This is a genomic window from Hyphomicrobium sp., from assembly GCF_051860585.1.
Taxonomy (GTDB): Bacteria; Pseudomonadota; Alphaproteobacteria; order Rhizobiales; family Hyphomicrobiaceae; genus Hyphomicrobium_C.
Genome location: NZ_JBHYDS010000001.1, coordinates 1 through 57,340 on the forward strand (window position 1 = coordinate 1; position 57,340 = coordinate 57,340).

48 protein-coding genes and 1 pseudogene (1 of these 49 cut by a window edge) are annotated in these 57,340 nt (G+C 64.4%); 31 read left to right on the forward strand and 18 right to left on the reverse strand.

Going from position 1 to position 57,340, the window contains the following annotated elements:
- Together ACTIFK_RS00005 and ACTIFK_RS00010 are read left to right on the forward strand one after the other, a co-directional pair.
- Window positions 1-505 (forward strand): IS30 family transposase (locus ACTIFK_RS00005; RefSeq protein WP_439540986.1); only part of this gene is annotated, 505 nt, incomplete at its 5' end.
- 864 nt (window positions 506-1,369) lie between these two features.
- Window positions 1,370-2,377, forward strand: coding sequence for a zinc-dependent alcohol dehydrogenase family protein (locus ACTIFK_RS00010; protein WP_439540987.1), 1,008 nt, complete (start codon window positions 1,370-1,372; stop codon window positions 2,375-2,377).
- Window positions 2,378-2,427: 50 nt separating this feature from the next.
- Here ACTIFK_RS00010 and ACTIFK_RS00015 read toward each other — a convergent pair whose 3' ends face one another.
- From ACTIFK_RS00015 to ACTIFK_RS00030, 4 genes are all read right to left on the reverse strand, one after another.
- The gene (locus ACTIFK_RS00015; protein ID WP_439540988.1) at window positions 2,428-2,979 is read right to left on the reverse strand and encodes a hypothetical protein; all 552 of its coding nucleotides are present in this window, start codon (window positions 2,977-2,979) and stop codon (window positions 2,428-2,430) included.
- Window positions 2,980-3,183: 204 nt separating this feature from the next.
- On the reverse strand, window positions 3,184-5,649 hold the full coding sequence (gene clpA, locus ACTIFK_RS00020) for an ATP-dependent Clp protease ATP-binding subunit ClpA (RefSeq protein WP_439541536.1): 2,466 nt from the start codon (window positions 5,647-5,649) through the stop codon (window positions 3,184-3,186).
- A 7-nt stretch (window positions 5,650-5,656) separates the two neighbouring features.
- Window positions 5,657-5,998 (reverse strand): ATP-dependent Clp protease adapter ClpS, encoded by a 342-nt coding sequence (clpS, locus tag ACTIFK_RS00025; RefSeq protein WP_291149146.1) that lies wholly within the window; start codon window positions 5,996-5,998, stop codon window positions 5,657-5,659.
- A gap of 253 nt (window positions 5,999-6,251) precedes the next feature.
- On the reverse strand, window positions 6,252-6,581 hold the full coding sequence (locus tag ACTIFK_RS00030; RefSeq protein WP_439540989.1) for a phasin family protein: 330 nt from the start codon (window positions 6,579-6,581) through the stop codon (window positions 6,252-6,254).
- A gap of 371 nt (window positions 6,582-6,952) precedes the next feature.
- Between ACTIFK_RS00030 and ACTIFK_RS00035 the strand changes: the two genes are divergently transcribed.
- Complete coding sequence (locus ACTIFK_RS00035; protein ID WP_439540990.1) at window positions 6,953-8,743, forward strand: serine hydrolase; 1,791 nt, start codon at window positions 6,953-6,955, stop codon at window positions 8,741-8,743.
- Window positions 8,744-8,751: 8 nt separating this feature from the next.
- A complete protein-coding gene (locus tag ACTIFK_RS00040) occupies window positions 8,752-9,135 on the forward strand; it encodes a hypothetical protein (RefSeq protein WP_439540991.1) in 384 nt (127 codons plus the stop codon).
- Here the strand turns inward: ACTIFK_RS00040 and ACTIFK_RS00045 are convergent.
- From ACTIFK_RS00045 to putA, 3 genes are all read right to left on the reverse strand, one after another.
- Window positions 9,122-9,820: a DnaJ domain-containing protein gene (locus ACTIFK_RS00045; RefSeq protein ID WP_439540992.1), complete on the reverse strand. Its 699-nt coding sequence runs from the start codon at window positions 9,818-9,820 to the stop codon at window positions 9,122-9,124. The two genes, ACTIFK_RS00040 and ACTIFK_RS00045, sit on opposite strands and share 14 nt — an antisense overlap.
- Window positions 9,821-9,950: 130 nt before the next feature.
- On the reverse strand, window positions 9,951-10,718 hold the full coding sequence (locus ACTIFK_RS00050) for a VWA domain-containing protein (RefSeq protein ID WP_439540993.1): 768 nt from the start codon (window positions 10,716-10,718) through the stop codon (window positions 9,951-9,953).
- Between the two features lie 283 nt (window positions 10,719-11,001).
- Window positions 11,002-14,205, reverse strand: a complete 3,204-nt coding sequence (gene putA / locus ACTIFK_RS00055; RefSeq protein ID WP_439540994.1) for a bifunctional proline dehydrogenase/L-glutamate gamma-semialdehyde dehydrogenase PutA — start codon at window positions 14,203-14,205, stop codon at window positions 11,002-11,004.
- A gap of 486 nt (window positions 14,206-14,691) precedes the next feature.
- On the opposite strand from putA, the gene panC reads away from it, so the two are divergent.
- Window positions 14,692-15,507, forward strand: a complete 816-nt coding sequence (panC, locus tag ACTIFK_RS00060; protein ID WP_439540995.1) for a pantoate--beta-alanine ligase — start codon at window positions 14,692-14,694, stop codon at window positions 15,505-15,507.
- Window positions 15,508-15,623: 116 nt separating this feature from the next.
- A complete protein-coding gene (locus ACTIFK_RS00065; protein ID WP_439540996.1) occupies window positions 15,624-16,619 on the forward strand; it encodes a GSU2403 family nucleotidyltransferase fold protein in 996 nt (331 codons plus the stop codon).
- 46 nt (window positions 16,620-16,665) lie between these two features.
- Here the strand turns inward: ACTIFK_RS00065 and ACTIFK_RS00070 are convergent, their stop codons facing one another.
- Window positions 16,666-17,598, reverse strand: coding sequence for a DMT family transporter (locus ACTIFK_RS00070; RefSeq protein WP_439540997.1), 933 nt, complete (start codon window positions 17,596-17,598; stop codon window positions 16,666-16,668).
- Between the two features lie 292 nt (window positions 17,599-17,890).
- On the opposite strand from ACTIFK_RS00070, the gene parE reads away from it, so the two are divergent.
- From parE to ACTIFK_RS00085, 3 genes are all read left to right on the forward strand, one after another.
- Entirely contained in the window at window positions 17,891-19,903 is a 2,013-nt protein-coding gene (parE, locus tag ACTIFK_RS00075; protein WP_439540998.1) for a DNA topoisomerase IV subunit B, read from the forward strand.
- 380 nt (window positions 19,904-20,283) lie between these two features.
- A complete protein-coding gene (locus ACTIFK_RS00080) occupies window positions 20,284-21,000 on the forward strand; it encodes a GntR family transcriptional regulator (protein ID WP_439540999.1) in 717 nt (238 codons plus the stop codon).
- 319 nt (window positions 21,001-21,319) lie between these two features.
- Window positions 21,320-23,782 carry a patatin-like protein gene (locus ACTIFK_RS00085; RefSeq protein ID WP_439541000.1) on the forward strand — a complete coding sequence of 821 codons (2,463 nt, stop codon included), beginning with the start codon at window positions 21,320-21,322 and terminating at the stop codon, window positions 23,780-23,782.
- A 154-nt stretch (window positions 23,783-23,936) separates the two neighbouring features.
- Here ACTIFK_RS00085 and ACTIFK_RS00090 read toward each other — a convergent pair whose 3' ends face one another.
- Window positions 23,937-24,974: a glutamine synthetase beta-grasp domain-containing protein gene (locus ACTIFK_RS00090; RefSeq protein ID WP_439541001.1), complete on the reverse strand. Its 1,038-nt coding sequence runs from the start codon at window positions 24,972-24,974 to the stop codon at window positions 23,937-23,939.
- Between the two features lie 501 nt (window positions 24,975-25,475).
- On the opposite strand from ACTIFK_RS00090, the gene ACTIFK_RS00095 reads away from it, so the two are divergent.
- On the forward strand, window positions 25,476-25,673 hold the full coding sequence (locus ACTIFK_RS00095; RefSeq protein ID WP_439541002.1) for a DUF2735 domain-containing protein: 198 nt from the start codon (window positions 25,476-25,478) through the stop codon (window positions 25,671-25,673).
- Window positions 25,674-25,777: 104 nt separating this feature from the next.
- Here the strand turns inward: ACTIFK_RS00095 and ACTIFK_RS00100 are convergent, their stop codons facing one another.
- Both ACTIFK_RS00100 and ACTIFK_RS00105 read right to left on the reverse strand, forming a co-directional pair.
- A complete protein-coding gene (locus tag ACTIFK_RS00100; protein WP_439541003.1) occupies window positions 25,778-26,752 on the reverse strand; it encodes a glutaminase in 975 nt (324 codons plus the stop codon).
- 177 nt (window positions 26,753-26,929) lie between these two features.
- Window positions 26,930-27,391, reverse strand: coding sequence for a hypothetical protein (locus ACTIFK_RS00105; protein ID WP_439541004.1), 462 nt, complete (start codon window positions 27,389-27,391; stop codon window positions 26,930-26,932).
- Between the two features lie 35 nt (window positions 27,392-27,426).
- On the opposite strand from ACTIFK_RS00105, the gene creD reads away from it, so the two are divergent.
- From creD to ACTIFK_RS00155, 10 genes are all read left to right on the forward strand, one after another.
- Window positions 27,427-28,824 (forward strand): cell envelope integrity protein CreD, encoded by a 1,398-nt coding sequence (gene creD, locus ACTIFK_RS00110; RefSeq protein ID WP_439541005.1) that lies wholly within the window; start codon window positions 27,427-27,429, stop codon window positions 28,822-28,824.
- 137 nt (window positions 28,825-28,961) lie between these two features.
- Window positions 28,962-29,630, forward strand: a complete 669-nt coding sequence (locus ACTIFK_RS00115) for an aquaporin (protein ID WP_439541006.1) — start codon at window positions 28,962-28,964, stop codon at window positions 29,628-29,630.
- Between the two features lie 352 nt (window positions 29,631-29,982).
- On the forward strand, window positions 29,983-31,755 hold the full coding sequence (locus ACTIFK_RS00120) for a DEAD/DEAH box helicase (protein ID WP_439541007.1): 1,773 nt from the start codon (window positions 29,983-29,985) through the stop codon (window positions 31,753-31,755).
- Between the two features lie 301 nt (window positions 31,756-32,056).
- Window positions 32,057-32,380 carry a hypothetical protein gene (locus ACTIFK_RS00125; RefSeq protein ID WP_439541008.1) on the forward strand — a complete coding sequence of 108 codons (324 nt, stop codon included), beginning with the start codon at window positions 32,057-32,059 and terminating at the stop codon, window positions 32,378-32,380.
- Between the two features lie 31 nt (window positions 32,381-32,411).
- Window positions 32,412-32,954, forward strand: coding sequence for a GNAT family N-acetyltransferase (locus ACTIFK_RS00130; protein WP_439541009.1), 543 nt, complete (start codon window positions 32,412-32,414; stop codon window positions 32,952-32,954).
- Between the two features lie 112 nt (window positions 32,955-33,066).
- Window positions 33,067-33,849 (forward strand): amino acid ABC transporter ATP-binding protein, encoded by a 783-nt coding sequence (locus ACTIFK_RS00135; RefSeq protein ID WP_439541010.1) that lies wholly within the window; start codon window positions 33,067-33,069, stop codon window positions 33,847-33,849.
- Between the two features lies 1 nt (window position 33,850).
- Window positions 33,851-34,897, forward strand: coding sequence for an amino acid ABC transporter substrate-binding protein (locus tag ACTIFK_RS00140; RefSeq protein WP_439541011.1), 1,047 nt, complete (start codon window positions 33,851-33,853; stop codon window positions 34,895-34,897).
- Between the two features lie 7 nt (window positions 34,898-34,904).
- A complete protein-coding gene (locus ACTIFK_RS00145) occupies window positions 34,905-36,101 on the forward strand; it encodes an amino acid ABC transporter permease (RefSeq protein WP_439541012.1) in 1,197 nt (398 codons plus the stop codon).
- Window positions 36,098-37,195 (forward strand): amino acid ABC transporter permease, encoded by a 1,098-nt coding sequence (locus ACTIFK_RS00150; RefSeq protein WP_439541013.1) that lies wholly within the window; start codon window positions 36,098-36,100, stop codon window positions 37,193-37,195. The genes ACTIFK_RS00145 and ACTIFK_RS00150 overlap by 4 nt, the downstream gene beginning before the upstream one ends.
- 107 nt (window positions 37,196-37,302) lie before the next feature.
- A complete protein-coding gene (locus ACTIFK_RS00155; RefSeq protein WP_439541014.1) occupies window positions 37,303-37,740 on the forward strand; it encodes a hypothetical protein in 438 nt (145 codons plus the stop codon).
- A gap of 74 nt (window positions 37,741-37,814) precedes the next feature.
- On the opposite strand, the gene ACTIFK_RS00160 is transcribed toward ACTIFK_RS00155, so the two are convergent.
- The 3 genes from ACTIFK_RS00160 to ACTIFK_RS00170 all read right to left on the reverse strand — a co-directional run bounded on the left by ACTIFK_RS00160 (window position 37,815) and on the right by ACTIFK_RS00170 (window position 40,536).
- Window positions 37,815-38,939 (reverse strand): NAD(P)/FAD-dependent oxidoreductase, encoded by a 1,125-nt coding sequence (locus tag ACTIFK_RS00160; RefSeq protein WP_439541015.1) that lies wholly within the window; start codon window positions 38,937-38,939, stop codon window positions 37,815-37,817.
- Between the two features lie 318 nt (window positions 38,940-39,257).
- Window positions 39,258-39,812 carry a bactofilin family protein gene (locus ACTIFK_RS00165; protein ID WP_439541016.1) on the reverse strand — a complete coding sequence of 185 codons (555 nt, stop codon included), beginning with the start codon at window positions 39,810-39,812 and terminating at the stop codon, window positions 39,258-39,260.
- A 250-nt stretch (window positions 39,813-40,062) separates the two neighbouring features.
- Entirely contained in the window at window positions 40,063-40,536 is a 474-nt protein-coding gene (locus ACTIFK_RS00170; RefSeq protein ID WP_439541017.1) for a peroxiredoxin, read from the reverse strand.
- 365 nt (window positions 40,537-40,901) lie between these two features.
- Here ACTIFK_RS00170 and ACTIFK_RS00175 point away from each other — a divergent pair, with 365 nt between their 5' ends.
- Window positions 40,902-44,600 carry a hypothetical protein gene (locus ACTIFK_RS00175; RefSeq protein ID WP_439541018.1) on the forward strand — a complete coding sequence of 1,233 codons (3,699 nt, stop codon included), beginning with the start codon at window positions 40,902-40,904 and terminating at the stop codon, window positions 44,598-44,600.
- Between the two features lie 15 nt (window positions 44,601-44,615).
- Here the strand turns inward: ACTIFK_RS00175 and tyrS are convergent, their stop codons facing one another.
- A complete protein-coding gene (gene tyrS / locus ACTIFK_RS00180; RefSeq protein WP_439541019.1) occupies window positions 44,616-45,875 on the reverse strand; it encodes a tyrosine--tRNA ligase in 1,260 nt (419 codons plus the stop codon).
- Between the two features lie 134 nt (window positions 45,876-46,009).
- On the opposite strand from tyrS, the gene ACTIFK_RS00185 reads away from it, so the two are divergent.
- Together ACTIFK_RS00185 and ACTIFK_RS00190 are read left to right on the forward strand one after the other, a co-directional pair.
- Window positions 46,010-47,131 carry an anhydro-N-acetylmuramic acid kinase gene (locus ACTIFK_RS00185; protein ID WP_439541020.1) on the forward strand — a complete coding sequence of 374 codons (1,122 nt, stop codon included), beginning with the start codon at window positions 46,010-46,012 and terminating at the stop codon, window positions 47,129-47,131.
- Window positions 47,132-47,334: 203 nt separating this feature from the next.
- The gene (locus ACTIFK_RS00190) at window positions 47,335-48,294 is read left to right on the forward strand and encodes a DUF808 domain-containing protein (RefSeq protein ID WP_439541021.1); all 960 of its coding nucleotides are present in this window, start codon (window positions 47,335-47,337) and stop codon (window positions 48,292-48,294) included.
- A 23-nt stretch (window positions 48,295-48,317) separates the two neighbouring features.
- On the opposite strand, the gene ACTIFK_RS00195 is transcribed toward ACTIFK_RS00190, so the two are convergent.
- Both ACTIFK_RS00195 and ACTIFK_RS00200 read right to left on the reverse strand, forming a co-directional pair.
- Complete coding sequence (locus tag ACTIFK_RS00195) at window positions 48,318-49,085, reverse strand: rhomboid family intramembrane serine protease (RefSeq protein ID WP_439541022.1); 768 nt, start codon at window positions 49,083-49,085, stop codon at window positions 48,318-48,320.
- Between the two features lie 69 nt (window positions 49,086-49,154).
- The gene (locus ACTIFK_RS00200) at window positions 49,155-49,928 is read right to left on the reverse strand and encodes an alpha/beta hydrolase (protein WP_439541023.1); all 774 of its coding nucleotides are present in this window, start codon (window positions 49,926-49,928) and stop codon (window positions 49,155-49,157) included.
- Between the two features lie 254 nt (window positions 49,929-50,182).
- On the opposite strand from ACTIFK_RS00200, the gene ACTIFK_RS00205 reads away from it, so the two are divergent.
- The 5 genes and pseudogenes from ACTIFK_RS00205 to ACTIFK_RS00225 all read left to right on the forward strand — a co-directional run.
- A complete protein-coding gene (locus ACTIFK_RS00205) occupies window positions 50,183-50,701 on the forward strand; it encodes an Rrf2 family transcriptional regulator (RefSeq protein WP_439541024.1) in 519 nt (172 codons plus the stop codon).
- A complete protein-coding gene (locus tag ACTIFK_RS00210) occupies window positions 50,698-51,831 on the forward strand; it encodes a cysteine desulfurase family protein (RefSeq protein ID WP_439541025.1) in 1,134 nt (377 codons plus the stop codon). The genes ACTIFK_RS00205 and ACTIFK_RS00210 overlap by 4 nt, the downstream gene beginning before the upstream one ends.
- Window positions 51,832-51,878: 47 nt before the next feature.
- On the forward strand, window positions 51,879-53,348 hold the full coding sequence (gene sufB, locus ACTIFK_RS00215) for a Fe-S cluster assembly protein SufB (protein WP_439541026.1): 1,470 nt from the start codon (window positions 51,879-51,881) through the stop codon (window positions 53,346-53,348).
- A 157-nt stretch (window positions 53,349-53,505) separates the two neighbouring features.
- Window positions 53,506-53,901: an ADP-ribosylation/crystallin J1 gene (locus tag ACTIFK_RS00220; RefSeq protein ID WP_439541027.1), complete on the forward strand. Its 396-nt coding sequence runs from the start codon at window positions 53,506-53,508 to the stop codon at window positions 53,899-53,901.
- Window positions 53,894-54,055 (forward strand): annotated as a pseudogene (locus ACTIFK_RS00225) (ATP-binding cassette domain-containing protein); the annotation flags it as partial. The gene ACTIFK_RS00220 and the pseudogene ACTIFK_RS00225, both read left to right, overlap by 8 nt.
- Window positions 54,056-54,079: 24 nt before the next feature.
- On the opposite strand, the gene ACTIFK_RS00230 reads toward ACTIFK_RS00225, so the two are convergent.
- Window positions 54,080-54,493 (reverse strand): hypothetical protein, encoded by a 414-nt coding sequence (locus ACTIFK_RS00230; RefSeq protein ID WP_439541553.1) that lies wholly within the window; start codon window positions 54,491-54,493, stop codon window positions 54,080-54,082.
- Between the two features lie 200 nt (window positions 54,494-54,693).
- On the opposite strand from ACTIFK_RS00230, the gene sufC reads away from it, so the two are divergent.
- The 3 genes in view from sufC to ACTIFK_RS00245 are tightly spaced (at most 35 nt apart) and all read left to right on the forward strand, a layout consistent with a single transcriptional unit that may run on beyond the window.
- Window positions 54,694-55,449, forward strand: coding sequence for a Fe-S cluster assembly ATPase SufC (gene sufC, locus ACTIFK_RS00235; protein WP_439541028.1), 756 nt, complete (start codon window positions 54,694-54,696; stop codon window positions 55,447-55,449).
- 2 nt (window positions 55,450-55,451) lie between these two features.
- On the forward strand, window positions 55,452-56,837 hold the full coding sequence (gene sufD / locus ACTIFK_RS00240) for a Fe-S cluster assembly protein SufD (RefSeq protein WP_439541029.1): 1,386 nt from the start codon (window positions 55,452-55,454) through the stop codon (window positions 56,835-56,837).
- Between the two features lie 35 nt (window positions 56,838-56,872).
- Window positions 56,873-57,340, forward strand: partial view of a cysteine desulfurase gene (locus ACTIFK_RS00245; RefSeq protein WP_439541030.1) — the start only. It continues 855 nt past the right edge of the window; the window shows 468 of its 1,323 coding nt (coding positions 1-468); the start codon lies at window positions 56,873-56,875; the stop codon falls past the right edge of the window.

Below are 57,340 nucleotides of genomic sequence, written 5' to 3' on the forward strand. Positions count from 1 at the left end.
CGGGCGCCAAGTGCCCGGCCATTGGGAAGCCGATCTCGTCTTGTTCGCGAAGTACGGTCAGGCCATCCTCACCCTGCACGAGCGATCCTCTCGCATCCTGCTCGCCGCAAGGCCGCCAAACAGGACCGCAGACCTCATCGCCGACCTGATGCATCGCATCCTCGAACCCTTGCCCGAACCCCTGCGCCGCTCTATCGCCTTCGACAACGGCACCGAGTTCGCGCGCCACTACCGGCTCCATGACCTCGGCTTCGCCACCTTCTTTTGCGAGCCCCATGCCCCCTGGCAGAAAGGCGGCATCGAGAATGCCATCGGCCGCCTCAGGCGCACCCTGCCCCGCAAAACCGATCTCGCAACCCTCTCAGATCAGCGCTTCGCAGACCTTCTCAGGGCCTACAACTGCACTCCACGTAAGTGCCTTGACTTCCAAACCCCAGCCGAGATCTTTCTTGCTCAACTGTTGCACTTCGAATGTGAATCCACATCCCGGCCTGCGCCGGGATGACGTTCCTGGGTGTGGGACGTATGCGCCTCCTTCGCTCTCCTCGCTTACGCGGAACACGACTGCGCCATGATGCCGGGATGACGTTCGCGTGTGCGGCGGACATCAAAAATCCGCTCTCGTCCGTGCGGAGCGTGGCTGCGCAATGACGCACCGGATGACTTCGCATTTGCGGAATGCTGCTCCACCCTGCCCCGCCAACTTCGCCCCGGCCGGCCTGAAAGGCCGAGCCGCGCACTTGCGCGGCGCGCTTTAGCGCGCCGGGGCGAAGTTGGTGGGGCAGGGATTTAGTGCGTAGGTCCGTGTCGATCGGGCTTTGGCTTCCTTCGTCATCCTCGGGTCATTGCAGAGGGAGAGAGTCGTTGGACGCAACGCGTTGCGCTTTCCCACGTGGACGAATGGGTCCTAGGCACAAGGCCTAGGATGACAGTTGAGTTTGTGGCGGCCCCTCGCCCTGCATTTCCCTCACCATCAATCTGCTCTCAGCCTCCATCTGCCCCTCACCCCGTCAAACGGGGAAACGGCAGAAGCGACCCGGCGGTTGGCGGGAGTTTGCTCTTGTGACTGCCCCTCACGCTCTATCTGCCCCTCACCTGGCCCTCTCCCCGTCAAAACGGGGAGAGGGGAAGAGACCCGGTCGTTGGCAGTCTTTACTCCGGCGGCGTTTCGGTCCGGCCGGTCAATCGGGCGGCGTACCGGGATGGCAAACCTATGCGGATCCATACGTCCGCAACGTCACTGAAGCGCGCAGAAACTTGAAAATGCGTCCTGGGCCTTAAGTGCGGGTGGCGATGGAGGAGTGGGCATCCTACGTTCAAGATGTGCGCCTGTGCCCGCACACCGCCACCGCCCACACGGAGCATCCCCATGAAAGCCGTCACTGTTGCTCGCCCCGCGGGGCTCGATCATCTTCAGGTCGTCGAGCGCGGCGATCCGGGCGCACCGGGGCCGGGGCAGATCCGCGTGCGGATCGCTGCCAATTCGCTCAACTATCACGACTACGCCGTGGCCGCGGGCGCCATTCCGACCGCCAACGGACGCATCCTGCTGTCGGACGGCGCGGGCGTCGTCGAAGCGATCGGAGACGGCGTGACGGAGTTCGCGGCGGGCGATCATGTCGTCTCGTGCTTCTTCCCCTATTGGCAGGACGGCGCTCCGCCGCACGGCAACTTCAGCCACGTGCCCGGCGATGGCCTCGATGGGTATGCCTGCGAAGCTGTCGTCACGCCGGCGCACTGGTTCACGCATGCGCCCAAGGGCTGGAGCCACGCCGAAGCGGCGACGCTGCCGTGCGCGGCCGTGACCGCATGGCGGGCGCTCGTCGTCGAGGGGCAGCTCAAGGCCGGCGACACGGTGCTGATCCTGGGGACGGGCGGCGTCGCGATCTTCGCGCTGCAGATGGCGAAGGCCATGGGCGCTGTTGCGATCGTCACGTCCTCGTCGGACGCGAAGCTCGAACGCGCGCGCGGCATGGGCGCGGACTTTACCGTCAACTACAAGACGGACCCCGACTGGGGCAGCACCGTGCGCGCCTGGACCGGCAAGCGCGGCGTCGATCATGTGCTCGAGATCGGCGGGCCGGGAACGCTGGCGCAATCGATCACGGCGACGCGCATCGGCGGACATATCGCGCTGATCGGCATCCTGACAGGCATCAAGGGCGAGGTGCCGACGCTCGCCATGATGGCGAAGCAGATCAAGCTGCAGGGCATCGTCGTCGGCAGCCGTCAGCATCAGCTGGACTTGGTGCGCGGGCTTGAAGCGACGGGCATCCGCCCCGTGATCGACAAGACGTTCGCGCTGGATCAACTCGCCGACGCTTTCCGCCATGAGGAACAGGCGCAGCATTTCGGCAAGATCTGCGTGGAGGCGTGAGGCGATAGGATCCAACCGCGTCGGAAGCGGTTCGTTCACATCGTACCGGCTTACGACACGGGCGGGTTAAACGGATCGAACTCCTCGACCCGGTTTCCTTTAAAGGCGTGAAAGCCCAAGAAACTGGCCAATGCCAGGAGGGCGAACACGCTCGCGGCCTGCCAGACACCGACCACGCCCTCGTATACGGCAGCGATCCAGATGGCCCAGCCTATCGCGGCGCACGCTAAAACGACAAACCACCCGGCCTGCAATCCTGCGCTCCCGCGGATGAACCGCGCCTTCGTGTTGGCTGCGTGAATTCGCCGGCAGAGATCGCGAACGAACGGAGCATACGTGGCGGAACGATCCTCGAATTCCCCGGTTGAGACGAAGTGATGCGAGCGCACGACGATCTTGCCGTGCGCGCGGGTCGCGATCGTGCATTGCTCTTGTGGGCCGTCGACGCTCGCATACGAGATCAGGCGGACGCTTGCGATGTCGGCATAGGGAACACGCTTCCCGCTCTCACCGTGATGGACGGCGAGAGCGTCATTCCCGAGGGTGTAGGTCCGTACGTCGGAGAACAGATGCGGACGCACCGAATGCGCAAGCTCAGTCACATCACCGAAACCCACAAGACCCATGGCGCGATGCCGTATCGATACGTAGCCTGACTATGAACGTGTCGTTGTGTTCCGGCAAGCGCCGCACGAAACCCCGGTAGCGGCTACGGATCTGCTTCAGCACGAAATGAAAACGCCGCGAAGCGTGGGCTTCGCGGCGTGTTTGTTTGGTGCGGCGCCGGGCGACCGGGCGCTGCTGCCTCAGTCTTCCTTCTTGCGCGGGACGCTCGGGACAGCGCCGCCCGAACGCGGGGCCTTGTCCTTCTTGTCCTTCGGGCCCGGCAGGGCCTTGCGCGGCGGCGCCGCCTCGACCAGACCTGCCGCCTCGGCGACTTCGAGATCGTCGTCCTCGTCGTCCTCGTCCTTGGCACGCGACTTCTTGGACGGATCGCCGGGGATGATCTCGAACGTGAGCGTACTGTCCTCGCCCTTGCCCTGGACGAGCACCTTCACCGTGCCGCCATTCTCGAGCTTGCCGAACAGCAGCTCATCGGCGAGCGGCTTCTTGATGTACTCCTGGATGACACGGGCCAGCGGCCGGGCGCCGAACTTCTCGTCGTAGCCCTTCTCGCCGATCCATTTGTGCGCGCCCTCCGAGAGCTCGATCGTGACGCCACGGTCCGCGAGCTGGGCTTCGAGCTGGAAGATGAACTTCTCGACGACCTTGGCAATTACCTCCGGCGGCAGGCCGGCGAAGGGGATGACGGCATCGAGACGGTTGCGGAACTCCGGCGTGAACATCTTGTTCACGGCCTCGGTATCCTCGCCCTCGCGCCGCGCGCGGTTAAAGCCCATCGGCGGGCGGGCCTGATCGGCCGCGCCAGCGTTCGTCGTCATGATCAGGATCACGTTGCGGAAATCGACCTGCTTGCCGTTGTGATCGGTCAGCTTGCCGTGGTCCATGACCTGCAACAGGATGTTGAACAGGTCCGGATGGGCCTTCTCGATCTCGTCGAGCAGAAGCACGCAATGGGGATGCTGGTCGATGCCGTCGGTCAGCAGGCCGCCCTGGTCGAAGCCGACGTAGCCCGGAGGCGCGCCGATCAACCGCGAGACGGTGTGCTTTTCCATGTACTCGGACATGTCGAAGCGCAGCAGCTCGACGCCCATCAGGTTGGCGAGCTGTTTGGCGACTTCGGTTTTGCCGACGCCGGTGGGGCCGGAGAACAGGTAGCAGCCGATCGGCTTTTCCGGTTCACGCAGGCCTGCGCGCGCAAGCTTGATCGCGGCGGTGAGCGCCGTGATGGCCTTGTCCTGACCGAATACGAGCCGCTTCATGTCCTTGTCGAGGTTCGAGAGAACCTCGGCGTCGGACTTGGTGACCGTCCTCGGCGGGATGCGCGCCATCGTGGCTACGGTGGCCTCGATCTCCTTCACCGTGATCTTCTTCTTGCGCTTGCCCTCGGGCACGAGCATCTGCGAGGCGCCCGTTTCGTCGATCACGTCGATCGCCTTGTCGGGCAACTTGCGGTCATGAATGTATTTCGCGGACAGCTCCACGGCGGCCTTGATGGCCTCGCCCGTGTACTTGAGCTTGTGGAACTCCTCGAAGTACGGCTTCAGGCCCTTGAGAATGGCGATGCTGTCCTCGACGGTCGGCTCTTTGACGTCGATCTTCTGGAAACGGCGGACGAGCGCGCGATCCTTCTCGAAGTGCTGGCGGTATTCCTTGTAGGTGGTCGAGCCGATGCAGCGCACCGTGCCGGACTGAAGCGCGGGCTTCAGCAGGTTCGATGCGTCCATGGCGCCGCCGGACGTCGCGCCGGCGCCGATCACGGTGTGGATCTCGTCGATGAAGAGGATCGCGCCGGGATAGTTCTCGACTTCCTTCATGACCGCCTTCAGGCGTTCCTCGAAGTCGCCGCGATAGCGCGTGCCGGCCAGCAGCGCGCCCATGTCGAGCGAGAAGATGGTGGCGTTCTTCAACACCTCCGGCACCTCGCCGCGCAGGATCTTGCGCGCCAGGCCCTCGGCGATGGCGGTCTTGCCGACGCCGGGATCGCCGACGAACAGCGGGTTGTTCTTCTGGCGGCGGCAGAGCACCTGGATGGTGCGCAGCACCTCCTGCTCGCGGCCGATCAACGGATCGATGCGGCCGTCGCGCGCCTTCTTGTTCAAGTTGACGCAATATGTGTTGAGCGCGTCCTGACCGGGCTTCTTGTCTTCGCCGGTCTCGCTCGCCTGCTCGTCATCCACCCCGCGCACTCCCCTGGGCTCTGCCATCCCAGCTCGTTTGGCGATTCCGTGACTGATGTATTGGACCGCGTCGAAGCGCGTCATCTCCTGCTCCTGCAGGAAGAAGGCCGCGTGGCTCTCGCGCTCCGCGAAAATGGCGACAAGCACGTTCGCGCCGGTGACTTCCTCGCGGCCGGACGACTGCACGTGCACGACCGCACGATGAATGACGCGCTGGAAACCCGTGGTGGGCTGCGCTTCGGCGCTGCCCTTGTGAACAAGGTTGCCCAGCTCGGCGTCGAGATATTCGGTCACGCGCTGGCGCAACTGATCGAGGTCGACATTGCAGGCACGCATGACGGCTGCAGCGTCGCGATCGTCGATCAGGGCCGCGAGCAGATGCTCGAGGGTGGCGAACTCGTGATTGCGCTCGTTTGCAAACTCCAGAGCGCGGTGGAGCGATGCTTCAAGACTCTTCGAGAAGGATGGCACGTTCAACCTACTCTTTCTCCATGGTGCATTGTAGAGGATGGCCATGCTGGCGTGAGAAGTCCATAACCTGCGTCACCTTCGTCTCTGCGACCTCGTAGGTGAAGACGCCACAGATCCCGACGCCCTTGTGATGCACGTGCAGCATGATGCGTGTCGCTTCCTCACGGCCCTTGCTGAAATACTTTTCAAGCACGAGCACGACGAACTCCATCGGAGTGTAGTCGTCGTTGAGGATCAGTACTTTGTAGAGTGACGGTTTCTTGGTTTTTGGCCGCGTCTTGGTGACGAGGCCGGTTTTGCCCTCCTCGCCACTCTTGTCATTGTTACCCGCCCCATTACGTCCGGCCATTCTCAGTTCCAGTGTCATCTGCTCTTTGTCGATCCTTGCAGCGGCTACTTCCTCGCTGCGTCGTATGGGGCCATGTTTGCTCAGGTAGCTTGCGCCAGCAATGCCCCTTTACGGTCACCCCGCAGGGCGGGAATTCTAGAGGGAACCGACCAGATCAATCGGGCGAAATGAAAGTGGTGTCTTCCGTGCGATAAAAAAGGCCCATGGCTGGAAAGCCAGGGGCCTATTTTCCCGTCACTCGGCGAGCGCTCGCTCACCTGCCGTTCTGAAAGGCCTTCTCGACCGGCTTATAGGCGTCCTTGGCCAAGCTGCTGTACATGCCGCCGATCTTGGTCACCTGATGCAGGTAATCATCATAGGCGCGCTTGGCGAAGTTGGTCTGAATTTCGACTGCCTGCTCGACCGACTTGGCCGACGCAAGCTTCTCAAAGGTTGCCGTGCCATCTTCAAAAGCGCGCTTCGAATAATCGGTCATTTCGGCTGCGATCGCCTGCCAACCCTTGTTCCAATCGCCAAAGATCTTGATGAACGTATCGACGTTGGTTTGGCTAATCTTCTGAATATCTTGCAGATTGTTGATCATGAGCTGCCTACCCGTGCTGATCCGCTGGAAGAGTGCCGCCCTACAATTATAGGCGCTGCACCATGGTTTTCAAGCTTCGCATTGCGTCGCAACATGCTGGCGCCGCGGCCGGTAACCGGTTCGTTAACCCAATTGCAGGGCTCGTTCGCTAGCGTGACGAACCTCGTGTGCACGACTGGCGGTGGGCGTCGCCGGAAAGGCGCAGGCTGGCCCCAAAGTGGCCTAGAAGAATAGGCATGAAAACCCGCTTCAGGTATGGTTGACGCCTCGGCAGCGCCCAACGGGCAGGCGATTGCACGCCGAGGATCGGACTTCCGACCACGAGCATCACAGACGAGCATTTACCCTTGGGGGGCTCCTTGGCGACTGTCGTGACGCGATCGATGCTGCTGCTGCTGGCCGTCTGCGGACTGTCCTTGCTGCCGCTCGGTGCTGCACACGCGAAGAGCGACGCCAATAAGCAGGCCGCCTTCGTGTTCGACGCCAACTCGGGCCGCGTGTTGCACGATCAAGCCGCCGACGAACTGCGCTTTCCGGCGTCGCTGACCAAGATGATGACCCTCTACATGCTGTTCGGCGAGATCGAGCAGGGGCGTCTCACCTATCAAAGCAAGATCCGAATCAGCGAGCGCGCGAACGGCATGGCGCCGTCGAAGCTGGGGCTCGAGGTCGGCGAAGAGATTGCCGTCATCGACTGCATCAAGGCGCTCGTCATCAAATCGGCGAACGACATCGCCGTGGCGGTGGCCGAGCACATCGGCGGCTCCGAATACCAGTTCGCAAACATGATGACCGAGCGCGCCCATCAAATCGGCATGCGCAACACCACATTCCGCAATGCGTCCGGCCTGCCCAATCCCGCCCAGTTCTCCACCGCGCGGGACATGGTGACGCTGGCCCTGCGGCTGCAGGACGACTTTCCGCAGCATTACCGGCACTTTTCGCTCGCCTCGTTCGAGTACGGCGGCAAGATCTACAAATCGCACAACACCCTGATGCGCGGCTTTCCGGGCATGGACGGCATAAAGACAGGCTATACGCGCGCTTCGGGCTTCAATCTCGTATCGTCGGTGCGCGCGGACGGCAAACACGTCGTCGGCGCGGTGTTCGGCGGCAAGACCGCCGCGACGCGCAACGCGCTCATGCGATCCCTGCTCTATGCGGCGCTGCAGAACGCTTCCACCAGCAAGACCCGCGATTCCTCCTCGCAGTTGATCGCCTCGGCGCGGAAGCCTGCGAAGCCCGCACCGGTTCTGGCCGCTGTCGCGCCTGCTCCGCCGCCGCCGACGAAGCCTGCCGCCCGCGCCAACGCCGCCGCGGCGCCTCCAGCCGCTGCCGTGCCGCTTCCCGTCCGCGCCGTGCGCCGCACGCCCGATGCCATCGCCCAGGTGTTGTCGTCGGACACGGCACCCGCCAAGCCATCCGCTGAGCCCGGCGCACCCGTGCAGGTTGCCCGCCTACCCGAGCCCGGCGCGCCTGCCCAACCCGCCGAGTCCCCGCGCCTGGACCTTCAGGCCCTGCGCGAGGCGATGTCGGACGCGGAAACCGAAGACAATTCGGCGGCCGCGGACAATGAAAATAATGCGCCCCCGCCCGCGCGCCTGCTGCAGGCATCGGCCGGGACACCGCAGGACATTGCCGGGCTGATCCGGAAATCGCTCATCGACGGCGCGCCTGCTTCGGCTTCGGCTTCGGCTTCGGCTGCCCCTGCTTCGGCTGCCCCTCCTTCGGGTGCATCTGTCGCGGACGCAACCGGCTCGGTGGCGCGCCCTGCCTCGACGCTCGGCGCCCAGGCCAGCGCGCTCGGCGCCAGCGACATCGCGCGCAATCAAGAGGAAGGCTCATCGGCCCACGCCGCACTCGTTGCCGCACATGAAAGCGTTACCGTGCCGGCAAGGCCCAGCGCACCCGGCGGCAAGGGCTTCGAAATTCAGATCGGCGCCTATTCGACAGCGGACGAAGCACAATCGAAAATCGACGGCGTGCGCACGCGGGCCATCGCGTTGCTGGAAGGCCATAATGGGGTGACGCTTCCGTTCCAAAAGGCGGAGCGGCAGATCTATCGCGCCCGGTTCGTGAACTTCGATGAAGCGGCGGCTTCGGCAACCTGCCTCGAGCTGCGCCGGCTCGCCGTCGACTGCCTCGTCATGCGGGCGGAATAGGAACTCCGATGGCGGCCGTGCAGAGCTGGATCTCTGTCGCGGGTATCGCGCTCGACCTGATCGGATTCCTGCTGCTGCTCAGGGAATGGTGGATCGCCTTCTTCCACGAAAACGCGGTCCTCGAGCACCAGCAAAGGCGCGCCTGGGAGCAATCCCTGCGCCACCACCAAACCACGCATGCCTCCGACCAGCTCCGGACGCACCTCGATACGCACAACAGGATCCAGGACGAAATGGTGGAGCGCGGCGCCCGCGCACGCCACATCGCGACATTGAAGGCGCGCAAACGCTTCTTCGTGCTCGCGACCGTGCTGATCGTTCTGGGGTCGCTGCTGCAGCTCGCCGGCCAGCTGCCGGAGAGCGTCGTTTCCGCCGTCCTCAACGCTGGCTGAGCAAGACGTCTTTCGCTTCGTTGACCTGGGCGGCGAGATAGGTCGAGCCGCCGCGATCGGGATGCAGCTTCAGCATCAGGTCGCGATGGGCGCGGCGCACCTCCTCGTCGGTCGCGCCGGATTTCAGGCCCAGGATCTCATAGGCCTGCTCCGGCTGCATGCGCCCATCATGGTCGCGCATTTCGCGCTCGCCGCGTGAGACGTCATCCCTCCATGTGGGGTGGACGCGATCCAGATACGTTTCGAGCAACTGAGCCGACTGCGGATCGATAAAGCGGCAGTCGTGCCAAAGCAGGGCTACTTCAGCGGGCTTCAACGTGTCCAGGTTGCGGCCCGCGAACATGCCTTTCAGCACGCGGCCGCCCATGGCGCCGCTGTCGTGATCCAGTTCCATGGCGAGATGATCGGTGGTGACGGTGGACGACTTCCCGGGCTTCGGTGCCGGGGAACGGCGCCACGTCGGGGCATTGCCGCTCCAGCCCAAAAGCCAGCTTCCGACCATTCCCAGAACAGCGGCGACGCCGGGCGCGCCGCGCACCAGAAACAGGGCCGACGCACCGAGCGCGAGCGCGCCGCCCGCGAGGCGGAGTTGCCGCGCCAATGCGGCGGGATTGGCGCGCGTAAAGCCGCCCATCGAGAACAGCGCCAGGACGAGCGCGGCCAGGCCGAGTAGAAAAAACTGCATCAGCGCATCGATCCGGGCACGTGTCTCTTCCTGTCAAACGGAGAAGCCAGGCCATATCCGGCGCAGGCAGAAGCTTGCGTGCACTATAGACACCGCATTCGCATTCGGAAACCAAGGCAGGCTCGCGCCATCACCGCTTCATCTGGCCGAGCAGCCGGCGCGCGCCGGCCGAGCCGGGCTTGGCGAGCAGGGCTTGCAGCGCCTTCTCGCCGCCGGCCGCATAGACGGCAACCGCCGTCAGCAGATCGCGCAGCTCGGCGGCCGAGCCGGGACCAAAGCGGCACGCGGCGCCTTTCGTGAGGCGGGCGATCTCCGCGAACGCACGGGTGGCGTGCGGATCGTCTCCCTCCTGAAACAGGAATGCGGGCACGCCGAGCAGCGCAAGCTCACCCGCGCGTCCGGCTAGATCGTCGATTTGCTCCTCGACCGCGTCGCCGACATAGACGAGCGCGCTTATGCGCTTGGTCTCGGATTCGCGGCGAGCGTGCGTCAGCACCTTGCCGATCTGCGTGTAGCCGCCGTGGCAGGCGACCTGGCGCATGAGCCCAGCGAGCGCGTCCGCATTGGAGACCCAGCGCGACGCCCGCGCCTCACCGGCGCCACGGAAGTACATGAGCTGCACTTCAAGCGACCCGATCTCCTTGACCGCCTGAAACATCTCGGACTGGAGCGCGAGGGCCATGTCCCACGTCGGCGCGCGGCTCATCGTGGCGTCCATGGCGAACAGCAGGCGGCCGCGGCCCGGCCCCGTGGCGGGTCCCAGCGCTTTCACCTTGGCGACAAAATCGGCGATCTCACTGCTGGAGGACGCGTCGCGCGCGGCAACGCTGCCGGCTGCCTTGCCGGTGGCCAGCGGTTCAGACGTCGCGTTTTTAGGAGGCTTCAAGTCTCGCGCCATTGCGGGCCCACATCCATTTGACGGCCCTTAACATGGTGGGAAGCGAGAGCCGAAACAACGGCCGTCTTTCCCTCGACCAGGCGTCGCCACAGTCGCGAGCCGCCGCCCACAGCATCGCAACAGCCCCCCCTCCCCCCTAGCGGGGAGGGGTAGGGGTGGGGGATGATCTTGGAGCAATTTATAGGCCGGGTACTCCAAGCTCTTCCCCCCACCCCGCGCTTCGCGCGACCCTCCCCGCCAGGGGGAGGGTGAAGTGGGCGGATTCGTCTGAACAGAATCTGCTCTAATCGTCCTCGGAGACGTCCTGGGTCAGCAGGCCGACGTTGCCGCCGGTGGCCGTGATATCGGCGGTGCGGACGCGCTCGGTCGCGAAACGTGCGACGTAGTTGGGGCCGCCCGCCTTCGGGCCGGTGCCGGAGAGACCCTCGCCGCCGAACGGCTGGACGCCCGGCACGGCGCCGACCTGGTTGCGGTTGACGTAGAGGTTGCCGACACGGGCGTGCTCGGCAACATAATCGGCGACGTTCGAAATGCGGCTGTGGAGGCCCAGCGTCAGGCCGTAGCCCGAGGCGTTGATGTCTTCGACCACTTTCGGCAGATGGCCGCCCGCAAAGCGCACGACGTGCAGGATCGGGCCGAAGACCTCACGATCCAGGAGCGCCATCCGGTCGATCTCGTAGCAGGCCGGCGTGACGTACGTTCCCGCGCGGCAGGCCGTCGGCAGGCGCACGTCGATCAGCTCGCGGCCGTCGCGCTGCATCCGGACCTTGTGCGCCTCGAGCGTGTCCTGCGCCGCCTCGTCGATCACGGGGCCGATGTCGGTCGCGTAGTCGAACGGGTCGCCGACATCCAGCGCCTCGATGGCGCCGGTCAGCATGCGCAGCGTGCGGGTGGCGATCTCCTCCTGCACGAACAGAACGCGCAGCGCCGAGCAGCGCTGCCCCGCGCTGTCGAAGGCGGAGGTCAGGGCGTCGCGCACGACCTGCTCGGGCAGCGCGCTGCTGTCGGCGATCATCGCGTTGAGGCCACCGGTCTCGGCAATGAAGGGGATGATCGCGCCCCTGCGATCGGAGAGCGCCTTCTGGATGGACCACGCCGCTTCGTTACCGCCGGTGAAGGCCACGCCTTTGATCTTCGGGGATTTGACGAGCGCGGCGCCGACGGCGCCGGAGCCCGGCAGAAGGTGCAGCACGGTTTTCGGGACGCCGGCCTCGTGCAGGAGGCGCACGGCGAGCATTGCCGTGACCGGCGTCTGCTCGGCGGGCTTGGCGAGCACCGGATTGCCGGCCGCGAGCGCCGCCGCGATCTGGCCGACGAAAATGGCGAGCGGGAAATTCCACGGCGCGATGCAGGCGAACGGCCCGCGCGCGCGCAGCTCGATGGCATTCTGTTCGCCTGTCGGGCCTTTCAGGGGCGCGGCCGCGCTCAGCAGGCGGCGGGCCTCGACAGCGTAATAGCGCAGCAGGTCGGCCGTCTCGCGGACTTCGGCTTGAGCCGCAGGAAGCGTTTTGCCCGCTTCGCGGACCAGCACCGCCATCAGCCGCGCGCGGTCACGTTCGATCATGTCCGCTGCGAGATCCAAGACTTTGGCGCGCGCCGGGCCGCCGAGGCGGTCCCAGCCGTGCGCGGCGCGTTCGGCGACATCGATGGCCGCGTCGACCTCGCGCGGCGTGGCGATGCGGACGGATCCCAGCCGCTCGCGGCGGTCATGGGGGCAGGTGAGAAGCGCGGCTTGCGGGCCGCCGACATACTCGATGCCATCCACGACCGGGCCGGCGTCGAACGGACGGGCAAGGGCTGCGTCCATGTCCGCTAGCAGGGCCTGGCGATGGCCGCGGTCGGTGAGCGCGATGCCGCCCGAGTTCTTGCGTTCCGGCCAGTAGATGTCGCGGGGCCGGGGCATCGATCGCGCGGCAGCGGGCGCCCCGCGCTCGCGTTCGGCCGTCTCCACCGGGTCGCGGATGATCTGCGCAATGGGCGCTTCCTCATCGGCGAGGCGGTTGACGAACGACGTGTTGGCGCCGTTCTCGAGCAGGCGGCGCACGAGATAGGACAGCAGGTCCTCATGCTCGCCGACCGGCGCGTAGATGCGGCACGGGTGGCGCAGCTTGCCGGGCGCGGACACTTCCTCGTAGAGCGCTTCTCCCATGCCATGCAGGCGCTGGAACTCGAACCCGGTCTGGCCGGCGGCGACGGTCGCGGCGGCGACGGTGTGCGCGTTGTGGGTGGCGAACTGCGGATAGAACGCTTTCTCATCCGACAGCAGCAGGCGCATGCAGGCGAGGTAGGACACGTCGGTATGCAGCTTGCGCGTCAGAACCGGATAATCGGCGAGGCCGCGCTCCTGGGCCCATTTGATCTCGCTGTCCCAATAGGCGCCTTTGACCAGCCGGACGGGGATGCGCTTTCCGCCCAGCTCCGAAAGCCGCCGCAGCCAGCGGATGGTGGGGATGGCTCGTTTTCCATACGCCTGCACCGCGAGACCGAGCCCGGTCCAGCGCTCGAAGGCGGGATCGGTGTAGGCGCGGGCAAAGATGTCGAGCATCAGTTCGTGGCGATCCTGCTCCTCGGCGTCGATGGTGACGGCGAGGCCGTGCGCCTCCGCCGACTTGAGCAGCGTGAGGACGCGCGGATAGAGTTCGTCCGCAAGGCGCGCTTCCTTGCCCGCCTCGTAGCGCGGATGAAGCGCGGACAGCTTGACCGAGAGAGACGGACGGGCGAGCAGCGAATCCGGATGCGACAGCGGATTCGGGCCGGCCGCATGTCCCACCGCGTCGATGGCGCCCATGTAGCGTTCGAAGTAGCGCGACGCATCGCGCTCGGATTTTGCCGCTTCGCCCAGCATGTCGTAGGAAAAGCGGAAACCGCGCGCTTCGAAAGCCGCCGACCGCGCAATGGCCTCACGGATCGAGCGGCCCAGCACGAACTGATCGCCCAGCAGCTTCACGGCCTGACGCACGGCCTGGCGAATGACCGGCTCACCGGAGCGCGCGGCCAAGCGCTTCAAGGCCTCCCAGGGATTGGCGCCGCGCGCCTCCTTGAGCTTGACGAGGCGGCCCGTCAACATCAGGCCCCAGGTCGAGGCGTTGACGAGGATGCTGTCGGAATGGCCGCGGTGGCGGTCCCATTGGCCGCCCGCGATCTTCTCGGCGATGAAACGATCGGCCGTGTCGGCGTCGGGGATGCGCAACAGCGCCTCAGCGAGGCACATCAGGATGACGCCCTCTTCGCTCGACAGGCCGTACTCGCGCATGAAGGCATCGACGCCGCCGTGCTTGCCCACGCCATCGCGCGCGGCTTCGACGAGGATACGGGCCCGCTCGGCCGTGCGGCGGCGCTCGTCTTCGGTGTAGACGGCGCGCTCAATCAGGCCGCCGACGAGGCGCGTCTCGTCCGCGAAGAGGTGAGACGCAATCTCGTCGCGCGACGGCCGTTCGGGCTCGCCTGCGTGTCCGCCGGCGAAATCGGATTTTCTCAGCGCAACCATCTAGTGTCCCGATTCCGAAGTTCGCTTGAGTTTGCAGCTAGGTCCCAGAGCGAACTTCGGAATCATAGGGGACACTAGAATCCTAGACTTGCTCGTGTGATTCACACCGAGAAATTCGCTCGGAACCTGGCTGCTTGATGTGGCGAATTTCTCGATCATCACACTAGGCCCTCTCTTGCCGCGGCGAGCACACCTGATTCTTCAGCCGTTTGCACTCCTGCACATTGGCCTGTGCACTCCTGCACATTGGCGTGTGTGCACTCCTGCACATGGCGCTTGGCGCCAGGTTGTACAACGGCCTTCGAAAAGCCGTCCGACTCGGGTTTTCACCCATGTCCACCGGGCCTCTTGACGGAACGGCGCAGGCGGCTTCACCTGCTCCCGCCGGCCGCCGGTCCGCTGTTCGACTACGTGATGAAAAGGCCGTCTGGTCATAGGGTTGTGGCGTGTCCGTTGGCGGCGCGCATCGACGAAAAGGAAGCGTCAGTGAAGATCGTCCGCACCGTTCAGGACTTGCGTGCGCAGATTTCGGAGTGGCGCGCCGCCGGCGAGAGCATCGCGCTGGTGCCGACAATGGGCGCATTGCACGCGGGCCACATCGCGCTCGTCGCCGCCGCGCTGACGGCGGCCGACCGCGTCGTCGTCTCGATCTTCGTCAATCCGAGCCAGTTCGCGCCGCACGAAGATCTGGCGCGCTACCCCCGGGACGAAGCGGGCGACGTGGGCAAGCTCGCCGGAGCCGGCGCGCATCTCGTGTGGGCGCCGTCGGTCGGCGACATGTATCCGGACGGCTATGCGACGCAGATTACCGTCGGCGGCGCGGCGCTGCCGCTCGAAGGCGCGTTCCGGCCGCACCATTTCGGCGGCGTCGCGACGGTCGTGTGCAAGCTGATCTCGGCGGTGACACCCAATCTCGCGCTGTTCGGAGAGAAGGATTTCCAGCAGCTCGCCGTCATCCGCCAGATGGTGCGGGACCTCAACCTGCCGGTGGTGATCGGCGGCATGGACACCGTGCGGGAGGAGGACGGACTCGCGCTGTCGTCGCGCAACGCCTACCTCACCGAAGACGAGCGGTACGTCGCGCCGATGCTGCATAAGGCGATCCTGCAGGTCGCCCAGGGGCGCGATCCGCGCGAGGCTGCGCAGGCGCTGCTCGCGGCCGGGTTTTCCAAGATCGACTACATCGAGGTGCGCGACGCGGAGACGTTCGCGCCGTTCGTACCCGGCTCGGGCCGCCCCGGCCGCGTGCTCGCCGCCGTTTGGCTCGGCAAGACGCGCCTGATCGACAACGTGGGGTGCTGAGGGGCCGGGCGTTCAGCTGCTTTTCACTTAACCAACTGATATATTTGAATTTATCATACAAATTGACTTGCGTCACGTTTTGTATGATAATTCATTTAATTTCATGAGGTTATGCGATGGCGCCGCCTGAACTTTCCCTCGATCAACGCCGCCAACTCATTGACGTTCAGCAACGGTTCGAAGCGTGGCGGGTTGCCGACAAAGCGTTCCGAGAAAGCAACAAGGGCTCGATGACGTGGAAGCGCGTCAACGGCAAAGAATACCTGTACCGCATCGTCAACCGCTACACCCAGAAGTCTCTTGGGCCGAGAACGGCTGAAACTGAAAAATTGAAAGAAGACTACATGTCTTCCCGCACATCCCAGCGGGCGCGCGTCACTAAAATGCGCAAAGGCCTGGAGATGACGGCGCCGGTCAATCGGGCCATGGGGCTTGCACGAGTTCCAAGAACTGCCGCCAATGTGCTTCGCGCACTCGACGAAGACGGGCTGCTGGGAGACGGCCTTTTCGTCGTTGGAACGCATGCGCTCTATGCTTACGAAGCAAAGAGCGGCGTCATATTCGAGCCCGATTTGCTGGCGACGCGAGACCTGGATTTGCTAGCCGATGTCCGCAGCAGGCTCGTGCTTGCAATCGACGAAAAGAAGCGGTCGGGAATTCTTGCCAGTATCCGGAGAACCGACAAGAGCTTCGAAGTGCAAGGCGATCTATTCCGTGCGGTGAATGCAGACGGCTATTTCGTCGACCTCATTCGCCCGATGCTCAAGGACGAGGGAGCAGCCGGCGAGTATGAACTCGGCGGCCTCGTTCCTGTTGGAGTGGACGGACTCAAATGGCTCGTGAACGCGCCTCGTTTCGATGCGACCGTCATCGGCGAGGATGGTTTGCCGGTGTGGATGAGCTGCATCGATCCGCGCGCTTTTGCCTTGCACAAATATTGGGTTTCCACACGGGACAGCAGAGATCCGCTGAAGAAGCATCGCGATGCGGTCCAAGCGTCCGCCGTCGCAAGCGTGGCCCAGCTTCTCGGATTGAGGTTCGACACCAAGGAGCTGAGCTCACTGCCCGCCGATTTGGTTGCGAACTGGCGGAAGATCGTCAGACAGAGCTGACAGCCCTCTTCAATCGACCACGAACACACATCCGATTTGAGCTTTCTTAGGCTGGTGCGCGGCGGGTGGCGAGCCAGATGCCGGTGGCGATAAGCGCGACGCCGACGCCGTGATAGGCGTGCAGGGTCTCGCCCAACAGCAGCACGGCGAGGATCGTGCCGAAGACCGGCACGAGGTGGACGGCCATGCCGGCCGTATTGGCGCCGAGAAGCTCCACGAGGCGGTTGAACGCGAGATAGGCGAGGACCGACGCGAAAAACGCGACGTAGGCGACGGCGAGCACCGATGCCATCGAGACCGGCATCGGCCGGCCCAGCAGCGTTTCGGCGATGTAGAACGGCAAGAGCAGCGCTGCCCCGCCGGCGAAGCTCGCGAAGGCGAAGCTCAACCCGTGGACCGGCGGGCGGAGCCGCAGCAGCGTCGTGTAGAACGCGTAACTGACGACCGCCGCCAGCATCCAAAGGTCGCCGCGTTTGAACTGGAGCTGGGTCAGTACGGCCGGATCGCCATGGGAAATCAACGTCAGCGCGCCCGTCATCGAAATCGCGATGGCCGCCACCTGGGTGCGCGTCACCCTCTGGCCGAACATGAAGAACGAGGCGATGACGACGACGATCGGCATCGTCGTCTGCAGCATGACGAGGTTGAGCGCGGTGGTCGTCTGCGCGGCGACATAGAGCAGCGTGTTGAAGATCGCGATGCCGAGGGCCGTCAGCACCAGCATGATCGGCCAGTGCTGCCGCATGAGGGGCACGTCGCGGCGCAGATGCGGCCAGGCGAGCGGCAGGATCAACAGCGCGGCGGCCGTCCAGCGCCAGAAGGCGAGCCCGATCGGCGGCACGTCGCCCGCGATCGAGCGGGCCACGATCGAGTTTCCGGCCCAGAACAGGCCGGGCAGCAACACGAGGAACCGCGGTTCGTCGATCAGCGCGCGCAGCCCCGTGGAGCGGGACGCGGGCTCATTGGGCGAAGTTGTCATGCGTGGGTGCTCTAAACGGGAACCAAGCCAAGGCGCGAGGTGATACCAGACCCGGACGATCTCAGGTGCAGGGAACTGCCCCGTGGCGGCGTTTCGGCGCATGAAGCCGCTTCCGGAGGTGCAAATTGGCCCATGCCTGTGGCCGCTGTCGCACGCCGGCTTGCCAATCCACAGGCGGACGTGGCACGTCTCCCCTTAACGCTTTCTGTCGCAGATTCGGGCCCCGTGCTCGCCTTTGTCTCGCGTTACTGGCCCCGGGCCCTGCCCCTCCATCGAGACAAGGTGACGGCGCATGGCCCAATCAATCCGTGATCTTTTTTCGAGTCTGACAAGCAGCATGACCGACAAGACCCAACGCGTCCGCAAGACGAGCGACGCCTCCGACGCCTATACCGCCGCCGATATCGAGGTGCTGGAAGGCCTGGAGCCCGTGCGTCGCCGCCCCGGCATGTACATCGGCGGTACGGACGAGAAGTCGCTGCATCATCTGTTCGCGGAAGTGATCGACAACTCCATGGACGAGGCGGTCGCGGGGCATGCGACCTGGATCGACGTGCGGCTCGACGCGGACGGCTTCCTCTCGGTCGCCGACAACGGACGCGGCATTCCCGTCGATCCGCATCCCAAGTTCAAGAACAAGAGCGCGCTCGAAGTCATCATGTGCACGCTGCACTCGGGCGGCAAGTTCGACGGCAAGGCCTACAACACCTCGGGCGGCCTGCACGGCGTCGGCGTCTCGGTCGTCAACGCGCTCTCCGACACGTGCGAAGTCGAAGTGGCGCGCGGCCAGCAGCTCTATCGCATGGTGTTCTCGCGCGGCATCGCGCAGACGAAGCTGGAAAAACTCGGTTCGGTCATGAACCGGCGCGGCACGAAGGTGCGCTTCCATCCGGACGAGACCATCTTTGGCAAGGGCGCACATTTCAAGCCGGCGCGCCTGCTCAAGATGGCGCGCTCGAAGGCGTACCTGTTCGGCGGCGTCGAGATCCGCTGGAGCTGCGATCCGGCGCTGATCAAGGACGATACCCCTGCCGAAGCGGTTTTCCATTTCCCAGGCGGCCTCAAGGACTATCTCGCGTCCGAAATCGCCGGGCAGACGTACGTCACGAAGGATCTGTTCGCGGGCAAGGTCGAGCGCGAAGGCAATCACGGCTCCGTCGAGTGGGCGGTGGCGTGGGTCTCGGACGAGGACGGCTTCTGCCGGTCGTATTGCAACACCATTCCGACGGGCGAAGGCGGCACGCACGAGAACGGCTTCCGCTCTGCGCTTTCCAAGAGCCTGCGCGAGTTCGGCGAGCGCGTCGGCAACCGCAAGGCGGGCCAGATCACAGCCGAGGACGTGATGGGCACGGCGGCTGCGATGCTGTCCGTGTTCATCCGCGAGCCCGAATTCCAGGGCCAGACGAAGGACAAGCTCGCCACGCAGGAAGCCGCGCGGCTGGTCGAATCGGCCGTCAAGGACGCCTTCGATCATTGGCTGACGGACAGCCCGCAGCAGGCGACGCGCCTGCTCGAGTGGACGGTCGACCAGGCCGAGGAACGCCTCAAGCGGCGGCGCGAGAAGGAAGTCGGCCGCCAGTCGGCGACGCGCAAGCTCCGCCTTCCCGGCAAGCTCGCCGATTGCTCGATCCAGCAGGCCGCCGGGACCGAGATCTTCATCGTCGAGGGCGACAGCGCCGGCGGTTCGGCCAAGAGCGCGCGCGCGCGCGACACGCAGGCGATCCTGCCCTTGCGCGGCAAGATCCTCAACGTGGCCAACGCCTCGTCGGCCAAGCTTTCGCAGAACCAGCTGCTCTCCGACTTGATCCAGGCGCTCGGCGCGGGCACCGGCAGCAAGTATCGCGACGAGGATCTGCGCTACGAGCGCGTGATCATCATGACGGACGCCGACGTCGACGGCGCGCACATCGCGTCGCTGCTGATCACGTTCTTCTACCAGGAGATGCCGGAGCTGATCGAAAACGGGCATCTGTTCCTGGCCGTGCCGCCGCTCTTTCGCCTGACGTGGAAGGGCGATGTCGAATACGCCCGTGACGACGCCCACCGGGAGCGCCTGCTGGCGACGACGTTTGCCGGCAAGAAGCCCGACGTGACGCGCTTCAAGGGCCTCGGCGAAATGGATTTCAAGGATCTCAAGTCGACGACGATGGATCCCAAGAAGCGCCTGTTGCTCAAGGTCGAAATCGGCGACGGCGACCGCGCGGGCATCTCGGATGCCGTCAGCGCACTCATGGGGTCCAAGCCGGAAGCGCGCTTCCGCTTCATCCAGGACCGCGCCGCGTTCGCCAAGGATCTCGATATCTGATCCAGCGAATCACAAGCCGTCGGCGAAAATGCCGTAGATTCTTCTGAACTTTGTTATTTTTCCTTTTTAACCCCACATCCCCAATATTCGACTTTCTTACAAGTTTGTAAAATACAGGAATGCGACAAACGATATTTTTTTCGCAAAGTTTCTCATTGTCAGTTTAAGCACTTCACGGCTTAGCCGCTTAAATCCCACATCTTTTTCGCAAGCGAAGTGAAGCGTCCACATTTGCGGCAGTGCGCGCTCCTTCGATCATTGTCCTATATTTCTCTGTTGCGAATGATGCACACTCTAGTGATCAGCCCACCCCCGTCGGTAGACCGAGCCATGGAAGGCGCGTAAGACAGTGATGTCCATTTGCGGGATTGGGGACCAAAATGCAGAATATCGAAATGAGGTTATTGGCCAAACCTTTGTATCTTCAGGTTCGCGATGTTCTGGTAAATCGCATTTCCGGCGGCGATTGGAGGCCGGGAGCGTCATTGCCCAATGAAACGCTGCTTGCTCAGCAACTCGGCATAAGCATCGGCACCGTGCGAAAAGCCTTGGACATCATGGAGTCGGAGAGGATCGTTACACGCCGCCAAGGTCGCGGCACTTTTGTGAACGATTTTTCGCAACAACCTTTGTTTTTCTCGAATTTAGTCACACGAGGCGGCGAGCCATTGATTGGCCAAAAGCATTGCAAGTCGGTGTCCCACGGGGTTGCAAGCGAAGAGACAGCTTTTCAACTCGATATTGTGCCGAACGATGCGATCATTACCGTCAAGCGTGTTCGCTATCACGACAAGCGCTGCTACATGACCGAGACGTGCTCGTTGCCTAGTAAAAAATTCGCACATCTGCCAGAAAAACTTGGAGATTATCGCCTGTCCGAGCTTGCGCAGATGAACGGCATTATCGTGGGAGGCGCGGAAGAGTCCGTCTCTACGCAGCCCGCGAACGCCTCCGACGCCGGAGATCTCGGAATTGAACCGAATACGCCGGTGCTCGCTCTCGAACGAAAGATTTTTTCGGAACGCGGTGATGTATTGGAATGGCGCAGCGGGCGGGCGTTCCTCCGGCACGAGCGCTATGTTGTCCGCTTCGTATAATCGTTGTTGAATTGAATTACCGCCAGTGCAGTTGCTGGCGAGGTCTCGCTCACGATCCAAATATTATCCAACCGCATCGGTGATGACCGTGCGTGCGGAAAACTCCCGATTTCGTCTGTTGCTTTTTCAATTGTGGCATTGTTCCGGAACTACATCTCGCCCAAGTGCTCGAACGGTCCCTGCAGCTACCCTCACGACGGCGCCAAGCCGATGAGAACGTCAGTTGGCGGGTGGACGCGGTCCCGAGACTCGTTGCTAATGCGCTGCGGGCCGGGCGTATCGCCGTGCACTGCAGGACAGACCGGCGCGGGGGCTCTCCATGCGAGAGAAAGAGCTGCGCATTGCGCTCGTGTGCTTCGGCGGCGTCTCGCTCGCCGTCTACATGCATGGGATCAGCAAGGAAATTCTGAAATTGGTGCGCGCGTCGTCGGCGCTGCACAACATTTCCGACCGGCGCGCGCGCGCCGTGGCCACCTTCCCCGACAATACCCGCCTCCCCGCCTCCGAGACCGACACCGAGCGGATCTATTTCGAGCTGCTGCGCGAGATCGGCCGCGACCTCGACCTGCGCGTGATCATCGACATCATCGCGGGTGCATCCGCGGGCGGCATCAACGGGACAATGCTGGCGCGCGCGCTCAGCCACGATCTGCCGATCGATGGCCTCCGCGATCTGTGGCTCGACAACGCCGACGTCAACGTGCTGCTGGCGCGGGAAGCACGCGCCGGCCGCTGGAGCAAGTTGGCGCTGAGGCCGTTTTTCTGGGGCGCGGCGGCGACCGGCGTGATTCCCTCGATCAAGGACGTGGAGGTGCGGCGCAACCTGTCGCTGTTCATGCGGTCGCGCTGGTTCAAGCCGCCGCTCGACGGGCCCGGCATGTCGCGGCTGATGTACGACGCCATCGTCGCCATGGGCGAGCCGACGAAGCGCAGCGCCCTGCTGCCGTCCGGGCAGCGGCTGGACCTGTTCGTCACCCTCACCGACTACTACGGCCAGCTGCATCTGGTGCAGATCCACGATCCGCCGCTGATTCACGAGCGTGAGCATCGCCATGTGCTGCATTTCGGATACCGGCGCAGCCAGGGCGGGACGGTGGAAAGTGATTTCGACATCACGAATGCGCCCGCGCTCGCGTTCGCAGCGCGTGCCACGTCATCGTTTCCGGGCGTGTTTCCGCCGGCGCAGATCGCCGAAATGGACCAGCTCATCCGCGACATCGGCGTGACGTGGCCGGGACGACAGGAGTTTCTCGAGAAGAATTTTCCACGCTATCTCGATGCCAATCTCGACCCGACTTACGCCAGTTTCATCGACGGCAGCGTGCTCAACAATCGCCCGTTTCGCGAGGCAATCGCCGCCATTCACGGACGGCCCGCCTACCGGCAGGCGGAGCGGCGGCTGGTCTACATCGAGCCCAATCCGTCGATGCCCGCGAGCCGCGAACGGCTCGGCGTGCCAGGCTTCTTCTCGACCATTCGCGGGGCGATCTCGGATCTGCCGCGCGCGCAGCCCGTGACGGACGACCTCGGCTGGGTGATTGGCTTCAACGATCGGATGCGGGAACTGCGCGGCATCATCGAAGGCGCGCGTCCGCAGGTGACGCGCTACGTCAACCGGATCGTGCCAGCCGAACTCGACTGGTCGAACGCCACGGCTCAGATCAGCGTCTGGCGCGAGCAGATGAACGCGCAAGTGGCGCGTGAGGCGGGCTTTGCCTACGAGGGCTATGTGCGCCTCAAGCTCGCGTCAATCCTGCGCTTCGTCAGCCGCACGATCAGCGCCATGCTCGGCGTCGCGCCCGGCTCACCGATGGCGAACGCGGTCGCCGCCACCATCGAAGCGTGGGCGGTCCAAAGCGGCATCGTCTACGAGACCGCCGACACGCAGAGCCTGTACGGGGAAGGCGTTCCGGCCGCGCCGCTCAAGCCCTGGGCGGACTTCCTGCTCAAGTTCGATCTCGATTACCGGAAGCGGCGGCTGAATTTTCTTATCGAAGGGCAGAACGGGCTCTACCAGCGGCAAGCCGAGGGCGGATACGCGGGCCTCGAAGCGGCAACCGTCAATCATCTCAAGCGGGACTTCTACTCGTGCCTAGACACGCTCCGGAAGCGGCAGGACTGGCGCTGCTTCAGCATGGAGACGCACGCGCTGGTATCGGACATCTTTCCCGCCCCGCCCTCGCCGTCGGACGCGCGCAACCTGCAGGCGTCGGCCGGGATCTTCGTCACCAGCCACCACGAGCAGCTGACAGCGTTGGTCGACCGGCTGGCGGACGAGATCAATCTCACCACCAGTACGCGCGACGTGGACCTGCTGCTCGCCGCGATGGACACCAGCGAATGGCCGCACGAGGCGCGGCGCGACGTGCTCGTCAACTATCTCGGCTTTCCATACTGGGATCTGCTGACCTTCCCGGTCTCGATGACGCGTGAGCCGGGCGAGTTTCGCGAGATCCTGGTGGACCGCATCAGCCCGCTCGACGCGCGCACGCTGTCGAGCCTGCCGGGCGCGACGCTCAAGGGTACGGGGTTCGCCAACTTCGCGGGGTTTCTGTCGCGCGGCTATCGCGAGAACGACTATCTGCTCGGCCGGCTGCATGCGATCGACCGGCTGATCGACATCATCTGCGATGCGGCCGAGATCAGCCTAACATCGGACCGTATCGACATTCATGCTTTCAAGAAGAGGGCCTTTGCAGCGGTGCTGGACCGCGAGGAGGCGCATCTGACAGCTTGCGCCCCGCTCATCCAATCGGTGCGCAAGCTGATCCAGGCTCTTTGATCTCTCGAGACGCCGATCTCCAGAGACGTCGTGTCCTTCGGGAGAAGGTGGCCCGCCCAAAGACTTTGAACAACACGGGGAGTGTCGCCTTTGGGCGGGAAGTCCGTCGCGGCGCCAGCGGTCAGACCGGCGCCGCAACGAATGCGTGTGGACCTCAGGCGGCCTTCGCCGCGACCGCGGACGGAACAGCCGAAATCGTCTTCAGGATCTGCGACGCGATCTGGTAGGGGTCGCCCTGCGAGTTCGGGCGGCGATCCTCGAGATAGCCCTTGTAGCCGTTGTTCATGAAGCTGTGCGGCACGCGGATCGAAGCACCGCGATCGGCAACGCCGTAGCTGAACTTGTTCCAGGGAGCGGTCTCGTGCTTGCCGGTCAGACGCTTGTCGTTGTCCGGACCGTAGACGGCAATGTGCTCCATCAGGTTCTTGTCGAACTCGGCCATCAGGGCTTCGAAGTAGTCCTTGCCGCCGACTTCGCGCAGGTAGGTGGTGGAGAAGTTGGCGTGCATGCCGGAGCCGTTCCAGTCCGTGTCGCCCAGCGGCTTGCAGTGATATTCGATGTCGACGCCATACTTCTCGGTGAGGCGCTCCAACAGGTAGCGGGCCATCCACATTTCGTCAGCGGCCTTCTTGGAGCCCTTGCCGAAAATCTGGAATTCCCACTGGCCCTTCGCCACTTCGGCGTTGATGCCCTCGTGGTTGATGCCGGCGGCGAGGCAGAGGTCGAGATGCTCCTCTACGATCTGGCGCGCAACGTCGCCAACGTTCTTGTAGCCGACGCCCGTGTAGTAGGGGCCCTGCGGCGCGGGATAGCCCGCGGTCGGGAAGCCGAGTGGACGGCCGTCCTTATAGAAAAAGTACTCCTGTTCGAAGCCGAACCAGGCGCCGGCGTCGTCGAGGATGGTGGCGCGCTTGTTCGTCGAATGGGGCGTGACGCCGTCCGGCATCATGACTTCGCACATGACGAGAACGCCGTTCGTGCGCGCCGGGTCCGGATAGTGAGCGACCGGCTTGAGCACGCAGTCCGAGTTGCTGCCTTCAGCCTGCTTGGTCGAGCTGCCGTCGAAGCCCCAGAGCGGAAGATCCGTGAGATCCGGAAACGCGCTGAACTCCTTGATCAGCGTCTTGCCGCGCAAATTCGGCACCGGCGCATAGCCATCAAGCCAAATGTACTCAAGCTTGTACTTCGTCATAGAGAGCTCCTCGAGTTGATGACGTGAATGATGTGAAATCTCGCTGCGCGCGGCGGCCGCTTACGGAACAACGTGTGTGTCTGCTTGTCGGCGAGGCGGTGATGTTTGCAACGCGCGCCCGCTCCCTTGGCCATCTTCCCGTCTGCCGTCGCGGGAACTGAAGATGAGGCGGCCGCATTGAAGTCATCTGATTGCGCGGTGTCCGCGCCGCTCTGCATCCGAACTCCTCCGTAATTCCCGAAGAACCTGCACTAAAGGGAAGCAAGCCAATAAACGTGCCTAGCGAGCAGGCGAAAAAGACAGATCCAAAGTCGTTCCACCGCGCGAAAATGCTACTCAACTAAGCAGAAACATTCATGCCCATAGTTTATGCAAATGCTGATTTTTAATGAGCATTCTGTTCGAACATCAGGCAAAGTACGTCATATCGACGCTGCGATTTCCGCATTGTCCGGAACAGCAAGAGAGATGAACTCCGGCACAGCAAGAAAGAGACGACCAATGACTACTAGTCTTCATCGCGAGACCGCCAAGATCTACCAATTCCCCGCGGGCGGACGTGCGGCCGTTAAAAGCGGGCGCAAAGCACTCCACGCCACCGAAGCGCTTTCGCCGGCACGTCCGTCGAAAACCGTCTGCGGAGGCAGCTGGTATCATGAGGCGGCTATCGAAGAAGCCAACCCGGCCGACAAGCGGTAGCGCTACACGTTCGGTTTGATGTCTCTGGCCGCGTTGGGCCGGCCAGAGCTTGAAGGGACTGCCGATTTCCCAAGCGTCCGCAGGCTCCGTTTTCGGGGCCTTTTTTATTGGCCGAAAATCGACCAGCCCATTCGCTTCGTCAGCGCTTCGAGCGCGACCCGGCCGAGGTGCGAATTGCCGGCCGCGTCCAATCCCGGCGACCAGACCGCAATCGACGCTTTCCCAGGCGCTACAGCCAGGATGCCGCCGCCGACGCCGCTTTTTCCCGGCAAGCCAACCCGATACGCGAATTCTCCTGAGCCGTCGTAGTGCCCGCACGTCAGCATGATCGCGTTGATGCGGCGCGCACGCTCCGGCGGTACGACGGACATGCCGGTGTCCGGATTGCGCCCAAGGTGCGCGAGAAAACGTCCCGCGGTCGCGAGTTGCCGGCACGTCATGGCAATCGCGCAATGGTGGAAATAGACGCCGAGCGTGTAGTCGACCGGGTTATCCAGCACGCCGAAGGATTTCATGTAGTTCGCAAGCGCGCTGTTGCGAAAGCCGGTCCGCTGTTCGGACGCCGCTACCGCGTTGTCGATCGTGATCGAGGCGTCGTCGGCGAGAAACTGCATGAAACGCAGGATTTCACCCAGCGCCTCGCGCGGCTGATGGCCGGAGAGGATGAGATCCGTCACGGCGATGGCGCCGGCATTGATGAAAGGGTTGCGCGGGATGCCGCACTCGCGCTCGAGCTGGACGATGGAGTTGAACGGGCTGCCCGACGGCTCGCGGCCGACACGCCGCCATAGCCGGTCTCCGACCTTGCCGAGGGCGAGGGTCAGCGTGAAAACCTTGGAAATGCTCTGGATCGAAAACGGGACATCGCTGTCGCCGCCCGTTGCGATATTGCCATTGGCGTCGATGACGGCCATGCCGAAAGCTCCGGCGTCGACGCGGGCAAGCTCCGGAATGTAGCTCGCGACCTCGCCCCGATCGGTCCGCTGGCGCATCTCGTCGGCGATTTCTCTGACGACGGCCTTCAGGTTCGGGGCTTTGCGGTTGGGGCCATCGGGGTCTGGGGCGTCGCGGTTGGGCACAGCGTGGCTCTTCGTGTCGGGTTGCAGTTGGGAGGCGCGCTCAACGGCGTCGGCGCGCGGCCGTACTCATCGCAAAACTGGGTGAAGTCTAGTGGGGGGGCGACGACCGTTGCAATGCGGTTCGACGACCCGCATTGGCCGAGCGCCACCAACGCCCTCCGACGCTCCGTCGGCGGCCTACCCGTTGCGGCGCTTTCTGGCCCAGTAGATCGCGAACACGGCGATCCAGAAGAGCAGCGCGGCAACGTCCATCAAGGTGGACAGCTCTCGCAGGCCGCGATGCCAAGGTTGATCCGGCGGGCCAACGAACGTGAGCACGCTCGCAACGGCACCGATGGCCAGGCACAGGCCCACTCCAACCCAAGCAATCTTGATCGCGCGCCGCGTCATGGTTCCCTCGCCCCTCGCGAGCTCATCGTCCGGCATGATAGCACGCCGCTGGCCGGGACGGAATTTCAAGCGCGCGGCCGCCCCCCGCTTCTTTGGAGTACAAAAAACTCGGAATATCATCGCGACGTAGGAAAGTTCAGCTAAGTTCCGGCATTCCGTATTGGGAGCAAATTCACCCCCGATAGCCGATGTACCCGCCTTGCGCCGCGCCGCCGCCTCAGTTTCGCCGGGACAGATCCACACATACATCCGGAAACACGAGGGCTCAAGGTCGAGGTGCCGCCATGTCCGATTTCGCATCCTCCGCCGGGCGCGTCGCGCGCTCGCCGGCGTTCAAGTTCTTCCTGATCTCGTTCCTGATCCTGCTGCTGCTCATTCCGCTCCTGATCGTGTCCGGTCTCGTTGCCGAGCGCGAAGGGCGCTCCCGTGAGGTCGAGCGCGACGTGGCGCGCACCTGGGGCGGAGCCCAGCAGCTGACCGGTCCGTTCGTCGTCGTGCCCTACATGGTGCGGATCGAGACAAAGGACGGCGACAAGATCATCGCGCAGACGCAAGAACGGCGCGCCGTGTTTCTACCCGAGGACCTGACGATCTCCGGCACGGGCGCCTCGAAGGTGTTGCATCGCTCGATCTTCGACATCAACGTCTACACGGCGACGCTCGCCGTTTCGGGACGCTTTGCAGCGCCCGACATGAGCGAGATCGATCCGAATGCCGTATCCGTGCGGTGGCGCGACGCCATCCTGGTGCTCGCGCTCAGCGACGTGGCCGGCTTGAAGGAAGCCGCGACCGTGACCATCAACGGACGCGAGCAGCTGCCGTTCGCCCCCAGCCTCGGCGTGCCCGGCGCGTACATGAGCGGCATGCACGCCAAGCTTTCCGGCGCGCCGTCCGTGGTCGAGGGCGAAGCGGCCCTGAAAGACTTCTCGTTCCATGCGGACCTCATCTTCACCGGATCGGGGTCGCTGACGGTCGCTCCGGCCGGGCGCGAGACGCGTTTCGAGCTGACGTCCGACTGGGCGCATCCGAGCTTCACCGGCGCGTTCCTGCCGACCGACCGCACGGTCACGGAACAGGGCTTCTCGGCCAAATGGCGCGTTCCGCATCTTGCGCGCAGCGTGCCGCATGCCTGGGCGCTCGCCGACGGCGGCTTCGAGCGGTTTTCGCAACATCAGTTCGGCGTGACGTTCTATCAGCCGCTCGATTTCTACGATCTCGTCACGCGGGCGCTGAAATACGGCATCCTGTTTCTTGCGGTCGGGTTCATGGGCGTGTTCATGCTCGAGCTGCTGTCCGACAAGCGGGTGCACTCGGTGCAGTATCTTTTTGTCGGCCTGGCGATGGTGTTCTTCTACGTGCTGCTGCTGTCGCTGGCCGAGCACATCGGTTTCACGCCAGCGTACATTGCCGCCTCCGTGGCGACCGGCGGCATGCTCTCGATCTATGTGAGCCGCGCACTCGAAAGCGCGCGCAGCGGATTGATGATGGCCGCGCTGTTCGCGCTTCTCTACGGCTTCCTCTATCTCATCCTGCAACTGGAGGATTACGCCCTGCTCGCCGGCGCCGGCCTCGGCTTCGTGGCTCTGACGGCGGTGATGTTTGCGACGCTCAAGATCGACTGGTCGGGCTTCGGCGCAAGCTCGATTCGCAGGCACGCGAGCGATGCACCTTCGGGCAATTGAGCAGCCTTCGTGCTATGAGACTCGTGCTGGCAACACGCGATTCGCAATCGTAGGGAGACGAGAGCGACCGGCCTGCAATTTCCAAGATCGGAGCATCGGCGTGCCGCCAGCTTGGAGACGACGCAGGGAGACTTGAAATGAATATCAAAGCACTCGGAGCCGAATTTATCGGCACATTCATGCTGACTGCTTCCGTACTTGGCGCAGCATTCTACTCTTTCGGCGCACCCTCGGGCGCGGCGGGTATTGTCGGTGTTGCATTGTCGATCGGCATTACGGTCATGGTGCTGGCGCGCTCGATCGGACATATCTCGGGCGGACATTACAATCCCGCCGTGACGCTGGGCCTCGTGGCCGGCGGCCGTTTCCCGGCCGGCGATGCCCTGCCCTACATCGTGGCGCAGTGCCTCGGCGCGATCGCGGCCACCGGCGTGTTCGCGCTGATCGGCCACGCGCCGCCGACATTCGCGGCCAACGGATATGGCACGCTGTCGATGCTCAACGCGAGCCTTACGAGCGTGTTCATCATCGAAGCGCTGCTGACGGCGTTCTTCCTGATCGTCATCATGGGCGCCACGCGTCCGAATGCGACGGCCGGTTTCGCGCCGCTCGCGATCGGCTTCACGCTGACCGCCATCCATCTGATGTCGATCCCGATCTCCAACACATCGGTCAATCCCGCCCGCAGCCTCGGGCCGGCGATCTTTGCCGGTGGTGAGGCGCTAACCCAAGTCTGGGTGTTTTTCGCCGCGCCGATCCTCGGTGCGGTCGTCGGCGCGCTCATTTACAAATGGCTCGACGAATAGCCGCGAGGTTACTAAACGCCTCTTTTTTCTTAACGGCCGCCTCTCTCGGGCGGCCGTTTTTGCATTGATCCGACAAACGAATTCAACTCTGCGACATTGCGCACTTGAAAAGTCACTGTTTTTTCTTGCTTTTTATGGATGTCCATGTCAGCTAGGCATCGGCTCGGGCGCAGGGGCTTCGATCTCTCATTGATCCCTTTTCGAGCCCCAATTCCTGTATTTGCCCGCTTGCGGCATATGCCATTCCCCTGCGCTCTCGTCGTCTTGCAGCTGCGCCCGGTGACCTCCGTCGGTCTTCGTTATTTCGGTGTGCGCTCGGGACCTTGAGATCGCAGTATGGAGACTTAGTTTTTTGGAAACGAAGACGTTCGCTGAGCTCGGTCTCAGCCCCAAGGTGCAGGCCGCCATCGAGGCTGCCGGCTATTCCACTCCGACCCCCATCCAACAAGCAGCCATCCCGGTGGCGGTGACGGGACGCGACGTTCTCGGTATCGCGCAAACGGGAACCGGCAAAACCGCCTCTTTCGTGCTGCCGATGATCGCGCGGCTCGAAACGGGCCGGGCGCGGGCGCGGATGCCGCGCTCCCTCATCCTGGCGCCGACGCGCGAGCTTGCCGCGCAGGTTGCACAGAGCTTCGAGAAGTACGGCGTCAATCACAAGCTCAACGTCGCCCTGCTCATCGGCGGCGTCTCGATGGATGACCAGGTTCGCAAGCTCGATCGCGGCGTGGATGTGCTGATCGCGACGCCGGGCCGGATGCTCGACCATTTCCAGCGTGGACGCCTGATGCTGATGGGCGTCGAGATCCTCGTCATCGACGAAGCCGACCGCATGCTGGACATGGGCTTCATCCCGGACATCGAGAAGATCTGCAAGCTGCTGCCGCCGCGCCGGCAGACGCTCTTCTTCTCCGCGACCATGCCGCCGGAGATCACGCGCCTCGTCAGCCAGTTCCTGCGCGATCCCGAGCGGATCGAAGTGGCGCGCCCGGCAACGACGGCAAACACCATCACGCAGCGCTTCCGTTTCACGGCGGACGGCGAGGATTGGGTGAAGCGCGAACTTCTGCGCGACATGATCAGCACTGGAAACGTCAAGAACGCGATCATCTTCTGCAATCGCAAGCGCGACGTGGCCATCCTCCTCAAGTCGCTTCAGAAGCACGGCTTCAACGCCGGCGGGCTGCATGGCGATATGGACCAGAGCGCGCGCACGGAGACGCTGGACAAGTTCCGCAATGGCGAGATCAGCCTGCTGGCGGCCAGCGACGTCGCGGCACGCGGCCTCGACATTCCGGATGTCTCGCACGTCTTCAATTTCGATTTGCCGTGGCAGCCCGACGACTACGTGCACCGCATCGGGCGCACGGGACGCGCGGGGCGCGAAGGCACCGCGCACTCGATCGTGACGCCGGATGATTTGAAGTCCTTCAAGGACATCGAGAAGATGCTCGGCGTCGACGCCGAGTGGATCGGCGAGCCGCCGTCCCAAGACGACTTTGCGGACGCCGGCAAGCGGAAGCGCGGACGTGGTGGACGCGGTGGACGTCCGGGTGCGCCGCGCGAAGGTGGACGCAGCGAAGGCGGCCGGGGCGAGGGCCGTGGCGGAGAGGGCCGTGGCGAAAGCCGCGGCGCATCGGGCCGCGGAGATCGCGGACGCCGGGACGGAAGCGCAGACCGCGGTCGCGACAGGCAACCGGAGAAGCGCGCCAGCGCCTCCGCCGAGGCAGAACCGATTCGCGACAACGGGTCCGGCGAACAGCCCCAGATCGAGGCCGCACCCGCACGGCAGCCGCGCGAAGAACGGCCCGCGCCGAAGCGGTCCGAAGGCCGTAGATCGGAGCCGCGCCGCGAGCGCACGGCACCGGCAGCGGACGTCAAGCCCGAGGTTGCGGCGGATGTACCGCGTGCACCGGATTCTCCGCGCGCCGCGCCTGATTCTCCGCGCGGAGCGCAACGCGGCGACAATCGTCCGGCTGCTCAAACCTCGCGTCCGGCCAGGCCCGCGCGCCCCGCCGGCGGCGGCGATGCTGCCGACAGCAAGTCGGCCGTCAGTGCTTTTGCCGGGAATGTGCCGGCGTTCATGCGGCGCCCGCCGCGCGCCGTCAAAGCCGCCAACGAGTAAACGCGTCCGACCACCGGATGCGATGGGCGGGCCGGATCGGCCCGCTCGACTGCCCCGCCTGCCCGTCTCTCCCCCGTGTTGCAGTGCTTCGCCGACCGCGCGTTTCCGTGCGGTCGGACATTCCGTGTTGTAGATCAGCACCTTGAGACTCAAACGTCGACGACGTGTCATGCGCTTTTGCTTGCTCGCGGCTCTGCATTGCACAACTTCGAGTCAAGCTATTTTTGCGGCGCAGCATCCTTAAGCTGTGGACAGATCCCCCCGCTGCCTAATTTCTCGGCGGGGCGCGAGCTAGTGTCGAATGGCATTGGAGGCGATAGCCATGCGTCATCACCCGCTCCCACTTTCACCTTCCCCATCCAGCCCGCTGCGGTCGCAGTTCGCGCACGTGGCCCCGGACATGATCGAGGCGGCGCAGCTGCGGCGTCTGGCCAGCACGGTGCTCTGCAAATCCCCCGAGGATCTGGCCGCGCTCGCCGAGACCAACCCCATGCTGGTGTGGGAGTGGATCGACGCCTTCCGCAAGGAAAGGCTCGCGGCGGAGGCGGAGGCGCGCTATTGGTCGGCTGCGGCAGCGGCGTTATCGACGGTGACACCCCTGCCGGTGCGCACAGCGGCCGAATAGGCCGCTCACGATCGATCGCAGCGGACCTTCCATGCCCGACTTCCAGATTAGCCGCTGGATCGAACTCGGGCCCGAGCGCGACGGGCTGATCACCGATCTCGACCGCATCTTCTTTTCATCGAGCGCGCGGCAATCGTTCGAGTCCGAGCAGGAAAAATCCCAGTTCCGGGAGCGCTGGCTCGGCCGCTACCTCAAGTATTTTCCCGACTGCGCCATCGTCGCACTCAATAACGAGGGGCGCGCGATCGGATATGTCATCGGCAGCGTCGACGATCCGGCCCAAGATCCGCTGTTCGCGGACCTTCCGTTTCTCGCCGAGTTCGCCGCGCTGACGGCCCGCTATCCCGCGCAACTGCACGTCAATATCGATGCGGATTGGCGCGGGCAGAAAATCGGAGCGGCGCTTGTCGGGGCGTTCGCCGAACTCGCAAGCGAAGCCGGAGCGCCGGGTATCCACGCCGTCACCGCGCGCGGCATGCGCAATGTCGGCTTTTATCTCGCCAACGGCTTTGAAGAGCGTGGCGCGACGACGATGAACGATCACGAGCTGATTTTCCTCGGCCGAGAGACCTAAAGCGCGGGCCTTAACTGGACGCGACCGGCAAGCCTCTGGCATAATTTGGAAAATTCGCCGCGAGTCGCATTTCGCGCGAGACATCGCATTCCGCGCGAGACAACGAGGGTCGATGACCGCAAGCCCTTTGCCTCCTTCCGCCTCCCCTCGCTCCGGCAAGGCGCCGGCCGTGCTGATCGAGAACGTGCAGAAATGGTTCGGCGACTTCCACGTGCTGCGAGACATCTCGCTCACCGTGAAGGAGGGCGAGAAGATCGTCATCTGCGGGCCGTCGGGCTCCGGAAAATCGACGCTGATCCGCTGCCTCAACGGGCTCGAGCGCCATGACAGCGGACGCATCGTCGTCGACGGCACCGAGCTGACTCGCGATCTCAGGACGCTCGACAAGATCCGATCCGAAGTCGGTATGGTGTTTCAGAGCTTCAATCTCTTTCCGCACCTGTCGGTGCTGGACAACCTGTGCCTGGCTCCGCAGTGGGTCCGCGGCGTGCGCAAGGCCGAGGCGGAGGCCGCCGCTTTGGCGCTGCTCGAGCGCGTGCGCATCGCCGATCAGGCGCGCAAGTTTCCAAGCCAGCTTTCGGGCGGACAGCAGCAGCGCGTCGCCATCGCCCGCGCGCTTGCCATGAACCCGCGCATCATGCTGTTCGACGAGCCGACGAGCGCGCTCGATCCGGAGATGGTCAAGGAAGTGCTCGACGTCATGATCGAACTCGCCAGCCAGGGCATGACCATGCTCGTGGTGACGCACGAGATGGGCTTCGCCCGTGCCGTCGCCGACCGCGTCGTGTTCATGGATCACGGCGAGATCGTCGAATCCGGGCCGCCCGACGTCATCTTCACGTCGGCGCGCCACGAGCGGACGCGGGCTTTCCTTTCGCAGATCCTGGGGCACTGACATGGCGCATGCTCCATCCTCATCCCGCCGCGCCATGTCCGCCGCTCTCGGCAGCCTTGCTGCTCTGTGCCTCGTCACGTCACTGGCTGCGGCGCAATCGACGACGCTGGAGACCGTCCGGAAGCGCGGACTTCTCAACTGCGGCGTGAATACCGGTCTCGCCGGTTTCAGCGTGCCAGACGACCGCGGGCGCTGGTCGGGGATCGACGCCGATTTCTGCCGCGCGGTGGCGGCGGCCATATTTCGTGACGGCAGCAAGGTGCGTTTCGTGCCGCTCAACGCCAAGGAGCGCTTCACGGCGCTCCAGTCCGGCGAGGTGGACATCCTGAGCCGCAACACGACCTGGACCATGAGCCGCGATACCTCGCTCGGGCTCAACTTCACGGGCGTGATCTACTACGACGGGCAGGCGTTCATGACGCGCAAGTCGCTCGGGCTCAAGTCCGCGGAGGAGCTCAAAGGGGCCAGCATCTGCGTGCAGAGCGGCACGACCAACGAACTCAATCTCGCCGACTTCTTCGCAACGCGCGGCGCCAGCTATCGCCCAGTCGTGTTCGAGCGCCTCGACGAAGTGCGCGGCGCCTACGTCAACGGGCGCTGCGACGCGTTCACGACCGACAGCTCCCAGCTCATTGCCGAGCGCACGCGACTGCCGGACCCCGACACGCACGAAATGTTGCCGGACCTGATCTCCAAGGAGCCGCTTGGGCCGGCGGTGCGCCAGGGCGATGCCGGGTGGTCCAACATCGTGCGGTGGACCCTGTTCGCGATGATCAACGCGGAGGAACTCGGCGTCACGAAGGACACCGTGGGCCAGCAGCTCGGCTCGTCCAATCCGGAAATCCGCCGGCTGCTCGGCAGCGAAGGCGAGTTCGGCAAGGCGCTCGGACTGGACAACGACTGGGTCGTCTCGATCGTGAAAGCGGTCGGAAACTACGGGGAGTGCTTCGAACGCAACCTCGGCTCGCAATCGCCGCTCAACATCGCGCGCGGACGCAATGCGTTGTGGACCAACGGCGGGCTGATCTACGCCCCGCCGGTGCGCTGAGGCGGCGATGATCAAACCCTTCCCGCCCCGCTGGCGAGATCCCGCAGTCTGGATCGACGCGGCCTACGATCCGCACATCCGGGGCATTGCGTTGCAGGCGCTGCTGCTGATCGCCGTGGCCCTGCTGGCGATTACAATCGGCCTCAATACGGCGGCCAATCTCAAAGCGCAGAACGTCGCCTCGGGCTTCGATTTCCTCTCGCGCACCGCGGGCTTCGACGTTTCGCAGGCGCTCGTGCCCTATTCGAGCGAAAGCAGCTATGCGCAGGCCTTCTGGGTGGGGCTTTCAAATACCCTTCTCGTGGCCGCGCTCGGCATCGTGTTCGCGACCGTCGTCGGGTTTGCGCTTGGCATCGCGCGCGTGTCCGAGAACTGGCTCGCCTCGCGGCTGGCGCTCGCCTATGTCGAGATCGTGCGCAACGTGCCGCTGCTGCTGCAGCTTCTCGTCTGGTATGTCGCCGTTCTGCGCAGCCTGCCCGCGCCCAGCGCCGCGTTCCATCTTCCTGGCGGCGGCGTGCTCGACGTGCGTGGCCTGCACGTGCCCCGTCTCGCATTCGAGCACGGATGGCTCGTTGCATTGACATTGACGCTTTCAATTGTGGGCGCTGTGCTTTTGTTGCGTGACGCGCGCAGTTTACGCGCACGCGGCCTGGCGAGAAGCCGGTCGGTCATTCGCGCGACATGGGCGGGCGTTGTGGTTGTGCCGCTTATCGCGCTCGTCTTGGCCGGCTCGACGATGCACGCGACCTATCCGACGCTTGGCCGCTTCAATCACGACGGCGGCGTTTCGATCGAACCGGAATTCCTTGCGCTGCTGGTCGGGCTGTCGATCTACACGGCGGCGTTCATCGCGGAGATCGTTCGCGCGGGTCTGCTCGGCGTGCCCGAGGGCCAGCGCGAGGCGGCGGCCGCCCTCGGGCTCAACCGCAGCCAGGCGTTGCGGCTCGTGATCCTGCCGCAGGCGCTCCGCATCATCATCCCGCCGCTCACCAACCAGTACCTGAACCTGACCAAGAACTCGTCGCTGGCGGTCGCCATCGGATACCCCGATCTTGTCTCCGTGTTCGCGGGCACGGTGCTCAACCAGACCGGACAGGCCGTCGAGGTGATCGCCATCACGATGGGCGTCTATCTCGTGATCAGCTTGGCGACGGCCATGTTCATGAACTGGCTCAATACCCGCACGGGATGGAGGGAGCGATGAGCAACCTCTCCTTTTCGGGCGACAACGCCGCGCGCTGGTTCAACGCGCTTCGCGGCACACTGTTCGCGACGCCTGGACAGGCAGGTGTCAGTCTCGCGCTGCTCGCGATCTCAGGCTGGATCCTCGTCGCCTTCGTCGATTGGACCATCGTCAGCGCCGTGTTTCAAGGCAGTGACGGCTCGGCCTGCCGCGTGCCGGGCGCGGGTGCCTGCTGGCCGTTCATCACCCACAAGATGGGGCTGTTCCTATACGGGCGTTATCCGGAGGCGGAGCTCTGGCGCGTGCATCTGACGGGCCTACTGGCGCTCGCCGGGCTCGTGCCGCTGATGACGCCGCGCGTGCCGCACAAGCTGGCGCTGTCGCTCTACATGCTGGTCGTCTTTCCCATCCTGGCTTCGATCCTGCTGTACGGCGGCCTGTTCGGGCTGCCGCGTGTCGGGACTGAGCGTTGGGGGGGGCTGCTGCTCACCCTCGTGATCGCGAGCGTCGGCATTGCGGCCTCCTTCCCGCTTGGCGTGCTGCTCGCCCTCGGCCGCCGCTCCGAGCTTCCGATCGTGCGCTGGCTTTCGATCGGCTACATCGAGCTGGTGCGCGGCGTGCCGCTTGTGACAGTTTTGTTCATGGCGTCCGTCATGCTGCCGCTGTTTCTGCCGCCGGATGTCACAATCGACAAACTGGTGCGGGCGCTGGTCGGCGTGGCGCTGTTTTCGGCCGCCTACATCGCGGAAGTGATTCGCGGCGGCCTGCAGGCCATCCCGCGGGGCCAGTACGAAGCGGCCGAAGCCCTCGGTCTTGGATACTGGAGGAAAATGGGGCTTATCGTGCTGCCCCAAGCGATCCGGATCGTCATTCCCGGACTGGTCAACTCCTTCATCTCGCTCTTTAAAGACACGAGCCTCGTGCTGATTATCGGGCTCTTCGACCTGATCGGGATCATCGAGCAGTCGATCCAGGCGGACGCGAAATGGTTTTCGCCACAAACGGCCTCCACCGGATATTTCTTCGCCGCAGCAGTGTTTTGGGCATTCTGTTTTGCGATGTCCCGCTATTCGGCAGCATTGGAGCGGCGCCTCGAGACTTCCCATCGCCGCTGAGGATAAAGGCCCAGCTGCCCCAGAATGCATGACAACAGAGCCCTCCTGGTATAAGCATTGGCCGCCATCAAAAACAAAATCCGGTGGCGCAAAACTGGGGGATTTCCATGTTTCTGCCTGCTGAATACGCAATCTATGAACCTGTCGTCATCGCCGCCGCAATCGTGTTTGTCGTTGCCCTGATCGGCAACGTCCTCTCGTTTTCGAGCCGCTTTGGAAACGCGTTTCTGACCGCCGTGATCTTCGCCGCAATCTTCGGCGTGCTCGCGTTCGTCAGCAAAGTGAACGCGCCGCCGCCGCACTTCCTGCCCGGCGAATATGCTGTTGCCGAACTCGTTCTGATCGCCGCGGCCATCGTGTTCGTCGTCGATCTGCTCGGCAACCTGCTCTCGTTCTCGAACCGCTTCGTCAGCGCGCTCGTGACGGCCATCGTGTTCGCAGCCGTATTCGGCGGCCTCACTTATGTGGCTGACCGCGAAGGCATCGCAATCCCGGCCGCGACGGACATCGTTCCGGCACCGGTTGCTCCTACGCCGACGCCCTAAAACGGTCGCAGGCATCATCTCAGGAGGGCGGCTCGACTGGGCCGCCCTTTTTGTTTTTGGGCGAGAGCTACGGATCACAGCATGCCGGCGACATGCGCGCCAATCGCAAGCGACGATGTAAGGCCGGGGCTCTCGATGCCGTAGAGCGCGACAAGGCGATCGACGCCATGGTGGCTGGCGCCATGAATGGCGAAGTCCGCTACCGGCTCGCCCGCCTTGTAGATTTTCGGCCGGACGCCGACGTAAGCCGGATGCAAGGCACCGCCGGGAAGCCCCGGCCAGTAGCGCCGGATCTCGGCCTCGAACGCGGCGCGGCGCGCGCCATCCTGTTCGTCAAAGACGTAGCTCGGCTCACCGTCCTGCCATTCGAGGTCGGGGCCGAATTTCGCGCGCCCTGCAATGTCGAGCGTGAGGTGAATGCCGAGCCAGCCGCTGTCCGGCATCGGGTACACGAGGTGGCGGAACGGGGCTTTGGATGCGAGCGCGTAGTAATGGCCGCGCGCCGGATAGACCTGCGGGACGCGATAGCCTGGCCGATATGGGATGCGCGTGCCGAGCCGCGTTGCGCCCAGTCCGGCCGCGAGCACAAGGTTTCGGGCTGTGAGACGCGCAGGCGCTTGCGTGCCGCTCGCGATCGACAGCTCGAATGTGCCGTCGCTGCCGATCCCGATCTCTTCGACGGCGTGGTTCAGGACGACGTTTCCGTCCTCGGCGCGAAGGTGTCCTTCGAGGGCGACCAGCAGGGCGTGGCTGTCGATCACGCCGGTGGACGGAGACAGCACGGCGGCGGCGCAGGACAACTCCGGTTCGAGCGCGCGCGCCTCGGCAGCGGTGAGGGAAGCGAGGTCCTTCACGCCGCAGGCGCGCGCGTTCGCCGCCAGTGCATCGAGGCGAGCGCAGTCCGCCGCGGCCGTCGCGACCAGCAGCTTGCCGCAGCGGGCGACCGGCACGCCTGTTTCCCGCGCAAATTCGTAGAGGAGGCGGCGACCTTCGACGCAGAACTTCGCGCGCAGGCTGCCGGGCGGGTAGTAGAGACCGGCGTGAATGACCTCGCTCGACCGGCTGCTGGTCTCCTGGCCGATCGCGGCATGGCGCTCGAGGACGAGGACGTCATGGCCGGCCAGCGCAAGCGCCCGGGCCGCCGCCAGTCCGACGAGGCCCGCCCCCACAACGACCGTCTCGATATCCGGCGCCGTCATGTCCCCTCTTGACCGATCGCCACTTGACTGTTCGGTCGGCCATGTTCTCGAATGATTCTTTTTTGCATTATTGTTTGCTATTACAGTCTATTAGCGCGCGCAACCTCACAGGTTATCCACAGGTTGGGCGTCAATTTTCGCGTGCAAGGACAAACGTAGAACACTGCTTTTTAGCGCGGGGGCCGATGTTTTACACAGTCATCTTCGGACGACCGGAAGCGCCGGCGCGGTCGATCGCGCGCTCGCGAAAACAATAAGGCCGCCTGCCCCTTTCGGGACAGCGCGGCCTTGCGCTTTGCACTGTATCGGCGCTCCGGGTCAGAGCGGCGGCGGCGTATCCGGCAACTGCGACTGGTAGGGCTCCGGCTGGCTGCTGCCTTCGGTCGTCGGCGACGATGTGCTCGCTCCGGCTGCCCGCTCCGGCCGGCTCACGCCGGCAAGTGGATCATCCGTGCGCCGCGACTTGCCCTCGAAGAAGGCGCCCTGCTCGATGGCCATCGTCTGGTGATAGATATCGCCCTCGACGTGGCTCGAGCTTTGCAGCAGGACACGGCGGCCGCGCACCGTTCCGAGGAGGTGGCCGCGAATGACGCATTCCTCGGCAATGACGCCACCGGTGACGCGGGCGCGTTCGCCGATCACGACATGAGTGCCGTAAATATCGCCCTGCACCTCGCCTTCGATCTGGACCTCGCCCTTGGACGTCAGGTTGCCATGGATGACGAGATCGACCCCGATGACGGACACGCCGGCCGGTCCGCCTGGACGGAACGACGCCGCGCTTTGTCGTGGACCGAGCGTCGACGGCGTCGAGAGGTTAGAGATGTTCGATTGGGGACTATCTGTTTCCGGCTTGCGGAATTGAGGCAGCATACGTTGAACCTCCGCGGTTACGCTCGACCTGTCGCGAATTTTCTGATCAGCACCTTAGCTGGTGCTTTGGCTTTAAGCAGCCCTCCAATCAACACGCCCTAAGGCGCTAACCGATTGGCATCCTTCCCCAACAGGCGTCTAGCACGGTTTCATCAGCCGGTCATTAAATCTCGCACAAAGCCCATAATTCAGCTGTGAACGACGTTGACCGCAAGGCCGCCGCCGGCGGAACGCACCGCGCTATTAATCATCATGCTGAAGTCTTTGCCTGCCGAACGGCATCCAGCACTTCAGCGGCGTGCTGCTTGGGAGAAACCTTGCGCCAAATGCGGGCCAGCCGGCCCTCGGGCGAGACCAGGAACGTCGCGCGCTCGACCCCCATGAAGGTACGGCCGTACATCTGCTTCTCGACCCAGACGCCGTAGGCGTTTGCCGCCGTTTTTTCCTCGTCCGACGCCAGGCGAAGATCAAGCTCGTGCTTGCACTTGAACTTGTCGTGGCTCTTGGGACTATCCGGCGAGATGCCGATCACGACGGCACCGGCGCTGTCGAACTCGCGGTTGAGCGCGCTGAACTCGCGCGCCTCGATGGTGCAACCTTCGGTATCGTCCTTGGGATAGAAGTAGAGCACGACCCAGTGGCCTCGAAAGGCCTCAAGCGCGAGCCGGTCGCCGCCGTCAGACGGGAGATCGAAGAGAGGCGCCAAATCGCCGTCCTGAAGCATGGGCTTGCGCCTTTCTTTTGTCGCTTTCTGTGAGCCAAATCACGGCCTTCGGCGGTGCGCGCCGGGGGCAAATTCGGGATCTTGAAGCGTCCAATAGGATTGCCGCGGGCCGGGCGCAAGGCGCCCTCGGCCGGATGCGTAATTCATTGGGCCGTTTCCGTTGGGCATTGGGACTTGAGGGCGGTGGTTTGGCAAGCGCGGCGTTGGGCCTCTGCGCGGCCTAGCAGTTGCCGTTTCGCGTAACACCTGCCGGCTTGCTCCGCGTCGTGTATACCCCGCTCTCGCGCAACCGCGGGACCGGTGACCCGACGACTGGAAAGTGCTCTTATCCTTTCAACTTCCTCGGCCGGAGAACGTTCTTGGGGATGACGACACATCGTTCCGGCAACTCGAGGGCCGATGCGCGCCGCGAAGGAACGCCGCTGATCGGCGTGTCCGAGCCGACGGACGACCGCGAACTCAGCCCGGCCGTCGAGTTCGCATTGGAGACGGCCCGCGTTCTCGGATTGTATATCATCGTGCCGGTGCTGCTGCTCTCGTTCGGCGCGGCGGCGCTTGGGTACGTCTGGCTGATGCACAGCCCGGTGCCGCTGAAATCATTCAGCTCGCGCATCGAGTCGCGGATCAACGCATCGCTCAGCGGCTTCCGCGCCAACATCGACGATGCCTTCCTCGCCATCGGCGCCGACAAGGGCGTCGAACTCAGGCTTACGAACTTGCGCATCAAGGACGCGAGTGGCGACGATGTCGTCTCAGCGCCCGAAGCGGCGGTAAAATTCAGCAAGGCCGCGCTGTGGCGCCTGGATGCCGTGCCGGAGCGCATCAATCTCATTCAGCCGAAACTCGCGGTGGTCTATAGCGACGCCAACGGCTTTTCCCTCAGTATCGCCAATGACGGGCAAGGCGCGGGGGCGTCCACGCCGCATCCGGAAACGGCGCTCGATCCGGCTGCGCCACACGATCCGGCCACACCCGCCGGCGGCACCGCGAAACCCGCCGCTAGCTTCCATCGCATCGACATCGCGAAAGTGCTGGCCGACGCGTCGCAGCGCGCGCGGCAAGGCGACGAGACGGAAAACCTGCTCAGGAAATTCGGCGTGCTGGACGCCATCGTCAGCGTGACCGACAACGGCAAGGTCAGCGAGATCCATGTCGAGGAAGCCACTGTCGATCTCGATCACACCGCGCGCAACAGCGTGATATCCGGCGAAGCGACGATCAGTTCGCGGGAGCGGCCATGGCATTTGTCGTTCCGCATGGAAGAGGCGAACGACGCCGACGCCATCAAACTGACGGCGAACGTCGAACGCTTCGTGCCGCGGACTCTGGCCAAGTTGTCGCCCCGTCTGATCTTGCTCGAAGCGCTGGACATGCCGATGACCGGCGCACTCGCCGTCAACCTTTCGACAGGCGGCGACGTCCGCAGTGCCGATCTCGCGCTGAATGTCGAACAAGGATCCATCGTCCTGCCGTCCCTCGGGAACGCGCCGATGCAGCTGGACAGTGGACAGCTGGCGCTGCGGTACGATGCCGCCAAACAGCAGGTGGCGCTTGCGCCCTCGGCGCTGAACTGGGCCGGCGGCCGCATCACCCTTGCCGGTGCCATTTCAAGCGACCCGCCCGGAGCTGGCCCCCCGCAGTGGCATTTCGAACTTCAAGGAACCGACGGCGTTCTTTCTGCCGAAGAGTTCAAGCTTCCCGCAATGGCCATCGACGAATTCAAGGCGGCCGGGCGCGTGATCCCAGCCGAAGGGCTGGTCCAGCTCTCCGAATTCCTGCTCAGGGCCGGCGGCGGCGCTGTAACGGCCAACGGCGAGGTCATCAACGGCACCGGGCCGCCGAGCACACGCATCGAAGCGGCCATCTCACCCATGCCGCTCGCAACGCTCAAGACGATCTGGCCGCGCGCCGTTGCACCCACCGCGCGGACGTGGGTCGGCGAGCAGGTGAAGAAAGCCAGCCTGCAAGCGGCCTCGCTGAAGTTCCTGTCCGGCCGTTTCCTCGACAGCGAGGATGGACTCGCCGACGCGGTTCCCAACGCGTCGCGTGAACGCCTGTCGGCCAGCCTCGAAGTCACCGACCTCAACATGGAGCCGCTGCCGCGCAGCCTGCCGATCGAGGCCCCGCGCGCCGTGCTGCGGATGGAAAACAGCTCACTCGAAGTGAACGTGCCGGAAGCGGCGATCGTCGCCGGGCCCGAGTACAGATTGCCGCTCAAGGGCGTGCGGCTGACGGTGGTGGACGTTCGGCATGAAGCGCCCATCGCCGAGCTTGCGCTCAAGTCGCAAACGACGCTGCCAATCCTGATCGAGACGCTGAACCGCAGCCAGTTTCATCTGGCCGGACAGGGACCGCTGCCGATCCAGGGGATCGAAGGCAAAGTCGATGGCGAGATCAAAATCTCGATGCCGCTCGTCAACGACTCGAGCACGCCCAAGGCGGTCGGAAAGGCCCGCATCAGCGACATTCGCGGCACGAGCAAAGACTACCACGTGGACCTCAAGGGCGGCACGATCGACGTCGACGTCTCCGACATCGGCGTGGTCGCCAAAGGCGATCTGACGATCAACGGCGTGCAGGCCAAGCTCCACATGCACCGCATCCTGGACGGCGCGCCGGAAGCCCAGCCGCCCGTAAAAATCACGGCGTCTCTCGACAATGCCGACCGGACGCAGCTTGGCCTCGACGTCAACCATCTGATCCAGGGCGCGATGCCCGTCGAGATCACAGTGACGCAAAAGGCCGACGCGCAGGCCTTTGTCCATGTGCGCGGCGACCTGACCAATGCCGAGCTTCTGCTTTCGGGCGTGGCGTGGAAGAAACCCGTAGGCCGGCCGGCGTCGCTTGAATTCGATCTCGGGGCCGCCGGGCCTGGCAAAATCAACCTCAACAACTTCAAGGTCATTGGCGACAATATCGCCGTCGACGGATCGGCTGTGGTCGAGGAGCGGCCCGAGGGGCGCGAGGTCAGCGAATTCTCCTTCCCCAATTTCTCGATCAACGTCGTCTCACGTCTCGATGTCCGCGGCACCATGAACGACAAACGGATCTGGACGATCTCCGCCAAGGGCTCGACGTTCGAGGCAAAGGACGTTTTCCGCTCGATGCTCGCGCTCGGTAACAAGGAAGACGTGATCAAACCCCGCCATCCCGCGGCGGGCGTGGATTTCACGGCCGACATCGACACCGTGATCGGAAATTCCGAAATCTCCTTACGCAAGACGAAGATCAAGTACTCCGAGCGCAACGACAAGATCGTCGCCCTCGAGGCCGACGGGATGCTCGAAGGCGGAAATCCGGTGATGATGGAGCTCAAGCCGGGCGGGCCGCGCATCGCCTACGCGAAGGCGAGCGATGCCGGGTCGATGCTCAAGATGATCGGCCTTTACCCGAACATCAAGGGCGGGCGCATGGAGCTCGAGGTCAAACTCGACGGCCAGGGCGCGGTCGACAAAAGCGGCGTTCTCTCGATCGATAACTTCCGAGTGCTCGGAGACCCGATCATATCCGAGGTGTATTCGAGCGCCGAGGGCGGGCCGGGCGGCGCGCCGAAGAAGCCGGCGGAGCGGCAGGTGTTCGAATTCCAACGCATGGAAGTGCCGTTCTCGATCGGGCACGACCAGTTCGTGCTGGACGATTCCTATCTGCGCGGGCCGCTGATGGGCGCTTCGATCCGCGGGCGCGTCGACTTCAATGCCCGGCGAGTCAATCTCGGCGGCACCTACATTCCGCTGCAGGGCATTAATGCCGCCGTATGCGACATTCCCCTGTTCGGGCCTCTTGTCGCCGGCTTCGATTGCCAGGGCGTGTTCGGGATCACCTATGCGATCCAGGGCCCGATGTCAGGGCCGGAAGTCATCGTCAATCCGCTATCAATGTTCACGCCTGGCATTCTGCGCGGCATCATGGAGCTGACCAGCCCCAATCCGCAGGTTCAGGAGCGGGCGCCGAAGCGCCCTGCCGCCGAGCAGCGCGTGCGCGCATCGAGCACGAACCCGGAGCGCGGGTCCGCGGTCGACGGCTGGTCTTCGGAGACGACGCCGGGCGGGACGAAGAAGAAGTAAGTGCGCCAGCGCGGCTCAGGCGGGCTTCAGAAGCACGTGCTTCTTCTTGCCGAGCGACAGCTTGATCACGCCATCGCCGCTGAGATCACTCTCCGAAAGCTTCGCCTTCTCGTCCGTGACCGCGGTGTCGTTGACGCGAAGACCGCCGCCCTTGATCTGGCGGCGCGCTTCGCTGGTCGACGCCACGAGGCCAGCGTCGACGAACGCCGAAAGGACGCCGATCGTGGCGGCAAGATCCGCCCTCGATATGGCGACTGTCGGCAGGCCGGCGGCGAGGCCGCCTTGCTCGAATGTCGTCTTCGCCGTTTCGGCCGCCGCCGTCGCCTTATCGCGGCCGTGGATGAGCGCGGTCGCCTCGGTGGCCAGGATCTTCTTGGCTTCGTTGATCTCGGCACCACCAAGTGCTGCCAGCTTCTCGACCTCGGCAAGTGGGAGCGTGGTGAACAGCTTCAGGAAGCGCGCGACATCCGCGTCCTCGGTGTTGCGCCAGTATTGCCAGTAGTCGTAAGCGGACAGTTGGGCTTCGTTGAGCCAGACGGCGCCGGATGCGGTCTTTCCCATCTTGGCTCCGGACGCGGTCGTCAGAAGGTTGCAGGTCAGCGCATAGAGCTGGTGGGGCACGCCCATGCGCCGGCCGAGATCGATGCCGGTGACGATGTTGCCCCATTGGTCGGAACCGCCCATCTGCAGGTTGCAGCCATAGCGGCGAGCAAGCTCTGCGTAGTCGTAGGCCTGCAGCAGCATGTAGTTGAACTCGATGAACGACAGCTCCTGCTCGCGGTCGAGGCGGAGCTTAACCGAGTCCATGGACAGCATTCGGTTCACCGACATGTGGCGGCCCACGTCGCGCAGGAACTCGATGTAGTTGAGCTTGGCCAGCCATTCGGCGTTGTCGAGCATCAGCGCATCGGCCTTGCCGTCACCGAACGACAAGAACCGCGTGAACACCGTCTTGATCTGGTTCTTGTTGTCCTCGATGGTCTCGAGGGTCAGGATCTTGCGCGTCTCGTCGCGGCCGGACGGATCGCCGACCCGCGTCGTGCCGCCGCCCATCAGCGCAATCGGTTTGCCCGCGCCCGACGCCTGCAGCCAGTGCAGCATCATGATCGACAGGAGATGGCCGATATGCAGGGACGGGGCCGTGCAGTCGTACCCGACGTAAGCCACGACTTTGCCCGTGCGCGCCAGTTCGTCGACGCCGGCGCCATCGGAGCACTGGTGGATGAACCCGCGCTCGGTCAGAATGTTGAGGAAGTCGGATCGGAAATTGGTCATGACGGCGTGCGGGAACCTTCTTATTGTCCGGCGCCGCGCCGTCTCCGCCAAAACTCCGGCGATCGGCGCGATCGTCGCCGGACGGCTTCGGCGGGGGGTCGCTTTTCGGCAGGACCATGCATGAGGAGACGCGCATGAGCAAGCAGCAGGGAGAGGTTTGGCGCGCCCTGGGCCTCATGAGCGGCACCTCGCTCGATGGAATTGACGTGGCGGTTCTCGACACCGACGGAGAGCGCGTGCTGGGGCGCGGACTTCCGGCCACCTACCCTTATTCTGATGCGTTCCGTGGGCAGCTTCGCGAAGGGCTCGCCGAGGCGGCCGGCCTGCAGAGCCGGAGCGCCCGGCCCGGCCGGCTCAAGCTCCTCGAGCGCTACCTGACGGAGCTGCATGGGGAAGCCGTGGCGAATTACCTCGCCGATCATGACATCCCGCCGGAGAGCATCGATGTCATCGGCTTTCACGGCCAGACCGTGCTGCATCGGCCCGAGGCGGGCCTCACCGTGCAACTCGGGGACGGAGCGCTGCTGGCGGGCCTCTGCGGACGTCCCGTGGTCTACGATCTCCGGTCGGCCGACGTCGCGGCAGGAGGCCAGGGCGCGCCGCTCGCGTCCGTCTACCACCGCGCGCTCGCGGACGACATTGCGCAGCGCCCGCTCGTCATTCTCAATCTCGGCGGTGTCGCGAACGTCACCTGGATCGGGCCTGACGGAACGTTGATCGCCTTCGACACCGGTCCGGCGTCGGCGATGATCGATGACTGGTGCCAGGCTAAAGCGGGTCTCCCGTTCGACATCGGGGGGCAGTTGGCCGCGCGCGGCCACGCTGACGAGGACATCGTCCGCGGATGGCTGGCGAAGCCCTTTTTCGCATTGCCGCCGCCGAAGTCTCTCGATCGCAACGATTTCGATGCGGCGCCGATTGCCGGGATGTCGGCGGAGGACGGAGCGGCGACGCTGACGGCCTTCTCAGCGGCGGCAGTCGCGCAAGCGCTCGACCATCTCCCCCAGCGTCCGGAGCTGTGGATCGCGTCGGGCGGCGGACGCAAGAATGCGACACTGCTCGGCATGATCGCGGAGCGCGTCGGGGCGCCCGTGCTTCCGGCCGAGGAATTCGGGATCGATGGAGACGGGGTGGAGGCCGAAGCGTGGGCCTACCTCGCCGTGCGCTCGCGCCTCGGCCTGCCGATCACATTTCCCGGCACGACGGGCGTGACAACGCCGCTGACCGGGGGCTTGCTCGCGGATGTCGCGAATTGACGTTTTTGGCGCGTCCGTCCACGAGATAATGTCCGTCAGTATTGCCGCGGGCGGTGCGCCAAAGGATGCCGGCTGCCGCTTTGCGCATGGCCCGCTTGCTCTGCCTGCACGGTTCAAGGCAATGTCGCCGCAATAGGACTTCGCGATGTCAGCCGGGAAGACTGGGGTCGGGAAGTCTGGGGACGAGAAGACGGGGGACGGGAATGAGCGGGCTGCTGGCACTTCTGGATGATGTCGTGGCCTTGGCCAAGCTCGCCGCCGTGACGGTCGACGACGCGGCCGCGCAGGCCGTGAAGGTCGGCGCGAAGACGGCGGGAGTCGTGATCGACGACGCGGCCGTCACGCCCCGCTACGTCACAGGGCTCGCAGCCCAGCGCGAGTTGCCGATCGTGGGCCGGATCGCGTTCGGCTCGCTGAAGAACAAAATGCTCTACCTGCTGCCGGCAGCACTCCTTCTCAGCGTGTTTCTGCCGTCCGCGATCACCCCGCTGCTTATGCTCGGCGGGCTTTACCTCGCGTACGAAGGCTTCGAGAAGGTGCTGCACTGGGTTACCGCGGCGCCTGTCGCCAACATCGTCGATGCGACGGCTGCGGGTGTCGATGCGAAGACGCTCGAAGACAAGCGCGTGGCCGGGGCCATCCGCACGGACTTCATTCTCTCGGCCGAAATCATGGCCATTGCGCTGGCCAATACAGAGGTGCCCGATCTCACGACCAAGGCGCTCGTGCTCGCGGTCGTCGCGCTGCTGGTCACCGTCGGCGTCTATGGAGCCGTCGCGCTGATCGTCAAGGCCGACGATCTCGGCGTGGCGCTGGCGCGCCGAAACGGGGCGATCTCCGGCCCGATCGGCCGGGGTCTGGTGTTTGGCATGCCGCCGTTCCTGCAATTGCTCAGCGTCGTCGGCACAGTCGCGATGCTTTGGGTCGGCGGCGGGATCCTGGTGCACGGCTTGCAAGAATACGGCTTCGCCGGGCCTGAGCACGTCCTCCATGCGCTATCGGATGCCGCACGAAACGCCGTGCCGGCCATTGGCGAGGTGGTCGCGTGGTTCGCGGGCGCATCCGGCGCAGCGGTTGTCGGGCTTGTCGCCGGCGCGGCTGTCGCCGTCGTCGTCTCGGCCTTCAACGCGGTTTTCGGATCCGGCAAAGCGACGAGTCACTGAGATCGGTGGGCCACTGAGGTCCGTCAGCGGCGCCACCACCAGCGCGTCCATCGCATCCACGTCGTCCACGGCCACAGCGCCGAGTGAGCGGCGGCGCTCGCCTCGTCGGCCGCGTTGGCTTGCGGGGCGAGGCGGCGGACGAGAATCCAGCCCGCGACGAAGCCGCCGATGTGGGCCCACCAGGCGATGCCTCCTGCGCCGGCCGGGAGCGCGAGCGATCCGGCCGCCTGCATCACCTGCGACAGGAACCAGAACCCGGCGAACAAAAGTGCGGGCATCATGAAGAAGACCGGCACGATGACGATGGGCTGCAGAATATTCACCCAGGCGTAGGGGAAGCGGCGTGCGTACGCGGCGATCACGCCGGCGATGGCGCCCGATGCGCCGATGGTCGGCACGGGCGACGAATAATTGAAGACGACGTGCATGAGGCCGGCGGCAAGCCCCGACACGAGGTAGAGCGCGAGGAACCGTCCCGGCCCGAGCCGATCCTCCAGCGCGGGTCCGAACACCCAGAGCGTCCAGAGGTTCGACAGGATGTGCATGAACCCGCCGTGCAGGAACATGCTCGTGAGAAACGGCGTGAGGTCCCAGCGCGCGAGACCCTGCGACGCGCTCCAAGAACCATCGGTGAAGCGCGCGGGCACCAGCGCGTAGGCGCGGAAGAAGGCTTCCTGCGCCGCAGCCGACAGCGTCAGCTGATAGACGAAGACCAGCACGCACAGCGCGATCAGGCATCCCGTAACCCAAGGGCGGGCCGTGTAGGGAACCGTATTGCTGGCTGGAATCACGGAACCCTCGCGATGCTTATCGCGAGGATCCTAGTGCGTCGGAGGTTTTAGCTCCAGTTGGCCATTGGCCTATTCGTCGTCGCTGTCGTCAGCGGCTTCGGCTACGCCGCGGGTCGCTTCCTCGCGCTCGCGTTCACGCTCGCGCTCGCGGGCGGCTTCCCGCTCCTTCTCGCGATCCTTCTGCGCTTCGCGATCGGCAATGGCCTTGGCGAGACGCATGTCGAGATAGCCGCCGACGACGGTCTGGAGATCTTCCGTCTTGTTCTCGAAGAAGTGGTTCGCGCCGGGGATGATCTCGTGGTCGATCTTGATGCCGCGCTGCGTCTTCAGTTTGCCCGTCAGCTCGGCAACCGAGTTCGACGGCACGACGCGATCCTTGTCGCCGTTGACCATCAGTCCCGAGGACGGGCACGGGGCGAGGAACGAGAAGTCGTACAGGTTGGACGGCGGGGCGACGCAGATGAAGCCGTCGATCTCGGGACGGCGCATCAGAAGCTGCATGGCGATCCAGGTGCCGAACGATACGCCGGCGATCCAGCAGTACTTCGCATCCGGCTTGACGATCTGGAGCCAATCGAGGGCCGATGCGGCATCCGCCAGCTCGCCCGGGCCGCCATCCCAGAAACCCTGGCTGCGGCCGACACCGCGGAAGTTGAAGCGGAGGACCGAGAACCCGCGCTGCGCGAACGTATAATAGAGGCTGTAGACCACCTGATTGTTCATCGTCCCGCCGAACTGCGGGTGGGGATGCAGGATAAGCGCAATCGGGCTGTCGTTGGCGGGCTCGTGGTGGTAGCGGGCTTCGATGCGGCCCGCAGGCCCATTGATGATCAGCTCGGGCATAGGTCCTGCTTCGTGTCCAAAATCAGAAGGGTTGCAAGGGCCGGAGCGGGTAATTTTCGGCCTGGGTGCGCGTTATCGACACTTCACGCGGATGTTCCCAAGAGAATGCTTGATTTCCCCGCTCGGAATTTTCATATTCCGCTTACAAGTTTAGAACGGTTCGAAAGAATGACCGCGTTGCGGCCGACTTTCGGGCCATCGTTACCGGCGTGTGGCGTCTCTTAGCACACGACCGGTAGTCAGTTGCAAGCAGTATGAGCCCACGCTGGGCCCACAGTCCGAGCGGTGACGAGATGGAACTCAATACGAGAGGCCGCTACGCGGTCATGGCGATGGCCGATCTCGCCAAATACGGGAACGGCGCGTCCGTGCCCCTTTCGGCCATCGCGCAGCGCCAGCGCATCTCGCTCGACTACCTCGAGCAGCTTTTCCTCAAGCTGCGGCGCGCGGGTCTCGTGGATAGCGTTCGCGGCCGCCACGGCGGCTACAAGCTCGGCCGGGCACCCGGTGAGATCTTCGTCGCCGAGATCATGTCGGCGGTGGAAGAAGGCACGCGCATGACGCGCTGCTTCGGCGAACAGGCGGCGGGGTGCCTCGGCGAGAGCCGTTGCCTCACGCACGATCTCTGGAGCGCGCTCGGCGACCGCATCGAATCGTTTCTCGCGGGCGTAAGCCTGACCGACGTGCTCGACGGCATTCCCGCCGAGGCCGTGGGGCGCTCCCCGCGTCTTGCACCGGTAGCCGTTTCAAACGTGGAGGGGCCGACGCAGTGAGCGTGGCGCGCACATATCTCGATCATAACGCTTCGGCGCCTCTGCGCCCGGCGGCGCGCGAGGCCGTCGTGGCCGCGCTCGACGTGTTCGGGAATGCGTCGAGCGTGCACGGCGAAGGCCGCCGCGCACGCGCGCTCATCGACGAGGCGCGCGAGGCGGTCGCTCAGCTCGTCAACGCGCGCCCGGCTGAGGTCGTGTTCACCAGTGGCGCGACCGAAGCCAACGTATGGGCCCTTTCGCAGCCGTGGGAGCGGATCGCGGTGGCGGACGTCGAGCATGACTCCGTTCGCGCACCAGCGGCCCAGGTTGCAGCGGCGCGCGGACGTCCGGTCGTCGCGCTGCCGGTTGCGCAGGACGGCGCCGTGGATGTCGCGGCCGCCGAAGACGGCCAGGGTGTGAACGGACCGGGACTGCTGATCGCATTGCAGATGGCCAACAACGAAACGGGCATCGTCCAGGACGTGGCGCAGGCCGGACTTTGGGCGACGGGGCACGGCGCGCGGATCCATTGCGACGCGGTGCAGGCTCCGGGGCGAATCCCGATCGATTTTCCGACGCTCGGCGTAACGACGCTCAGCCTTTCGGCGCACAAGATGGGCGGCCCCAAGGGCGTCGGTGCGCTTGTCGTCAGCGGAAATACGCCCCTTGCGCCTTTGATCGCAGGCGGCGGCCAGGAAATGCGCCGGCGGGCCGGCACCGAGAACGTCGCGGCCATCGCCGGGTTCGGCGCTGCGGCGCGGGCCGCGCTCGACGATCTGAAATCCGCTTCGCGGGTGGCGGCGTTGCGCGACCGGCTCGAAGCCGACGTGCTTCGCATGACGCCGCACGCGGTCGTCATCGGAGCGGGTTCGCGGCGGCTGCCGAACACGTCGTCGATTGCGGTCGAGGGCGTCTCGGCGGAAACGCTCATTATCAAATTCGATCTCATGGGCGTCGCCGTCAGCGCGGGTTCGGCCTGCTCGTCCGGCAAAGTCGGGGCAAGCACGGTTCTATCGGCGATGGGGCTTGCACCCGAGATTGCGCGCGGCGCGATCCGGATCAGCCTCGGGCCCGAGACTACAGAGGACGACATCGCGGCCTTTCTCGCCGCATGGCGGAAGATTCATGGCGGCGCATCGCTCGCTGCATAATTGGGTTTCACGAGGCGGCCCCGGGCCGCGCACAACAGGTGGATTGAATGGCAGCAGTTCAAGAGACGATCGACCAGGTTCGCCAGATCGACGTCGATCAATACAAGTACGGGTTCGAGACCAAAATCGAGTCGGTTCGTGCGCCGCGCGGCCTCGACGAGAGCACCGTGCGCTTCATCTCGGAGAAGAAGGGCGAGCCGCAGTGGATGCTCGACTGGCGGCTGGAGGCGTATGCGCGCTGGCGCAACATGATCGAGCCGTCGTGGGCCAAGGTCAGCTATCCGAAGATCGACTTCGAAAACCTTTATTACTATTCGGCGCCGAAAGGCACCGAGGGGCCGAAGAGCCTCGCCGACGTCGATCCGCAGCTCCTCGAAACCTATGCCAAGCTCGGCATTCCGCTGAAGGAGCAGGCCGTGCTCGCCGGCGTCGAGGGCGCGCGCGTGGCGGTGGACGCCGTATTCGACAGCGTCTCCGTCGTGACGACGTTCAAGGCGGAGCTGGCCAAGGCCGGCGTCATCTTCTGCTCGATCTCGGAAGCCGTGCGCGAGCATCCCGAGCTGATCAAGAAGTACCTCGGCTCGGTCGTGCCGCAGGGCGACAACTTCTATGCAGCGCTCAACGCGGCCGTATTCTCCGACGGCTCGTTCGTCTATGTGCCGGAGGGTGTGCGCTGCCCGATGGAGCTTTCGACCTATTTCCGCATCAATGAAAAGGATACGGGGCAGTTCGAGCGCACGCTCATCATCGCGGAGAAGGGCTCGTATGTGTCCTACCTCGAGGGCTGCACGGCGCCGATGCGCGACGAGAACCAGTTGCACGCGGCCGTGGTCGAGCTGATCGCGCTCGACGACGCCGAGATCAAGTATTCAACGGTGCAGAATTGGTACCCGGGCGACAAGGACGGCAAGGGCGGCATCTATAACTTCGTCACCAAGCGCGGCGACTGCCGGGGCCACAACTCGAAGATCTCGTGGACGCAGGTCGAGACCGGCTCGGCGATCACGTGGAAGTATCCGTCCTGCATCCTGCGCGGCGATAACAGCCGCGGCGAGTTCTACTCGATCGCGATCTCGAACGGCCGCCAGCAGGTCGACAGCGGCACCAAGATGATCCATCTCGGCAAGAACTCGTCGAGCCGCATCATCTCGAAGGGCATCGCGGCCGGCCACTCGCAGAACACCTATCGCGGGCTCGTCTCGGCGCATCGCAAGGCGACGGGCGCGCGCAACTTCACGAACTGCGACTCGCTGCTGATCGGCGACAAGTGCGGGGCGCACACCGTGCCCTACATCGAGGCCAAGAACTCGAGCGCGCATTTCGAGCACGAGGCGACGACGTCGAAGATCTCGGACGACATGCTGTTCTATTGCCAGCAGCGCGGGCTTTCGGCTGAAGAAGCGGTGGCGCTGGTCGTCAACGGCTTCGTGCGCGACGTGCTGCAGCAGCTGCCGATGGAGTTCATGGCGGAGACGCAGAAGCTCATCGGCGTGAGCTTGGAGGGGAGTGTCGGCTAATGACCACGGCGCTCGCCCACCCACTAACGTCATCCCGGCGAAGGCCGGGACCCACGACACGTTTCCACATGGGTGCGCTCTCCGATGCGTTGCACGCGCGGCGACTTGCGTGGATGGCCGCCTGCGCGGCCATGACGAAGTTGGAGGCGTGATTTGAATGGATGAGGAACTGGTCACGTTATGGCGACCAACGGGAACTAGGGAGTTGGAACTGATTGCCGAGGCGGGTTGGCGCGCATGGCCGCCGAGATTGCAGGAGCAGCCTATATTCTATCCGGTGACCAACGAAGGCTACGCGACGCAGATCGCCCGAGATTGGAACACGAAGAGCGGAGACAAAAAGGGCTTCGTCACTCGGTTCAAAGTCCGCAAATCTTATCTCGACCGCTTCGAGAGAAAGATCGTCGGCAGACGAGAGCACGAAGAATATTGGATTCCGGCTGAGGGGCTTCAGGAATTCAATGCAAACATCATCGGTCTAATTGAGCTGGTGGCCACATACACAGAGGCCGACAGATTGGCCGAAGAATCCAAAGGACGAGTCAATGCTTGAGATCACGAATTTGCAGGTGAAGCTCGAAGACGAGGACAAGGAGATCCTCAAGGGGCTTTCGCTGACCGTGCCCAAAGGCGAGATGCACGCCATCATGGGCCCGAACGGGTCCGGAAAGAGTACGCTAGCGCATGTGCTCGCGGGTCATGCGGATGTTGGCTCCTTGGCCCTGGAATTGCTAGCGTCCCTTGGCCTTGCGGACGCCGCTCAGATAGTCCTGGCCACGCGCTTCGCTGACGAGCGAGGCGGACGCGAAGTTATCGCTCGTCATGACGAGGTAGGCCGGTTGGGCCGTCAAGGTTACGTCCATTCCCGCATCGCTCGAAATGCCATAGTCGCTCTTGCCGGCCAACTTGACACGGATGTTGTGCTTGCCGGGAGCGAGCCGGAAGGACTTGGCGTCGCATACGGCGAGCTCACCCATCGGCTTGCCGTCGACGAAGACCGGACTCGATCCCTTGAAGCCGCTAAATCCAAATCCCAGGACGTCGGCGGGCGCGCAGGGCGAGATCAGATGAAGCACGCTCTCCGCCTTCGCCGGCGCGAAGGTGCCGAGCGCAAGGATTGCGGCGCTTACCAGTACGAGGCGCATTCGAAATCTCCCCCGGTCGCGGATTCCATCAGCTGCTTCCTGCCGGGGCGCGATTGGGGTGTCAACGCCGCATGGGAGTGAACAGTGTGGCTCGGCGGAATTCCGCCGGGTGTGATGCTAACGCGCCTCACGCACGTTGAAGGATGACAGATCGATTCGGCGGAAGCCGAAGGGCCAGTTTGGACGAAAGTTGAGAAGAAATGCTTGAGATCAAGAATTTGCAGGTAAAGCTCGAGGACGAGGACAAGGAGATCCTCAAGGGGCTTTCGCTGACCGTGCCGAAGGGCGAAGTGCACGCCATCATGGGTCCGAACGGATCGGGCAAGTCCACGCTCGCGCACGTACTCGCGGGCCGCGCCGGCTACGAAGTGACCGGGGGCGACGTGACCTGGAACGGCGAGAGCCTGATCGATCTCCAACCCGACGAGCGCGCCGCCAAGGGCGTGTTCCTGGCGTTCCAGTATCCGATGGAAATTCCCGGCGTCGCCGGTCTCACCTTCCTGCGCACGGCCGCCAACGCGCTGCGCAAGAAGCGCGACCAGCCCGAGCTGACCACGCCCGAGTTCCTGAAGCTGGTGCGCGGCAAGGCCGCCGATCTCAACATCGACATGGACATGCTGAAGCGGCCGGTGAACGTCGGCTTCTCGGGCGGCGAAAAGAAGCGCGCCGAGATCCTGCAGATGGCCGTTCTCGAGCCGACGCTGTGCGTGCTCGACGAGACCGACAGCGGGCTCGACATCGACGCGCTCAAGATCGTGGCGGACGGCGTCAACGCGCTGCGTAGCCCCGATCGCGCGATGCTGGTGATCACGCACTACCAGCGGCTTCTGAACTACATCGTGCCGGACCGCGTGCACGTGCTTGCCGACGGCAAGATCCAGGCGTCGGGCGGCAAGGAACTGGCGCTCGAACTCGAGAAGTCCGGCTACACAAGCTATCAGGGCAAGGCAGCATAACAATGAGCAGCGCCCCTCAACTCAAGACGCAACCGGCCGGGCGCCCCGCGCCCGTCCAGGTGCTCAAGACCAAGGCCGAAACGGCGCTGGCGGAAGCTTTCCCGTCGGTCGAGCCGCGGCTTCCGGGCGGCGACTGGTTGCGGCAGCTTCGCCGCGCGGCCATCGGCGCTTTCGCGGCGGAAGGCCTGCCGCACCGCCGCGTGGAAGAGTGGAAGTACACGGACCTGCGCGCCGCCATGCGCGAGGCGTTTCCGCTCGCGGCGACTGGGCGCGCATCGCACGACCCCCGCGCCATCGCCGCCTCGGTGCGCGATGCGTTGCCGGGTCTCGACGTTTCGCAGGCGTTCGCGATCTTCATGGACGGGATCGGCGTCGCGGAGAACGGGCTGTCGAAGCTGTCCGAGTCCGAGCGGCCGTTCCTGGCCGCGCTGGCCGATCATCCGCCGGCATGGCTCGAACACGAGATCTCCGAGGTCAGCCAGCACGTGACCGAGGCGACGCTCGCGCTCAATACGGCGCTGTTCTCGGACGGCGCGGTGCTCGACATCGCGGCCGGCCGCGAGATCGAAACGCCCATCGCGCTCATTTTCGCCCATGACGACGCCGCGCCGCGCACCACGGTCACGCGCAACGTCGTTCGCATCGGCAAGGGCGCCAAGGTCGTGCTGATCGAATGCCACATGGCGCCGAAGGCGGCGCGCCAGGTCAACACGCTCACGCAGCTCGACATCGGCGAAGGCGCCGAGGTCGTGCATGTGACCGTGATCAACAACAAGGAGGGCTCGATCCATCTTGGCCGCACCGTGGCCCGGCTTGGCACCAACACCAGCTATCGTCCGTTCCAGCTGGTGATCGGCGAAGGCCTCACGCGTAACGATCTCTCGGTGACCTTCCGCGGCCAGCATTCGACGTTCGATCTCGGCGCGGCGCAGCTCTTGCGCGGGCGCGGGCACGCCGACGTCACGCTGGTGGTCGATCATGCCGTGCCGCATTGCACGAGCCGCGAACTGGTCAAGAGCGTGCTGGCCGATCAGGCGCGCGGCGTGTTCCAGGGCAAGGTTATCGTGCGCCCGGATGCGCAGAAGACCGACGGCAAGCAGATGGCGCAGGCGCTGATGCTGTCGCCGGATGCGGAGTTCGACAGCAAGCCCGAGCTCGAGATCTACGCCGACGACGTGGTCTGCGGACACGGCAGCACGGTGGCGGAGATCGACCCCGATCTCGTGTTCTACCTGCAGTCGCGCGGCATTCCGCGTCCCGCAGCGCTGGCGATGCTGATCGAAAGCTTCGTCGGCGAAGCGATCGACAAGGCGGAGCCGGCCGGCGTGCAGGATGCACTGCGCACGCTCGCACAGCTGTGGCTTGCGGATGAGGCGGGCGCGGCCTGAGGCCGTCCCGCATGCCTGGACAGAAGGACCGACACATGACGACGGACTCGCGCGACATGGCTGGGACTCGCGACACTGGCACCCGCGACGCGGCTTCGGCAGGCAACGCCGAGCACGGCTCGCGCGCCGTCGCCAGTACGGCGTTCGACGTGGAACGCGTGCGCACCGACTTCCCGATCCTCTATCGCGAGGTCTACGGGAAGCCGCTCGTCTATCTCGACAACGGTGCGTCGGCGCAAAAGCCCCAGTCCGTCATCGAAGCGATGGACCATGCCTATCGCTTCGAATACGCGAACGTGCATCGCGGCCTGCACTATCTCTCGAACACGGCAACCCAGCACTTCGAGGATGCACGCGAAACGGCGCGCCGGTTTCTCAACGCGCCCTCGGCCGACCGGATCATCTTCACGCGCAATGCGACGGATGCGATCAATCTCGTGGCGTCGTCGTTCGGCGCGATCGAGATCGGGGAAGGTGACGAGATCGTGCTCTCCATCATGGAG

What these genes read in the sequence shown, in the direction of transcription:
- ACTIFK_RS00160 (WP_439541015.1), bottom strand. Translation starts at nt 38,939, where the DNA reads ATGACGGCGCCGGATATCGAGACGGTCGTTGTGGGGGCGGGCCTCGTC.
- ACTIFK_RS00095 (WP_439541002.1), top strand. Translation starts at nt 25,476, where the DNA reads ATGACTACTAGTCTTCATCGCGAGACCGCCAAGATCTACCAATTCCCC.
- ACTIFK_RS00140 (WP_439541011.1), top strand. Translation starts at nt 33,851, where the DNA reads ATGGCGCATGCTCCATCCTCATCCCGCCGCGCCATGTCCGCCGCTCTC.
- ACTIFK_RS00220 (WP_439541027.1), top strand. Translation starts at nt 53,506, where the DNA reads ATGGATGAGGAACTGGTCACGTTATGGCGACCAACGGGAACTAGGGAG.
- sufC (WP_439541028.1), top strand. Translation starts at nt 54,694, where the DNA reads ATGCTTGAGATCAAGAATTTGCAGGTAAAGCTCGAGGACGAGGACAAG.
- clpS (WP_291149146.1), bottom strand. Translation starts at nt 5,998, where the DNA reads ATGGCCGGACGTAATGGGGCGGGTAACAATGACAAGAGTGGCGAGGAG.
- ACTIFK_RS00010 (WP_439540987.1), top strand. Translation starts at nt 1,370, where the DNA reads ATGAAAGCCGTCACTGTTGCTCGCCCCGCGGGGCTCGATCATCTTCAG.
- ACTIFK_RS00185 (WP_439541020.1), top strand. Translation starts at nt 46,010, where the DNA reads ATGAGCAAGCAGCAGGGAGAGGTTTGGCGCGCCCTGGGCCTCATGAGC.
- ACTIFK_RS00200 (WP_439541023.1), bottom strand. Translation starts at nt 49,928, where the DNA reads ATGCCCGAGCTGATCATCAATGGGCCTGCGGGCCGCATCGAAGCCCGC.
- ACTIFK_RS00150 (WP_439541013.1), top strand. Translation starts at nt 36,098, where the DNA reads ATGAGCAACCTCTCCTTTTCGGGCGACAACGCCGCGCGCTGGTTCAAC.
- parE (WP_439540998.1), top strand. Translation starts at nt 17,891, where the DNA reads ATGGCCCAATCAATCCGTGATCTTTTTTCGAGTCTGACAAGCAGCATG.
- ACTIFK_RS00230 (WP_439541553.1), bottom strand. Translation starts at nt 54,493, where the DNA reads ATGCGCCTCGTACTGGTAAGCGCCGCAATCCTTGCGCTCGGCACCTTC.
- tyrS (WP_439541019.1), bottom strand. Translation starts at nt 45,875, where the DNA reads ATGACCAATTTCCGATCCGACTTCCTCAACATTCTGACCGAGCGCGGG.
- ACTIFK_RS00170 (WP_439541017.1), bottom strand. Translation starts at nt 40,536, where the DNA reads ATGCTTCAGGACGGCGATTTGGCGCCTCTCTTCGATCTCCCGTCTGAC.
- ACTIFK_RS00190 (WP_439541021.1), top strand. Translation starts at nt 47,335, where the DNA reads ATGAGCGGGCTGCTGGCACTTCTGGATGATGTCGTGGCCTTGGCCAAG.
- ACTIFK_RS00105 (WP_439541004.1), bottom strand. Translation starts at nt 27,391, where the DNA reads ATGTATGTGTGGATCTGTCCCGGCGAAACTGAGGCGGCGGCGCGGCGC.
- ACTIFK_RS00090 (WP_439541001.1), bottom strand. Translation starts at nt 24,974, where the DNA reads ATGACGAAGTACAAGCTTGAGTACATTTGGCTTGATGGCTATGCGCCG.
- ACTIFK_RS00065 (WP_439540996.1), top strand. Translation starts at nt 15,624, where the DNA reads ATGGCGCCGCCTGAACTTTCCCTCGATCAACGCCGCCAACTCATTGAC.
- ACTIFK_RS00125 (WP_439541008.1), top strand. Translation starts at nt 32,057, where the DNA reads ATGGCATTGGAGGCGATAGCCATGCGTCATCACCCGCTCCCACTTTCA.
- ACTIFK_RS00045 (WP_439540992.1), bottom strand. Translation starts at nt 9,820, where the DNA reads ATGCAGTTTTTTCTACTCGGCCTGGCCGCGCTCGTCCTGGCGCTGTTC.
- ACTIFK_RS00030 (WP_439540989.1), bottom strand. Translation starts at nt 6,581, where the DNA reads ATGATCAACAATCTGCAAGATATTCAGAAGATTAGCCAAACCAACGTC.
- ACTIFK_RS00155 (WP_439541014.1), top strand. Translation starts at nt 37,303, where the DNA reads ATGTTTCTGCCTGCTGAATACGCAATCTATGAACCTGTCGTCATCGCC.
- putA (WP_439540994.1), bottom strand. Translation starts at nt 14,205, where the DNA reads ATGGTTGCGCTGAGAAAATCCGATTTCGCCGGCGGACACGCAGGCGAG.
- creD (WP_439541005.1), top strand. Translation starts at nt 27,427, where the DNA reads ATGTCCGATTTCGCATCCTCCGCCGGGCGCGTCGCGCGCTCGCCGGCG.
- ACTIFK_RS00115 (WP_439541006.1), top strand. Translation starts at nt 28,962, where the DNA reads ATGAATATCAAAGCACTCGGAGCCGAATTTATCGGCACATTCATGCTG.
- ACTIFK_RS00175 (WP_439541018.1), top strand. Translation starts at nt 40,902, where the DNA reads ATGACGACACATCGTTCCGGCAACTCGAGGGCCGATGCGCGCCGCGAA.
- ACTIFK_RS00050 (WP_439540993.1), bottom strand. Translation starts at nt 10,718, where the DNA reads ATGGCGCGAGACTTGAAGCCTCCTAAAAACGCGACGTCTGAACCGCTG.
- ACTIFK_RS00085 (WP_439541000.1), top strand. Translation starts at nt 21,320, where the DNA reads ATGCGAGAGAAAGAGCTGCGCATTGCGCTCGTGTGCTTCGGCGGCGTC.
- ACTIFK_RS00205 (WP_439541024.1), top strand. Translation starts at nt 50,183, where the DNA reads ATGAGCCCACGCTGGGCCCACAGTCCGAGCGGTGACGAGATGGAACTC.
- sufB (WP_439541026.1), top strand. Translation starts at nt 51,879, where the DNA reads ATGGCAGCAGTTCAAGAGACGATCGACCAGGTTCGCCAGATCGACGTC.
- ACTIFK_RS00145 (WP_439541012.1), top strand. Translation starts at nt 34,905, where the DNA reads ATGATCAAACCCTTCCCGCCCCGCTGGCGAGATCCCGCAGTCTGGATC.
- ACTIFK_RS00130 (WP_439541009.1), top strand. Translation starts at nt 32,412, where the DNA reads ATGCCCGACTTCCAGATTAGCCGCTGGATCGAACTCGGGCCCGAGCGC.
- ACTIFK_RS00135 (WP_439541010.1), top strand. Translation starts at nt 33,067, where the DNA reads ATGACCGCAAGCCCTTTGCCTCCTTCCGCCTCCCCTCGCTCCGGCAAG.
- ACTIFK_RS00080 (WP_439540999.1), top strand. Translation starts at nt 20,284, where the DNA reads ATGCAGAATATCGAAATGAGGTTATTGGCCAAACCTTTGTATCTTCAG.
- sufD (WP_439541029.1), top strand. Translation starts at nt 55,452, where the DNA reads ATGAGCAGCGCCCCTCAACTCAAGACGCAACCGGCCGGGCGCCCCGCG.
- ACTIFK_RS00070 (WP_439540997.1), bottom strand. Translation starts at nt 17,598, where the DNA reads ATGACAACTTCGCCCAATGAGCCCGCGTCCCGCTCCACGGGGCTGCGC.
- ACTIFK_RS00040 (WP_439540991.1), top strand. Translation starts at nt 8,752, where the DNA reads ATGGCGGCCGTGCAGAGCTGGATCTCTGTCGCGGGTATCGCGCTCGAC.
- ACTIFK_RS00165 (WP_439541016.1), bottom strand. Translation starts at nt 39,812, where the DNA reads ATGCTGCCTCAATTCCGCAAGCCGGAAACAGATAGTCCCCAATCGAAC.